Origin of the sequence: Marinobacterium litorale DSM 23545, assembly GCF_000428985.1 — a bacterium.
Classification (GTDB): Bacteria; Pseudomonadota; Gammaproteobacteria; order Pseudomonadales; family Balneatricaceae; genus Marinobacterium_D; species Marinobacterium_D litorale.
Genome location: NZ_AUAZ01000019.1, coordinates 1 through 57,671, shown reverse-complemented (window position 1 = coordinate 57,671; position 57,671 = coordinate 1). Strand labels below are relative to the sequence as shown.

Sequence of the window (57,671 nt, the reverse complement as noted above, 5' to 3'; positions counted from 1 at the left end):
GTGGTGCGCCACTTTACCGGTCCAAGGACAAGTTCCCTTCGCACTGTGGCTGGCCCAGCTTCGATGACGAAATCGAGGGGGCTATCCGACGAGAGGTAGACGCGGATGGGCGACGGACGGAGATTCTCTGCGCTAACTGCGGTGGGCATCTGGGGCATGTGTTTGAAGGTGAAATGCTTACCCCGAAAAATGTCCGCCATTGCGTTAATTCAATTTCCATGGATTTTGTCAGCGCCGAAGAGCAGGCAGCATCGAAGGGCGGAAGTGTGAAAAAGGCCTATTTTGCCGGTGGCTGTTTCTGGGGTGTCGAACACCTGCTGCAACAGCAGGAGGGTGTGGTTGAAGTGATCTCCGGTTATATGGGCGGGCATGTCGAGAACCCCACCTATGAGCAGGTGTGCAGCAAAAGTACCGGCCACCTCGAGACGGTGGAGGTGCTTTATGATCCCGCCCGGGTCAGCTTCGAAACTCTGGCCAAGCTATTCTTCGAAATCCATGATCCCACCCAGGAGAATGGTCAGGGTCCGGATATCGGGCCACAGTACGCGTCAGCTATTTTCGTCAATGATGATGAAGAGCGTGGCGTCAGTGAAAAATTGATCGCGCTGCTGGAAAATAAAGGGCTGGATGTGGCCACCCGCGTCCTGCCGATGCAGCCGTTCTGGCGTGCTGAGGAGTTCCACCAGGATTATTACGTGCGTACCGGTAAAACGCCGTACTGCCATAGCTACAAAAAGCGGTTCTGATGTTAGAAATATCCCGCAACGTTCAGATACCTGATGACGAGATTGAATTGACCGCCATCCGAGCCCAGGGCTCGGGCGGTCAAAACGTCAACAAGGTTTCCAGCGCGATTCATTTACGCTTCGATATTCACGCATCTTCTTTGCCAGACTTTTATAAGGAACGACTGCTCGCGATGTCTGATGCCCGAATCAGTCAGGATGGGGTCGTGGTTATTAAAGCCCAGCAGTTTCGGACGCAGGAGAAGAACCGGGCCGATGCTCTGGATCGTTTGCGTGAACTGATTCAAAGCGTGGCGAAAGTGCAGAAGACTCGCCGTGCGACCAGGCCGACACGCAGCTCTCATAGGAAGCGAATGGATAAAAAGACTCAGCGGGGCAAGACCAAGTCCTTGCGTGGCAAAGTTCGTAAGAATCAGATTGAGTATTTAAAATCAGAAGATCATATAGTTTCAAATCCCGCTTATAACTGGGCTCACGCTGCTTTTGCGCCATGGAAAAGGACGGTGCACGCATGGATAAGGCTTTGCTAACAACATCTGTTAACTTCGAATTTCTTCGACCAGATAATGAGCCTTTGGCGGCCTCGGGTGCGCTGGCCGAAGCGGTATTGCATATTGACCCGGGCAGCGCACTGACCAGGCTTCGCGGCTTTGCCGAGGAAGTGACCAAGGCAATATACAAGGAAGAGCTCCTGCCTCGGCTACCTCAGTCCAGCTTTTTCGAACTGCTGCAAGCGGATATCAACGATCTGCCCGATGACAGTATCGCCGTGAAGCGTGAGCTGCGTTTGGTTCATCAGCTGCGCCAGACCGATCTTTTGAAAACGTTGGATGCCAGTACCCAGCATCTGCTGATCAACACCATCTCCCCGCTGATGTCGGCACGAGTACTACGTGATAAGCACGCCTCGGCATTGGACAAACAGATGGCGATGATAGAGCGTTGCCTGGTGGACAGGGCCAGCTGCTTCGAGGATGGGCGCGATCAACTGCTTGCCGAACTGGACCGGCTGGCGGTCAATATTCAGGCGGTACGCCGTAAGGACGACATCCTCGCTGAAGTGCGCAGCGCCGACTTCTGGCAGCAGCCCGGTATCGATAAGCTCGAGAAGGCACGCAAGGAGCTGCGCGGTATCATGAAGTACCGCCAATCCGGCGGTGGCGGTGCCTATGCCATGCCATCGACCCGCACCGGGGATGGAGGGGTGAAAGAGGGCGAGCGGGAGGTCAAAATCGCCGGTGCCAACGAAGCGATGCAGTATCGACGCAGGTTAAAGGGCATTCTCGATGCCATGGTTGAAGCCAACCCCACCCTGCAGAAGATTCGTAAAGGTGAGTCGATTGCCGAACAGGAGCTCAAAACGCTGACCTCCACCATACTCACCAGCCACCCGGGGGTCAGCCTGGATACGCTCAATGAGTTTTACGGCCGCACCGCTGATCAACTGCAATTGACGGTGCGTGAGATCATCGGTCTTGATCGCCAGGCTGTAGAGACCCATTTCACACGCTTCCTGCATGCTCACCCCAATTTGACTGCCCAGCAGGTCCGCTTTATGAACCTGCTGAAGAACTACATCGCTCAATATGGCTCAATCATGGTGGAAAAACTGTACGAACCGCCCTTCGACAGCATCTCACATGAGGGGATCGATGGCGTCTTTGCGCCGGAGGATGTCGATGAACTGGTCAGTGTGTTGAAACCTTTTCTGAAAGAGGAGGCCAGCCATGGCAGATAACGCGGTCGTACCCGAGCAGCTTTATACCGACATTGCTGAAGTCATTCAGCAGGCACGACGACAGGTCAGACAGGCGGTCAACCGGCAGATGGTACAGGCCTATTGGCACATAGGCCGGCTGATCGTCGAGCAGGAGCAGCAGGGGCAGGAACGTGCAGAGTATGGAAAGCGGCAATTGGAGCAGCTTTCGCAACGCCTTGCGGACGAGTTTGGCCGGGGCTTTGATGTCACCAACCTGCGTAATATGCGCCGCTTTTACCAGCAGTATCCAAATCAAGACTCACTGCGTCTCGAATTGAGCTGGACCCACTATCGCGTATTGATGCGTGTAGAAAAGCAGGCTGCCCGTGACTGGTATGCGAAAGAAGCGCATGAGCAGGGCTGGAGCGCGCGTGCACTGGAGCGGCAGATCGGCGTTCTCTACTATGAGCGCCTGCTGGCCAGCAAGGAAAAAACGGTAGTGGAACAAGAGGCCCGGGATAACACCGCGCCGCTTACCGAATCACCCAAAGCCTATCTGAGAGACCCCTATATACTCGATTTCCTCAACCTGCAGGACAAAAGCTACCAGGAGAGCGATCTCGAGCAAGCGATTATCACCAACCTGCAGCAGTTTCTGCTCGAGTTGGGCAAGGGCTTTGCCTTTGTCGAGCGGCAGCAACGGATCCGCACCGATGACGGTGATTACTATATCGACCTGGTCTTTTACAATTACCACCTCAAATGCTTCCTGCTCATCGACCTGAAAATGCACAAACTGACCCATCAGGATGTGGGCCAGATGGATATGTACGTGCGTATGTATGAAGAGCAGAAGCGCCGCTCCGACGACAACCCGACCATCGGCCTGATCCTGTGCAGCGAACGCAATAACACCGTTGCCAAGTACTCGGTACTGAATGACAGCAAACAGCTATTTGCCTCCAAGTACATGACCGAACTGCCATCGGAAGAGGAGCTCACGCGGGAATTGGAGCGTGAGCGGGCGGAGCTGTTGCGCCTCAATCCAGCAGCGAAAGACACTTAAGCCGTAAACCAAGAGACTCATGGACGAATCCGCTCAACAACGCACTCAGAAATATGTATCCGCCCGCCAGAGGCATCCGGCCTGGGTGTTGCTGGCGTCCCGCCGTGCGCCGCTGGTGCTGGGTTGCCTGAGTGCGCTGTTTGATACAGCCGACGATGGCATCGCTGAGGAGGACGCCCTGCAGGCGCTCTCGGAGATGCTGGAGGCCTATGCGGCGCAGGATGAGTACGGTATCGAGCCGGACAACACCCGGCTGCAGGCCGGGCGGGAGTTGCGCCAGTGGATCAAACGCGGGCTGGTGATCGAGCGGGCGCAGCGGCTCTACGCTACTGATGCGTTGTCGGCGGCGATCCGCTTTATCGACTCGCTGGATAACCGCATTATGACCTCCACCGCTTCGCGCCTCTCCGTTGTGCAGCGCGAGATCGAGAATCTGGAAGTGGGGCTCAATCCCAACCCCGCCAGCCGAATCGCCTCCCTGAAAAGCCGAATCAAAGCGCTGGAGCAGGAGCTGGCGGATGCTGAAGCCGGGGATATTCCGGTGCTTTCCGATACAGAGGCGGTGGAGCGTATTCGCGAGGTCTATGGCCTGGCAACGGGGTTACGGGCCGATTTCCGGCGCGTGGAAGACTCCTGGCGGGAGGCCGACCGCCGCCTTCGGCAGTCGATCATGTCGGAGCAGCTTCACCGGGGCGATATTGTCGATCAGCTGCTGGAGGGGCAGGTCGCGCTGTTGAATACACCGGAGGGACGTGTGTTCGACAGTTTTCAGCAGCAGCTGCAGCAAAGTACCGAGCTGGAGGCGATGCGCGAGCGGCTGCGCACCATTCTCTTCCACCCATCGGCTGGCCAGGCCTTGCACCGTGCCCAGTTGAATGATCTCAAATGGCTACCGGGCCGTCTGGTGAAAGAGAGCCAGGCAGTGCTTCAGGCGCGCGCCCGCAGCGAGAAAGATGTGAAAGGCTTTCTGAAAACAGGGCTTGCGGCAGAACATCATCGAGTGGGGCAGCTGCTCACCGAGATCATGAATGTCGCGCTCAACCTGGACTGGCAACGGCAGGCTGTCAGGCGCATGCCTGCGCCGCTGCCTCCGGTGGCGGTTGCGCTGGGGAATCTCCCGGTGCCGGAGCGCCTGCGCTTCAAGTCCCTGGAGAATGACAGCCAGGATGAGCTGGATCTGACTGCGGCCGATGCGGACCTCACCGATATCGACACCGAGTTCTGGGAGGCGCTGGATGGGTTGGATCGCGAAGCAGCGATTCTGCAGACATTGCAAATTTTGGCTGAGCAGGGGCGTCCGATGACCTTGGCAGAGCTTACAGAACAGATGCCGCCTGTGGATGATCTGGAGACCTTCGCGCTTTGGCTGGGTATGGCGCGGGAAGCCGGTGTACCCATTGATGAAAATGCGTTTCAGCAGCTGGAGCTGCTGGATGACCAACAGCGCCGCTGGCTGTTTCGTGTGCCCTATCTTACCCTGAGCTCAAGTGATCTAAACGGCATCGACTGGGAGTTTTAGCCATGGACGGGATATTCGACCGTATTACCGGACGCCCCCTTAAACAGGACGGGGAGTCCACTGCTGAGGTAGTCACCGACGAGGCTCTGGTTGGCGATCACGACAGTGCTCAGACGGACATCTCCCCCGTGGATAACGTCGAACTGCATCGTACCGAACGACGGTTGCGTGAGGCTTCCCAGGAGTTGCTTCGTTTCGGCTTGCTGGAAGAAAGCCAGAAACCCAATCACTACCGAATCGCCAGCCGCGAACTGACCGCGTTGAACGCGATCCTTGAGCCGCTGGATCTGATGGCGGCGGTGGATGATGTGCGCGGACTGCTCTTTCTCAAGGTGTTGAAAACCGAAGTCGCAGAGGATGAGCCGGACGAGGAGTGGTCTCATCCGCTGGTGCGTAAGCAGCGTTTAACTCTGGAGCAGTCACTGCTGGTGGCGATTCTGCGTCAGTATTTTATTGCCCATGAACAGGAGGCCGGCACCGGAGCAGCCCAGGCCCGGGTAGCGGTGGATGAACTGATTCCGCAAATGCAGGTGTACCTCGGTGAGCAGGGCAGCGAAGCCCGGGAGCGAAAGCGGATGTTCAACCTGCTGGACCAACTGAAGGATCACGGCCTGGTGTCTGAGCCAGACAAAAACGAGCGCGTTATGATCCGGCCGATTATCGCCCATCTGGCCAACCCGGAAAATCTGCAGGTACTGCTCGACTGGCTGAGGCAACAGCCAACCGGGGAGGGGACATCCACGGACGAGGAGGGCAGGGAATGACTCAGGCTGCATTCTGGCATCAGGAGGCTACCTACCGGCTGCAGGAGTTAAAACTCTTTAACTGGGGCGGTTTCAGTGGCGCGCATCACGCGCAAATCCATCTCGATGGAACCGCCGTTATCGGCCCTACAGGAAGTGGTAAAACCACGCTGGTCGATGCGTTGATGACGCTACTGTGCGCCAACCCCAAGTACAATCTGGCCTCCACCGGCGGCCATGAGAGTGACCGGGATCTGGTCTCCTACGTGCGTGGTGTTTCCGGGCCCGGGGATGAGAGCGCGCAGCAGTCCCACATCGCCCGGCCCGGTAAAACCGTCACCGGCATCGCCGCCACATTAGATAACGGCGAGAACCTGGTGCGCCTTGGCGTACTGCTCTGGTTTGATAATACCAGCTCGGCAACCACCGATCTCAAACGCCTCTGGTTTTTTGCCACCTCGCCTGATCAAACGCTGGAGCACTGGTTGACCACGCACCACGAGGGTGGGATGCGAGCCCTGCGCCAGTTGGAAAAAAACCATACCGGTATCTGGACCTACAGTGCGAAGAAGGATTTTCTCGCCCGTGTGCGCGACTTTTTCGAAGTCCGCGAAAATGCCTTTAACCTGCTCAATCGGGCGGCGGGTTTGAAGCAGTTGAACAGCATCGACGAGATTTTCCGTGAGCTGGTGCTGGACGATACCTCGGCGTTTGATCGGGCCAGGGAGGTGGCTGACAGCTTCGATGATCTGAGCGCCATCCATGAGGAACTGGAGATCGCCCGTCGTCAGCAGCGCTCGCTGGAGCCGGTCAAGAACGGCTGGCAGAAGTACCAGTCGAACGAACAGCTGTTGTCTGAGAAGGCGCGGCTCAACCGGATCTTGCCGGTCTGGTTTGGCGAGCAGGCATACCAGCTTTGGAGTGACGAGTGTGATCGCCTGACAGAAGCCTTTGAGAGGGCTCAAGAGAACAGGGCCGATGCGGACAGGCGTTATGACGTCCAGGAGGGGGTGCGGAATGACCTCAAAGAGGCCTATCTCAACCTGGGTGGTTCCGATATCCAGACACTGGAATCGCTGATTGCGGAGAAGCGTAAGAATCTTGGAACCTGTGAAAAATATGCGGCTCAGTATCGACAGTTGGCACAGAAGCTGGCGCTGCCCGATGAGGTCGACCGCCAGGTTTTCAACGCCAATAAGGAGGCGCTGGCGGAGCGCTTCGATGAGGTGCGTAAAGAAGCCGAAGATGCAGCTGAGCTGGCGTTTGAACATGGCGTGGCTGCGAAACAGGCCAGAGACTCTCGGGATACCCTGAAAGAGGAGCTCAAAGAAGTCGAGCGGCGGCCCGGCTCCAATATCCCCGCAACCTTCCACCACTTCCGTGCGGCCCTTGCTGAGGAGCTTGGGCTGGATGAGGATCGACTACCGTTCGTGGCCGAGCTGGTACAGGTTAAAGAGGCGGAACAGGCCTGGCGTGGCGCCATCGAACGGGCCATCGGCGCCCATCGCCTGCGCATACTGGTGCCGCCAGAGTCGATCCAGGCGGCACTGCGTTGGGTGAACCAACGTCATAACAGGCTGCATGTGCGCCTGCTTGAGGTCAAAGCGCCGGGTGTCCAGCCCCGCTTTCTGGATGACGGTTTTACCCGCAAGCTGGAGTACAAAACCCACCCTTACCGAGAGTCGGTCAAGGCGATGCTGGCCGGGTATGACCGCCATTGCGTCGATTCGCCCGAGCAGTTGCGCGACACGCCCAACGCCATGACACAACAGGGCTTGATGTCCGGCAAGGCGCGCTTTTTTGATAAGCAGGATCAGCGGCGTCTGGATGAAGACTGGCAAACCGGGTTTGATAACCGGGACAGGCTGGCCGCGTTGGCCCGGAAAATCGCCGACGCGGATCGTGAATGCGAAACACTTAAAGCCCAGGTTGAAAAGTCGAAAGCGGCGGCGCAGCAACTCCAGCTTCAGCTCACGCTGTTGGATCAGCTGCAAAATCTCACTTTCGAGCAGATCGATGTTGATGAGGCCAGGCGTCAGGTAACGGAGCAGGAAGATAAGCTCAAGCGGCTAACCGCGCCGGATTCGGACGTGTCTGCCGCCAAAGAGACTTGGCAGCAAGCGGAAAAAGTACTTAAGGAGATCGCTGAAGAGCGAGAAGCACTGCATACCCGATATATTAACCTGGAGCGCGACCTGATTCAGGCCAAAGCGCATAAAAGCAAGGCGTTTCAGCGAGCGCAGGCAGGTTTGACGGTGGAGCAGCGTCAGCTGGCTGACGCTGCTTTCCCGGCAGTCAGCGCGGAGCAGCTGAAAGATATCAGCGATATTGAACGCAACGTACTGGAGCAACTGCAGAAAGAGCTGGAGTCGCTGAGAGAGCGGGTGAGCGACCTGGCGCGGGAGCTGACAAAACTCATGGCTGCCGCCAAACGGGAGGATCGCGGAGCGCTCTCTGATGTGGGGATGGAGCTGGAAGACGTGCCTCAATACCTGGAGCGGCTACAGCTGCTCACAGAGGAGGCGCTTCCGGAGAAGCAGAAACAGTTCAAAGCCTATTTGAATCGCTCCTCCGATGAGGGTGTCACCCAGCTGTTGAGCCACGTCGATAACGAGGTGGCTATGATCGAAGAGCGTCTGGAGGATGTAAACAATACGCTCCGCCGCACGGACTTTCAGTCCGGCCGCTATCTGCAGCTGGTCTCGTCCAAGGTGATCCATGAGAGCTTGCGCAGCCTGCAGCACGCCCAGCGAAAGCTGGCATCCGCGCGCTTTAACGACGATGAAGGGGAGAGCCAGTACTGGGCGCTGCAAAACATTGTCGAACAGCTGCGAGATGCCTGTGACAGACACCGCACGCTCGGCGCCAAGGCGCTGCTGGATCCTCGATTTCGGCTGGAGTTCAAGGTTTCGGTGATTGACCGTGAAAGCGGGAAAATCATAGAGACGCGGCGCGGCTCCCAGGGCGGCAGTGGCGGTGAAAAGGAAATTATCGCCTCCTACGTACTGACCGCCTCGCTGAGCTATGCGCTCTGTCCCGATGGCAGTAGCCGACCTCTGTTTGGCACTATCGTGCTGGATGAGGCGTTCTCGCGCAGCTCCCACGCCGTGGCCGGGCGAATCATTGCAGCGCTGAAAGAGTTTGGCCTCCATGCACTGTTTATCACGCCGAATAAGGAGATGCGTCTACTGCGTAACCATACCCGTTCGGCCATCGTGGTTCACCGCAGGGGGCTGGAGTCCAACCTGACCACATTGAGCTGGCAGGCACTGGATGACCTGTATCATCAGCACACGGCAGCCAGCCATGAAGTCCCCCAGTGAACTCTCCCGCCGGCTTGCCAAACAGTGGCATCGTTCTGCGCTTCGGGTAGAACGCTTGCTGTCGCCGGATAGCTGGCCGCTGACGCTATCGATCGGCAAACCCACCGGGGCCGAGTTTTCAGCCAAAACCACTGCCGTTTATGAGCATGTTAGACGGTGGCAGGCGGTTCAAGTCGGTACCGTGGAATGGCAGTCGGTGAAGTATCGGGCGGGCGCGGAGGCGATCTCCATTCCAGTCTGCTGGCATATCCATACCCCATCGGAATGGGTTTCGGTAGCGGCTGACGCTACCGTTACTGAAGAGTACGGCGTGCTGGAGTATCTGGTGACCCATGTTGAACCGATCTATCGTGAATTACTGATCCGTGATCGCTCATTATGGCGCAATAAAGAGCGGCAAGAGGTGCTGGATACGGCGCGGCTGGCGGATAGGCTCTCGCCCGGTTGTGCTCACGGGCGTCCGCTCAGACTTTTGGCCGGCTTGGGTGTTGATACCAAGTTCTTCGAGCGCAACGGAACTCTATTAACCAAACTATTAGATGAACGTTTTGAAGGAGCGGCCAGTGAACAGGGGCTGAGCAATTTTCTTGATGCCTTTGATGAAAACGAACACTGGGTATTGGTTGCGCCGCTGGATCAAGGCTTGTTGCCGTTTAAGCGACTCAGGCTGACGACATCAGAGCTGGCTGAAACGCCCCTGCCAAGTTCCCGGGTTTTGGTGGTGGAAAACGAGCGTTGTATTCATCAGTTGCCTCAACTGGCGGATACCATTGCAGTGCTCGGAGCGGGGCTGGATCTCCAGTGGCTACAGGCTGCGCATTTCGAGGGCAAACAGGTCGGATATTGGGGAGACATGGATACCTGGGGGTTGTTGATGTTGTCCCGTGCCAGGCAATATCAGCCGTCACTGTCTGCCCTGTTGATGTCGCCTGCGCTTTTTCAATTATATGAAAAGGATCGAGCCGTTCAGGAGCCTATCTGTGCTCAAGGGAATTTACCGGTCGGATTAACCGATGAAGAGGGCGCTTTCTACAAGTATCTTTTACGGCAGAATAAAGGCCGTTTAGAGCAGGAGTTTCTCCCGGTAAACGAGGTGCATCGGGAACTGCGTCGATGGGCGAATGAGGCCTGGAGGGGCAGTCCGGTTTAAGAGGTTATGCTCACTCGGTGTGCTTAAGCTCGGTTTTTTCCGCAGGCGTAGGCCGGCCGATTGCATAACCCTGAACATACTGGACGCCAAGTGCCTGCAGCTGCGTGATGGTTGCAGTATCCTCCACGAACTCCGCGATCATCGGAATATTCAAACTGTGGGCGAAACGCGTGATCGCCTCGACCAGCGCCTGTGCTTTGCGGCTGCTCTGAAGTCGGCGGATCAGGGATCCGTCGATTTTCAAATAATCGGCATCGATCTTCAAAATCTGATCGAAGTTGGAGTAACCGCTACCGAAGTCGTCGATGGCGATTCGGATCCCCTGTTGTTTACAATGCTTGAGCACTTTCAGGACTTCATCCTGGTAATCGATCGATTCAGACTCGATGACCTCGATGATTACGCGGCCCTCCATGCCGAACCGGTGCATGTTAGTTATCAGGTGCGCGATGGTGGTTTCATCCAGAAGATCGTAACGGGTCAGGTTGATGGAAACAGAGGCATCACTGTGGGCAAAGTGCTGGAAGCTCTGCTCGATCATGGCGCAGGTCAGCTGACGATACAGGTGGCTTTTGCGAATCGCCGGGAGAAAGTGGAAGGGGGTGTGTATTTCGCCCCGGGAGTCGGTGAGGCGAGCCAGGGCTTCGTAGTGGCGAATCGCGCCGGTGGCGGTCTCGCAGATGGGCTGAAACCAGGGGTTCAGGCGACCCTGACGGAATGCATCGTTGACTTCGTTCAGCCAATGCAGGTTTTCCGCGTAGCGTTTTTGCGGATGGAGCCCCTCGTGGTAGAGCATGATCTCCTGAGATTGACGGCGGGCTTCGTCCATCGCTTCGCGGGCATTCAGCAGCAGTTCTTCGGCGCCCTCAATAGCCAGCGCGACGCCGGCGCGAGCCGTGACGGTAATACGCCGCCTGTCGTCAGCCTCGATCGGCTCAAAAATGGTATCGAGCAGCGTTTGCGCCAGCCGCATCGCGCTCTGTTCGTCGGCATCGGGCAGCAGCACGAAGTACTCATCGATCAGTGAGCGATAGAGCCTGGCGCCGCTTGGCAGTTTCTTTTTGATGGCGTCGGCCACTTGGTTAAGTAACCTGTCACCGGCGTCATACCCAAACAACGTGTTGATAGCGTGAAACTCGTCCAGGTTGATCAAGATGCCGCTCAGGTGATCTTGATCAGTGCTGTGGGCTAGGTCTCGCTGCATTCCGGTGATATCCGGCAGCCCGGTGATGGCGTCGTAGTAGAGCTCCCGCTCCAGATCTTCTTCTCGCCGGCGCTGCAATCGCCGATAGGTTCTCATCAACGGGTAAAGGGGCAGCAGAGCCAGAAGTGCAATCAGAGCGGATGAGTAGATGCTGTTGGTGAGTAGGGTTGCCCGGCTGTCGATCTTGATATCGGCGGCCATGATATACAGCGTGCCGTCGGCGCGTCGGGTTGGGACGAAGGCTGATCGGAACGTTCCCCATTCGTTGTCATAGATGTCGGAGAATACCGGCTCGCCGCTGCTATAGGCCTGGAACAGGTCCTCGGGGGCGGAGTCATAGGGGTTATAAAAAACGCTGAGTGTCCCGCGGCGACGATCGAGCCCGGTTTCATTGCTGACTATGAAGTAAGCCTGCCCATCGACCATATCCATGGAGTACACGTATTCTACGTCGGGCAGATCTGCGACCAGCTCGTCCAGAGATTCAACAATTAATCGGTAGTGAACATCGCCGGGGGCCCGGTCCAGTGCGTAGATGTCATGGAAGTAACGGCCGATGATATGTCCACCCGCGCGGGCCGCCGTCAGTAACATGGATCGGGTGGATGCCAGCTGTTCTGTCTGGCTGGAGTAGAAACTGAAAACGGACAGTGCAGCGGTGGCTACCAAATAGAGCCCGAAGAGCGTGGCGATCAGTCCACGCTCACTGACAATAAACGGCTCCCTTCTTTTGAGCATCGCCATTGGACTCCACTGGCTTGTTCACTCCCTCGCTGTGTTTATAGAAACACCTGAGCAGGATACGCACAAGTTTTTTCCTGTCTTTAAACGCTCTGTGGGGCCCTTGAAAACGACTCCGTGGGTAATTCGCTTGCACCGGTGCCCGCACTTCGGTTTTTATGGGCTTTGGTTTAGCTAACAGGAGACTCTATGCGACGTTATCACAGTCAGCTGGCGGCTGGTGCCCTGATGGTTTGTTTGGTGGGCAGCGTGAACGCGGCGGCCCCAAACAGTGACGCCTTTGAGCGTTACCTGACCAGTAAAGCTTATCTGGATCGGTTGTTTGAGCTGGGGCTGTATTGGGATCGAGATATTCTGGAGCGTCAGACTCGCTGTGAGACTCAATATAAGGTCGAACCAACCCGCTTTGCCGTTCTTGATACGCCTCTGTTCGAGGATGGGCAGGTAGAGCCCGTTCGTGGGATTTGGCGACAGCGGTTTGCACTTGAGCGATGTGGTGAGCAGGCGATCTATAACGTTCTAGTGGTAGCTAAGGATGGACGGATTCAGGTTCAACCCCAGGTGCCGGGCGAGAGCCGAGTGGGTCCTTTGTTGTTGGGCGATCTGTTGAAGGAGGCTGTTGCCGTACGTTCTGCTCAGCTAACTGAAGCGCAGGGTGACTGTCGTCAGGTGGCGGTTGCCGATACCCGGGTCTCCCGGGAACCGGCTGATCGCGAGTTGGCCGGGCAGGTCGCGAAAGGTGTCTGGGAGGAGCACTGGGTCGTTAAGCGTTGCGAGCAATCGTTTACAATGGATTTCTGCTTTAAACCCAACGCTAAACAAGCCGGCGCCGTCGATTGGGTGCCGCGACATTGTGATGAGCTCTGATTGTCTTGAGCTATATCAAAGGAAAAGAATATTCATTTCACAGGGACCTGGTGAGCCCCCATTATCTATACTTCAGGAAGTAGTCGAGTGGGGGCCCTATGAAAACCGGACAGACGGACACCGCAGAGTATGCTTCGATGCGCTGGTTCTGGTTGGCAGTGACCTGGATTGCCATCGGTCTGGCGATGCTTGGCGTTCTGTTGCCGGGCCTGCCCACCACCGTGTTTGTATTGATTGCCGCCTGGAGCGCATCACGCAGCTCGCCTCGGCTGCGGCGCTGGTTGATATCCCACGCCACCTTTGGCCCGATCTTGCACAATTGGGAGCGTGGCGGTGTCATCGATCGCCGCTCCAAGGTGGTCGCATCGATCGGTATGCTCGTCGCTTTGCTGATTGTGATTTACGTGATTCGCCACCCCCTGATACTGATGCTGATTCTGTCGGCGCTGGCGGTTGGTGCGGTCGTGGTTTGGTCACGACCTGAGCAGATACCGGAGCATCACCGGGACTCAGGAATCTAATTTTCTTTCTACGGTCATAGCGCCACGTTCGCCCGGGTTCTTTTGGGCAGCCGGGGTTGTCTGTGGCATAATACCGCGCCTATCAAGCCTCACCGGCCGAGTTGTTAAAAAGGCCGATCTGTTGCTGTTTCACCCATCTCTTATTGTTCCAGGTGTATCCATTGCTGACCACTGCCAATATCACCATGCAGTTTGGCGCTAAGCCGCTGTTTGAAAACGTTTCCGTTAAATTTGGCGATGGCAACCGCTACGGCCTGATCGGCGCCAACGGTTGCGGTAAATCCACCTTCATGAAGATTCTAGGCGGTGACTTGGAGCCCAGTAGCGGCAATGTCTCCACCGATCCGAATGAGCGCCTCGGTAAACTGCGCCAGGATCAGTTTGCCTACGAAGGATACAGCGTCATCGATACTGTCATCATGGGGCACGAAGAGCTCTGGGCGGTGAAGTCCGAGCGCGATGCGATTTACGCCAAGGCGGAGATGAGCGAAGCGGATGGTATCCGCGCCGGCGAGCTGGAAGCGGAGTTTGCCGAGATGGATGGCTATACCGCCGACTCTCGTGCCGGCGAACTCCTGTTGGGTCTTGAAATCCCGGTGGAGCAGCACTATGGCCCGATGAGTGAGATTGCCCCTGGCTGGAAACTGCGAGTGCTGCTGGCGCAGGCGCTGTTCTCCGACCCCGATATTCTGCTGCTGGACGAGCCCACCAACAACCTGGATATCAATACCATCCGCTGGCTTGAAGGTGTGCTGAGTCAGCGTACCTGCACCATGGTGATCATCTCGCACGACCGTCACTTTCTGAACTCGGTCTGCACCCACATGGCCGATATCGACTACGGTGAGCTGCGCGTCTATCCGGGTAACTACGATGAGTACATGACCGCGTCGACCCAGGCACGGGAGAAAATGCTCTCCGATAACGCCAAGAAGAAGGCTCAGATTGCTGATCTTAAGCAGTTTGTCAGCCGCTTCTCCGCCAACGCCTCCAAGTCGCGTCAGGCAACTTCGCGTCTGAAGCAGATCGACAAGATCCAACTGGAAGAGGTGAAACCCTCCAGCCGCCAGAACCCGTTTATCCGTTTCGAGCAGGCGAAAAAACTGCACAGGACTGCGCTGGAAGTGGAGGAGCTGGCCAAGTCCTTTGATGAGAAGGTATTCGAGGGGCTGAACCTGCATGTGAATGTGGGTGAGCGGATCGCGATTATAGGCCCCAACGGTATCGGTAAATCCACACTGCTGAAGTGTTTGGTGGGTGATCTGGAGCCGGATGCCGGCAGCGTGAAATGGTCGGAAAATGCCGAGCTGGGTTACTATGCCCAGGATCACGCGCATGAGTTTGAAGAGGACAAAAACCTCTACGACTGGATGTCCTACTGGGGTAAAGAGGGTGATGATGAGCAGGTGATCCGCGGCACGCTGGGGCGTCTCCTGTTTTCGCAGAAAGAGATTGGTAAATCGGTGAAAGTGATCTCTGGTGGTGAACAGGGCCGTATGATCTTCGGCAAGCTGATCCTGCAGCAGCCCAATATCATGCTGCTGGATGAGCCCACCAACCACCTGGATATGGAATCGATCGAATCGCTCAACCTGGCGTTGGAAAACTACCCCGGCACATTGTTGTTTGTCAGTCATGACCGTGAGTTTGTCTCCTCGCTGGCGACGCGGATCATCGAGCTGACGCCCAATGGCGTGGTCGATTTCCACGGTGACTACGAAGAGTACCTGCGCTCTCAGGCGCAGTGAGGAGAATCCGGTGACTGCTAGCTTTGCCGACCTGCAACTCTGCCCGGAGCTCAACGCGACCCTGGAGGCGCTTGGCTACGCAGTGCCCACGCCGATACAGTCTCAGGCGATCCCTCTGGTGCTTGGCGGGCATGATGTCATTGCCGAAGCACAAACCGGTACCGGGAAAACGGCGAGCTTCGCTTTACCGATGATCGAGCGGCTGAGCAAGCAGCCGGGCTGTCATGAGTATCACGCAATCCGTGGGCTGGTTCTTGTGCCCACCCGCGAGCTGGCGATACAGGTCGGTGAGAATACGCTGGAGTATGGTCGTTTGCTCGGGATGCGTGTGATAGCCATCTATGGCGGTGTGCGCTTCGACAACCAGATCCGTAAGATGAAGCGCGGTGCCGATATTCTGGTGGCTACGCCCGGTCGTTTGCTGGATATGCTTAAGCAGAAAAAGCTGTCGTTGGATGCACTCGAGATGCTTGTGTTTGATGAAGCCGATCGGATGCTGGATCTCGGCTTTATCAATGAGATCAAGGCGCTGTTGTCATATATGCCGTCAGAAAAGCAGACGCTGCTGTTCTCGGCAACGCTGGATGACAGCATCGAAGCACTGGCCGACGCGCTTCTGGTCAACCCTAAGCGGGTCCAAGTGAGCAGACGCAACGCAACAGCGACCTCGGTAAAACAACGGGCTTACGCGGTTGATAATGCCGACAAGGCAGAGATCCTGGCGTACCTGATCAAGGAGGCCAACTGGCAGCGGACCCTGGTATTTACGCGCACCAAGCGTCGTGCCGATGAGCTCAGTGCCCGTCTTCAGCAGGAAGGGATCGAGGCGCAGGCGATTCATGGCGACAAACCACAGCGTGAGCGAATCGCGACCCTGAATCGCTTTGCTGAAGGCGGGCTACAGGTGTTGGTGGCGACTGATGTGGCGGCCCGGGGGCTGGATATCGATACGTTACCGCAGGTGGTGAACTATGATCTGCCCAATCAGCCACAGGACTATATTCACCGCATCGGCCGAACGGGACGAGCCGGCCAGAAAGGTCTGGCGGTTTCGCTGGTTGCGCCGGAGGAGCGCCGGTTTCTAACCGCAATATCCGATTTGATCGGAACCCCGTTGCAGCTTCAGCCGGTACCAAGGATCGAAAACGGTCAGTTGATTGATGGGAAGGCGCTTGCCGTTAAAACAAAACCCAGATCGGACAAGCGGCCGAAACCCAAGTCGGCTAAATCCAGTGCCTCACAGAAGTCCACGGCTTTGCGCACAGACATTGAAGCCGGTGCGCCCCCTTCGCGTTCGGCGGGCAGGCGATCCCTGTTTTCCAAGTGATCGCTGGCCGACGGATAGTGGTGGAGAGTGGAGTCCGGGAGGCCGGTGAATCGCGCTCAGTGTGTCCAGTGGATATCTTCAAGCACAAACGATGGGATTGAGCTGTTTTCCCATAACCCCTGCAGGTCCTTGTGCATCAGGTTGCGCTCCGGGCGAATAAACAGAAAGACATTGACCGCATCTTCAGCGATCTGTTTTTGGGCTTCGCCCAGCCAGTGGTTCAGCTCTTTGTCGGTGCGGGCATCCAGCACCTGTTTCCAGATCGCCTTGAAAGCGTCGTTAGCGTAATTGAAGTAGTAGTTGTCCCGGGCGTAGATATTGAGATCCATGGGTTCCACATGGATGATCAGCGTCAGGGCATAATCCTTGTCTGTAAACACCGACTGCATCCAGGTTTTCCAGTCCACCGGGTCCAGCTCGACCTTGAATCCGATCGCTTCCAGATCCTCGGCCAGCATCAGACCGCCGTAGCGGCCGTAATCAGTGGGAGGAACGGTGAGTTTGACCGGGGTTCCTTTATCGACCCCCGCTTCCCGCAGAAGCTCGCGGGCCCGCTTGGGGTCGTAGGGGTAGCGGTCGACCAGATCCACATAAGCCGGGTGGGAGGGTGGGAAATGACTGCCGATCAAGTCGGGATTGAACTGAGCGCCATACATCGTACGAAGTTCGTTTTTGTTGATGGCATGGGAGAGTGCCCGGCGAACCCGAATATCATCAAACGGGGGACGTCCATTGTTGATTGCCAGCAGCATTTTACTTTCGAGCTGGCGGTTGCTCATTTTGTAGTCAGGCCTTCCTCCAAATCGATTGGTAACCCGTGTCACACTCACCAGCCCGTCCACCATCCCTTCGGCGAGCATGTTCTCTGTGCCCGCCGTGGTTTGCATAAAATAGAACTCGGCCTGTTCCAGGTAGGGCTTTTCCCCCCAGTAATCGGCATTTCGCTTGAGCTTGAGCTTCTGGCCCGGTAGCCACTCGGCAAGACGGTACGGCCCCGTGCCGATGGGGTGCGTCGCGTTGCCAGCCACACTATCCGGGTGGACCATGACGGCAGCCGGCAGCGCCAGTGCGAACGTCAGCAGTGAGTCGGGGTGGTTCAGGTGGATCTGCAGTACATGCTCGGAGGTTGCTTCTACCGAACGGATTTTTTCAAACCACTTGCGTTGCGGGTTCTTTGAGTCGGCGCTCACAATCCGTTTGATGGAAAAGGCCGCACTGCGTGCATTAAAACGTTTACCGTCGTGAAAGCGTACGTCCTTGCGCAGGGAAAAGGTGTAGGTCAGTCCATCATCAGAAACGCTCCAGGTTTTGGCCAGACGTGGCGTTAGCTGGCCGTCACCGTCGATCACCGTCAGGCCTTCAAACAGGTTGCAGTAGGTAATTTCACCGGCGGCGGCAGCCGCGGTTTGAGTGGGGTCGAGGGTGGGCGGCTCAAGCTGCATACCCACTCGGATATCGAGGCGCGCCCAGGCCGGGAGTGCGAGCAGAAACAGGGCGATGAGCACAAACAGATGGAACGGCCTACGGCAGGCCGGTGCATTATTCCTTGGCATCATCATTCGCATTCGTCAGTCCCGTTCGGTCGTAAGAATAGGGTTCCAGCTGGTCGCAGACAACGCGGTTTCTGCCCAGATGCTTGGCGCGGTACAAGGCTTGATCGGCGGCGCCAAGCGCTTGACTGAGCAGGCCGTTTTCCGCTTCTTCTTCGCTGGTTGCCACGCTTGTATCCTCGAGGAAGGTCACTCCAAAGCTGATAGTCATGGTCAGTGTATGGCCCGGTTTCGGCTCAAACCGATAAGCGGCAACGGACTGACGGATCTGATCAAACAGGTGGAGACAGTCGTCCCGTGAGCGCATCGGCAAGATGGCAGCGAACTCTTCACCGCCGACACGGGCCAGGATATCGCTTTCTCTCAGTCCGCTTTTCAGGCGGGTGGCGGCTTCGGCCAGAACACGGTCACCGACCGCATGACCATAGCGGTCGTTGATCTCTTTGAAATGATCGATATCGCCCAGTGCGACACACAAGGGGGTCGAACTATTTCGAATCAGGCGATCGGCCGCTGCATAAAAGTGACGACGGTTGGCTAGCCCGGTGAGCGGGTCGTGTTCGGCAAGAAAGGCGAGCTCACCATTGATGCGCTGCATTTTGCTTTCCTGTTCTCGAATCCGTCGGATGTAGCCGGCCAGGGTGCGGGACAGTTGGGCGATCTCATCCTGCCCTTTTTGCTCAACCTGTTCAGGTTCGACGTTGTCTGCGTCCACCGCCGACTGAATGCGCCTGATACGTCGTACCACAGTCATTTCGAAGGTAAATCCGGTGGCCAGGGCCGTGAGCAGCAGTACTGCTGTCAGTAGAATCAGGTTACGCTGATGTTCCTCAATTTCGTCGTTGAGCTGGTTGCTGCGCTCAACCATCTGGCTGCGCATACTTGCCGAGTAGTAGCCCATCAGTACCGAGAGACGTCCGGCCAGTTCACGGTTGACGTCAGCGAGTGTGCGGATCAGGCGCATATCCTCGGGAGCGGCTTCACCGTCTATTCGCTTTCGGATCAGTCGGTTCAACAGATCGATGTTGGTCACAAGCTGAGATTGGGTGTTCTCGACCCGGCTGACGAGTACTCGGCTATCATCCTGCTTTAACAGGTTCTTGGTGAGCTTATTGATCCAGGTTGTGCGATCGGTGAGCTCAACCATGGCTGTGCGCCGCTCGGTATGGTTTTCAGCGGCAGCCAGCATCATTCCGAGACTGATCAGTGACTCGGTCTGCTGGACCAGGCGAACCGATGTCATCAGGTTTTCCATCTCGGCGCTGGCCATATCCTCCACCAACGTGTGAAGGCTGCCTACCGTTCGAGCAGTCAGCAGCGTTAGCCCAACGACGACCACAGCAATCACCGATGTGACCCCGACGGTTCTGGCGGTTAGCCCTGCACCGAAGCGACGTTGCATCTCAGGCGATCCCTGTAAATGTAGTTTTTGTTTCCATATTCAAACAATCTTATATATCAGGCTTCCTTGCAAGCATTTCCAAGGGGCTCGCACTAGACTGAGATTATCGGCCGCAATAGAGAAAACATAACCGGTTTGTGGAGTGCACGATAGTCAACTTTATTCAAGCCAACGGCCAGGCTCTCGTGTCAGGTTCAAGGAGATTCAGATGCCTAATTTAAGCACGCGGATAAACCGAGCCTGGAAAGGCGTCAGTCTTTTTTCTGTGGCGGTTGTGCTGGCTGCCTGTTCGGCGCCGAAGTACTGGTATGAACCCGTGGTCTCGGTTGGCACACTCAGCGGGGAGTGGAACGGAATGGTACGCAGTCAGGCGTTGACCCGTTATACATGGACCCGGATGGGAGGGCCTGTCTGGGTGGAGTGTAATGCCTATGCTGACCGGATTCGCTTCCAGGTACGTGATCAGGTGCTGGAGGCTGAGCTGGGCCGGGAAAAGCCGCTTCGGGTCGAAGCCGCCATTGATGGAGCGGGGCGCTTTCAGGCACAGGTTGCCTTTGAGGGGGAAACCTGGGTGTATGGTGGCGTCATGATGCTGGAAACCCAGCCACGGATGACAATCAGTGGTGTACTGCATGCGGATACCGGGCTGGGAGAAGGGGGTGTGTTTTTTGCGCCCGGAAACTCCAGGGTGGGGTGTGAGGGGCATTTTCGGGTGAGCCTGAACAGCGCGCCCGTGAGTGAAGAACACCTCGGTGAGCCGCTGGTACCCGGATACTGGATCGATGAAGCTGACATGCGGTGGGGGTCGTTGGGGTTGGTACGCCCGGTAGGGCCGGTGCCGTTTCGTCACGGCACCGGCCTGTTCTATTGAATTGTGGGGAATGCGAAGGTTGCGATGATCTCTTTTCTATCGGCACCGGTCAGGTTTTTGGCTGTATCGCTACGTAACGCTTTACGCAGATGGCTATCGAGGTTGTCCCTGAGCAGGCCCAGAAAATGAGGGGGCGCTGCCATATAGAAACCGGTTATCTCATTGGTATCGAGTGCGTGCCTGACCCGAGCAACAATATCCTTGGCGAAACGTCTATCTTCATGTTCTCTGGGGGTAACCTTTTCCGTCATGCCGTGGGCCCCTGATCCGCCGGCGTTGGTTTGCATTCCGGGTGCATCACTGGCGAGCGATTGCTCGGGCGTGCGAGCTTCGGGATGGACCAGATCCATGACCTCTTCAAGATCAGCTCGGGGTTTGTCCTGGGCGTAGATAATCGCTTTGGACGCATCGGCAACAACAATCCAGTTAGGCATATTTCACCTCTTGGTTGGTCGATCGGGGCACGGCGGACTAATGGGCCTGCCGTCTATCCAATGGGACTCCCTGTTGGTCAGGGGCCTTTTAAGCTGAAGCCGTGTGGAAGATGTACTGTGAGGCCTGCAGCTTGTTCAAGTATCGTTCATATTTCACGTCTTGCCTGCCCAGGCCGTCTCAGCCTCTGCAGCTCTTCAAAAAGGTAGGCGAAAAAACAGCTATTTCAACTGGATAGGAGAGTTACGAGAGACTGGACTGGTAAGTTTTGATCCAGTGTTCGAACTCAGTGGCAGGCATGGGGCGGGCGTGTAAATATCCCTGGGCAATATCACAGCCGTAACGGCGCAGGAGTGCGGCCTGGGCTTCGGTTTCTATACCTTCGGCAACAACCTCCAGCTTGAGCGATTGGCCCAGCGCCAGGATCGTTTTAACGATCTGGGCATCCTCTTCGTCATCAACCGCATCGAGTACAAATGAACGGTCAATTTTAAGGACATCCAGGGGCAGGCGTCTCAGATAGGCGAGGCTGGAATATCCTGTCCCGAAATCATCGACGGCCACGCGCATGCCGGCCTCCCGGCACTGTCTGAGGAAAACGGATACGGTTTCCGGATCCTCCATGATGACACTTTCGGTGAGCTCAAGCTCAATCTGTGAAATAGGTACTTCGTGCAGTTTGGTCAGGTTACGGATTCGGGTGAGGAGGTCCTGAGTTTCCAGCTGCCGGGCGGAAATGTTAATCGCGATCGGCAGGTTCAATCCCTGACGGCGCCAGCGGGCGACCTGTTGGCAGGCTTCGTTGATCACCCAGGCACCGATATCGCAGATCAGCGTGCTCTCTTCGGCTAAAGGAATAAACTCGCCCGGTGACTGCATCCCCTTCTCCGGATGGCGCCAGCGAACGAGGGCCTCGACGCCAACCACCGAACTGTCTGCAAAAGCGATTTTGGGTTGGTAGAACAGCTCCAGTTCGTTCTGGACCGTGGCCCGGCGCAGGTCCATCTCCATGTTGAGCCGATGCGATGTACGCTCGAGCATTTCATCCCGGAAAAAACGGTAGGTGTTGCCGCCAGCTGCCTTGGCGGCGTACATCGCCATATCCGCCCGTTTCATCAACTCGATCGATTCATCCCCATCTTCGGGAAAGAACCCCATCCCCATGGATGCGCTGATTTCCAGTTTATAACCCGGCAACTCGATGGGACGGGCAATGTCATCCAACAGGATTTGTGCCATGGATGCACACTGGCGTGGCGAGTTCAGGTTCTCCATCAGAACAACGAATTCGTCACCGCCGACCCGGGCTACTGTGTCGATCTTGCGTAACCGACGTTTGATGCGCTCCCCGATAATCTGCAGCAAACAGTCACCGATATCATGTCCCAGGGCATCGTTTACCCCTTTAAAGCGGTCCAGGTCGATAAACGTGACAGAGAACCGATTTTGCTTGGCGCGTGAATGCTTTACGGCCTGATGGATGCGCTCCAGCAAGAGTTCACGGTTGGGAAGGCCGGTCAGCGCATCGTGGAACGCCAGATGTTCTATATGCTCATCTTTCAGCCGCAACTCGGTGATATCGTGGAATACCGCCGCGTAACGGACCGGACGCCCATCTTCACCATCGATCCGGTTGATGGTCAACCACTCAAGAAACGCCTCTCCATCCTTGCGACGATTCCAGATTTCGCCCTGCCACTGACCCTCGCGATGTATCTGCTCCCACATCGCGGTATAGAACTCGGGCGGCTGGCGGTCGGAGCGTAGCATTCTGGGTGTATTGCCCAGCGCTTCGTCGGCACTGTAGCCGGTGATCTGAGTGAAAGCGGGGTTAACGGAGATAATTGTCCCGCGCGAGTCGGTGATCAGTACGCCCTCTGCTGAACTGCGAAAAACCGATGCAAAAAGCCGAACCTCCTCCGCGGCCACCTTCAGCTCGGTCAGGTCGTGTCCCACTGCCAGAACACTGACTGCCTGGCCGTCGGGGCCGGGTTCCGGGACCAGTTTGATATGGTGGTATCGGGATTCGCCCTCAGGGCTGTAAATCACCAGCTCGAGTTCCTGGGGCGTTCCGCTTGAAGCGACCTCGGAGACCGCTGACTCGACCTTGTGACAGTTGGCATCATGTTTGAACTCGCTGAGCCGGCGTCCGATGATACGCGCCAGGGGGAGCCCCAGGGTTCGCTCCATGGTTGGGTTGGCAAACAACACCCGCCCATCGGCGGCATAGCGCAGGATATTATCGGGAAGGTGTTCTGTCAGGGTCCGAAAGGCCAGCTCACGGTTCGCCAGCGTTTCCTGAGCACGGCGTTTCTCGGTGATGTCGTGCATGGTCAGCAGCAGATGATCCGTGCCGTCCATCTCGAACTTCGACATCTGTAACTCAGCCCAGAGCTCCCGGCCGAACGTGGAGATGAATTTTCGTTCCAGGGTTTCCGTGGTCCCGGCCTGCAGCACTCGCTCTGCGGCCTTGAGCAGGCCGGCGCGGCGCCAGGATTCGAGCTCGCGAAAGTTTTGACGCAGGAGTTCTTCGTGGGAGCCGCCGGTCAGTCGCGATGCAGCGGGGTTGGCCAGAACACATTGCCCATCCTGGCGGAACGCGATGATGGCTGAACTGGAGGCTTCCAGAATGGTTTTATTGAGCGCCAGCGCATTGGTCAGCTGGTTTTCAGCGGTTGGGCGTTGTGCTGCGGTTACAGCGGGCTGTGCGACGATCAAAACCGCACTGGAGGCGTTGTCGGTAAAACAGATCACCGTTGCTTCCACCCAGACAGAACTGCCGTCCATTCGCTGCAGATTAAGCGAGCAGTAGCATTGTGAACCGGGTTCCGGTTGGAGCAGCAGTGAGCCCAGGTTGTGGACAGGCGGCAGCAGACGGGCGGCAAAAGGCTGGCCAACCAAGTCAATTGCCTGGTTCGCGCCTACGAGGGAGCCGGCCATGTCGTTAAGGTAGTTGAGCCGTCCTTCCCGGGTCAGGAATATCGCATCCGGACTCTGGTTACTCAGCAGGTGGAACGGCTGTTCAGCAAGCGTCACCTTGCCTCCTTCCCTGTTTAGTTACCGAACAGATGGGTATTGCTGCCACCGTAAGTCCGATCCTTGTTGTTTTCGCTTAGTTTTAAATAGGAGTTTGACTAAAGTCAATGTACGCAATCTTTGTCAGGACTTTGTGCCTGTGTATCATTTTCTGATCAATCGGTCGAGCCAGGCCTATTACGCCTGTTGTCTCTCCATCCGATTGAATTTATTGTCGTAAACGTGCTTCTTATCAGTGCACAGGTTTCTCCACCCACAATAACAAGGACCTTGACATGGGTTATCTGAAACAATACCCCAACCGCGAAGGGTATTTCGGTGACTTTGGGGGCGCGTTCCTGCCACCGGAACTCGAGCCCCATTTTGCAGAGATCAACAGTGCTTATCTCGCGCTGGGGCGTTCGGCCGATTTTCTCAACGAGCTGCGTTACATCCGTAAACACTATCAGGGCCGGCCCACACCCGTTTATTACGCGCATAACCTGAGTCGGGAGGTGGGCGCACATATCTACCTTAAGCGCGAGGATTTGAACCACTCCGGCGCACACAAGCTCAATCACTGTATGGCTGAAGCGTTGCTGGCCAAGCATATGGGTAAACGTAAGCTGATTGCCGAAACCGGTGCAGGTCAGCATGGCGTCGCGCTTGCGACCGCCGCAGCTTACTTTGGCATGGAGTGCGAAATCCATATGGGCGAGATCGATATCGCCAAGGAGTCGCCCAACGTGACCCGGATGAAGTTGCTGGGGGCTGAAGTGGTGCCGGTTGGTTTTGGCGGCCGTAGTCTGAAAGAGGCGGTGGATTCAGCGTTCCAGTCATACCTGGGGCAGGCTGACACTGCACTTTTTGCCATCGGTTCTGTGGTGGGCCCGCATCCGTTTCCGATGATGGTCCGGGATTTTCAGTCTGTGATTGGGCTGGAAGCCAAAGAGCAGTTTATTGAGCTGGTGGGCGAACTGCCGGATCAGGTGGGTGCCTGTGTTGGCGGCGGTTCCAATGCATTGGGGTTGTTCAGCGCCTTCCTGGATGATGAGGGCGTCTGCCTGAACGGGGTCGAGCCACTCGGGAAAGGAACGAAGCTTGGTGAACATTCTGCGACCATGACATTCGGTAAGCCGGGCATGATTCATGGCTTTAAATGCCTGTTGTTGACCGATGAAGAGGGGAATCCGGCACCCGTGCACTCCATCGCGTCCGGGCTTGATTATCCAGGCGTGGGGCCCGAACACTCCTTCCTGAAGACAGCTGGCAAGGTGATTTACCATGCCATCAGTGATGATGAAACCCTGGATGCCTTCTACAAGCTTTCTCGCATGGAAGGAATTATCCCGGCGTTGGAGAGTGCCCATGCCGTCGCCTGGGCGATGAAGCATGGCCGAGAGAATCCGGGCGAGACGATTCTGATCAATCTGTCCGGCCGTGGCGATAAGGATATCGATTACGTCTCGGAAACCTTTGGCTTCGAAAATTAAACGAATCCCGCCGCTGATCGGCCAGGGAGGGCTGATCTTGCACCCCGCCTTAATGTTTTCTTGTTGCTGGCAACGCTTTAAACTGAAGGTAATTCGTCGAGAAACACCCGGAGGTCTGCGGTATGGGGTGGAGCCGTTCAGGCCACATAGGCCAATTCACGTTTGTTGCTGTGTTGCTGTCTATCCTGCTTGTGTGGAGCCCGCAGGCGCTTGCCGATCATCAAAATGATCAGGGGCTTATCCTAGCAACCTACCCCTTTGGTGATGCCAAGCGCATCCACTCGGCGTTTACCCCCTTGGCCATGTACCTCGAGCAACGTCTCGAAACACCGATACGTCTGGTGGTGACCCGAGACTACGGTGAGCTGGCGGATCGTCTTAATAACGGCACCATTGACCTGGCCTGGATCGGTTCGGCCAATTACGTGAATACCCTCGAGGATCCGGTGCCGCCAACGTATATCGCAACCTATCGGGAACGCTCGAAGGAGAGCGGAGAGCTTCAGGCCTTTTATCGTGCGGCGATCATTACGTTGCAAAGCGCGCCCTATCAGACGCTGGAAGCGCTTAAGGGCACGCGCTTTGGTTTCACCGATCCAGACTCCACCTCCGGACATGCCTATCCGCGAATGATGCTTGCTCAACAGCAGATTGTGCCGGAAGATTTTTTCAGTGAGACGTACTTCCTGGGGACCCATCTGGGGGTGGTTGAGGCACTCTTGGCCGGTTCTATCCATGCCGGGGCCGTTTCCGATGGGACCTACTACAACGCCGTGGCTGAGCACCCGGGGACGTTCCGGGTATTGACCTGGTCCGATCCGATCCCGCTGGACGCCTTTGTTGCCGCTCCCTCCCTGTCGGAGAAACGGGTGGAACAGGTTCGTCAGGCATTGTTGTCGATCGGTGCGGATGATCATCCGGTCAACCGGTCGATTCGTGATCATTTGAATTGGCCCGCTGCCGGATTTGAGCAACGTTCTGCGGACTTCTATCGACCGCTTTTGGAGGCCTTGGCCGGTGTTCGTTTGCGAGCGGCGCACTGATGAAGCTGGTGCGGCAGGTGATGTTAACGGCCGTTGTGCCTCTGGTCGGTGTTCTGCTGATCGGCCTTTGGTTGCTGAACGGCGCTGTTGACAGGCAGCGAGAACAGGTCCAGCACGAAGACGAGCTGCTTGAGCAGGTGGTGCAGGGACGCCTTGATACGCTGCTTCACCACATCGAGGCGGCAAGTCGAATTCTGGCACAGAGCAGCGAAGCCGCTCGTGCTGTGGAAAGTAATGATGTTCAGACCCTGTATGCGCTGGGACAGCAGTATGAGCCCCTGCAGATTGATCGCATCATCTACCTGGATTTAGAGGGGCGCGTGCTGAGTCGTTCCGATGACCGCTACCGTTTCGGTGATCAACTCGGGAGTGACGCCGTCAGGTTGTTGTTGGAGGGTGGCGTGCAGGCCGGTGAACGCGTAGCCGGCCTGTTTCGGGAAAGTGACGGACTCTACCACCAGATTGCCCGGCCTGTGCTTCTGTATCGAGAGATACCCATCGGCCTGGTAGTGACCTTTGTAAAAGTCACGCCGCAGCGGCTGCAGGAGCTTGTGTTGGGTACCGGCGCTGATCTTGAGCTCAAAGTGGACAGCGAGCGCTTTACGTCGTTGTTGGCTGAGAACGCTGATAGCCCGGGTATTCGCAGGGAAATTCCGATGACTGTTGCCGGCAGTGGTGATGGACTGCCAATCCAGGGTGCCCGGATTCTGCTGCATCAGGATCGTGGGATGCACTCCGTGGATAGCCTGGCCGGTCAGTTCCTGCTGCTGTTTGCCGGGCTGCTGGTCGTACTGCCCCTGCTGCTTATGATGATTTTGAGGCGCTATCTGCGTCCCTACACCGGGTTGGTAGATCGCTTGCAGCTGCTGAGTCTGGGTGACAGCAATTTACGTGAGCTGCGTACGACACTGCGTTCCGATTTTCAGAGGGCGCCGGAAGAGGTGCGTCGTGTGGCCGGTGCCGTTGCTGATATGACTCAGATTCTGGAGCTGCAGATGGGAGAGCTCGAGACGCTCGCGGTCACCGATCAATTGACCGGTTTGAAAAACCGCCGTTTCGCAGAAAGTGTTTTGCAGACCGAGATGGCACGGATTCAGCGCCATGGCGGCCAACTCAGCGTGCTGCTGGTGGATTTGGATGAGTTCAAATTGATTAACGACCGGCTGGGTCATGCTGAAGGGGATGCGCACCTGAGGCGCGTGGCGTCCGAGTTTGAGAAGACCTGTGGACACCGTGATGTGATTGCTCGTTGGGGCGGTGAGGAGTTCCTTGTTTTATCGACGGAGCTTGTCCTTGAGGACGCGCTGGCATTGGCTGAAAAACTGCGCAGGCTGGTGGATGAGAACAGGCAGCCTGAGCTTAAAACGATTGCTGCCGGAGGCTGTGTCGGTACCCTCAGTATTGGCGTCGCTCAGTGGTGCCCGGAGGAGTCGGTAGAGCAGTTGTTAAACCGAACCGATAGAGCCCTTTATCAAGCAAAGGCACGCGGCCGGAACCGGGTTGAGTGGAGCGAAGCGACCATACAGTCCACTGAAATTCCGTCTACCGACTAGGTCATCAGCTCGGGGTATGGGGGCCCTGTGGTGGTGCAGTAAGTGCACGCTCGTGGTTCGGCTTCTCCGGTGTTGTTTTATAAGCGATTGAAAAATAAATGTGTAATGGTGGCACACCGAGTGCATAATGCTTCCCGCAGACTAGTTCTGCGCCGGGAGCTGCGATCTACCCATCGTCTGACTCCCCATGGATAGGGTCCACAAGACCCTGTAATCAGATTTTTTCGGTTCGAACCGCCAAAAGCGGAGGGAGTCGTTTGTATGGTCACCACACACCGTTGGCTTTCCATTCTGGAAGGCTGTCTGCTCGTAGCGCTGGGCATCCATCTGCTCAACTCATCCAACCTGTTGATCAGCGGCACTGCCGGGCTCGGTTTGACGCTGCAGCACGTTACCGGTCTGACCTTTGGTCAGCTGTTCTTTATTTTGAACCTGCCGTTTTATCTGCTGGCTATCCGTTATATGGGATGGTCTTTCACACTGAGAACCTTCACCGCCGTGAGTCTGCTGGCGTTGCTCTCGGAGTTGATGCGTCGTTGGCTCGACTTTACCGTGGTCCAGCCAGCCTTGGCGGCTATCCTGGGTGGTCTCCTGGTAGGCTTCGGGCTGATTATTCTGTTCCGTCATCAGGCGTCACTGGGTGGCATCAATATTCTGGCCATGTACCTGGAGCGCCGTTTTGATATTCATGCGGGCAAGACAACTCTGGCCTGTGACATCCTGATTCTGTCTCTGGCCTGTCTGGTGTTTACGCCGGAACAGATCGCCTATGCGTTGCTGGCGTTTCTGGCGCTCAGTTCCGTGATGGGCCGCTACCACCGACCACCCGCCTGGGCTCGGGTACCTCAGGCGAGTTAAGGTTTGTTGAAGGAAGGAAAAAAACATAAAAGGCAGCCTGTGTCCTGCTTGGGCACTGACAAAATAAGATGACTTCGGGGTCTGGGTTTCGTATTCGCGTGTAGAGCTGCAATTATAGTTTACGGGGTGTGGCAAAGCGCAGAGCGTATGTTCAGGGGTTTAAGTTTGGGTCTGGCTTCTGCTCGGGCTGCTTGGGCTTGATGTCTGTATTTTCAAAAGCACTACGCTGAGGTGAAGAAAATTGAAGGCGCTTCATGGTTGTTGTGTAAGTTGTTGAAATATAACGATTTGTTTGTTTTTTTTAGTGGGGCGTGTTGAAAACATGTCAGATACGGACTGATTGAAAAACTCACCGGGTTTTTTATCTTTGGCCACGTGGTATCATTCGCAGGCTGAGCGTAGCGCTCATCTAATGAGCATGCTCTGTGGATGATTACCGCCGTCGCACTGAGTGGTCAAGTAGCGCTATCGTCACTTTAGATATTTGCTAACTCTAGAATAAACCTTTTAACAGAAATTAATTATGGAGACCCCCATGCCTAGAGACACTAAAGGCATCTTAGTAGTTTTTGATGGCATAGATGGTGCGGGGAAAACAACGCAAGTGACCTTACTGGCTGATTTGCTACGGAAGGTAGGTCTCGGGGTCACAACATCTAAAGAGCCGACGGACGGGCAATGGGGCAAGGTTATTCGAGAGTCAGCAAAAATAGAAAGAATGCCCATTGCTAAAGAGCTCCAGTACTTTATTTTGGATCGTAAAGAGCACTTGGAAGAAATTGTGACTCCGGCACTTGAGGCGGGCAATGTCGTAATCCTTGATCGCTATTACTATTCGACTATTTGCTATCAGGGCGCGCGCGGAGAGGATAAAGAAAAGCTTAGAGATACTGTAATGTCCGCAGCTCTCCTTCCGGATATTTCTTTTATTCTTGATGTTAATCCACTGATATCTCAGGATCGAATTAAGAATAGAGATGGCTTGCCAAATAAATTTGAAGACTTTAATGAGTTAGTTAAGGTAAGAGAAATTTACGAATGGTTGTGTCATGTGGATAAAACTTTATACGAAATTGATTCATCTCTTACGATAATGGATATCCACTATTCAATTGTAAATATTTTGATAGATACTGTTCTGAAAGATAAATTTTGTTTTAAGGATTATGGCTGTGATGATGTTCTCGGTTGTGGGTATAGAATGTCTGGAACGTGTGAGTGGGCTAATATAAGAGAATCTATGCTTTTGGGGCTTGAAAAACCGAAAAAATATCCAGCTCTAAAATATCACAAACCGTAAACTAATTTTTCTCTATAAATGTCAATGATTGATAAAAATGAATTTTTTGATGTGGGGACTATTTCGGATACAGAAATAAAGAGGCTCTGCAGTAGTAATCGTTTAATTGTAGAAAATTATGATGAAAGAAATATTAAGCAGTGCTGCTATGAATTGACAGCTAGTAATATATATTACGAACTTAGTGATGTGAAAAGCCCTCCTAGAAGTCTTGTTGAAAATAATGGTTATATATTAATAAAGCCAAAGCAAAATATTGTAGTTATAACCAAGGAGGTAATTAATCTTGATCGTGATATGCTGGGAAGAATACTTAGTAAGGGGAAGCTTTTTTCTATAGGCTTGTTACCCGTTAATACGTATGCAGACCCTGGGTTTCATGGGAATCTTGGTATAGTATTCTATAATTCATCGCACGACTATATCAAGATATTTCCTGGTGAACGAATAGCTAAGATTGAATTCTCGAAGTTGAAAACTCCAGTTGATAATACGTATCATGGACAGCATGGATACCAAACGGAGATTTGGCCAATTCCAACGAATATGCTACTAACTGAAGATGAAATAAGAAAAGACTCAAGAATCAGGAATAAAGCGCAAGAAATTGAAGTGAGCTATGGAAAAGATATGGCAGCTATATATCGAAAGCTATTTGTTTATTTTCGATCGACAATAGTTGCGGCCTGTCTTTTTTTTATTGCTATGATACTTCTTATTTCTAGCCTAGCGCAAGGTGATAAAGTCGACACTGGAATTACGATATTATTTGGAGTCGCAAGTAATATAATTGTTTCGCTAGCTACTTTTTTAATTACGGCGATAGGTAATAGGAAAAAATGAATATTAACGATATCGTCAACTTACAGCATGAATTCGACAAAAGCCATGGATGGAGCCTAGAAAGCTCGTCAAATATTGAGCTTGTCGACTGGGTTTCAAGGGATATTGTTGGAATTGTAGGTGAACTTGGAGAGTTCTCAAATATAATTAAAAAGGCAGCTCTTTTAAGGGACGATGAAAACGAAGTTGATGACTTTATTTTAAAAAATATGGCTCATTTACATGAAGAGATAATAGATATTTTCATATATGTTATGAGAATAGCTACACATACGGGACTAAATATAGAAGAAGAGTACTTGAAAAAATTAAGTGCCAATAAAAAACGGTTTTATAAGTTTGAAAGAAATTGATTTTTCAAAAAAAGAGTTTTTAACGAATAGTAGATTTTCACTCGCTCCAATTAATACAGGCTTCGGAAATAATGGAGCACCTACAGGACGTTTAATTAGATTTCATAGTGACCGTTCAGGAAAAAATATAGCGATTAGCTATGTTGGAAATGTGGCGATAGATAGCGCATTCTGTACAAATGAAAGTACTTTAATTTTAAGACAAAATGAGCCAGGTTGGAACGAACTAACAAGTGCTATAAGCAGTAATGGGTCCCTGCCGGGGATTCAAATTTCTTGTCGATTTTTCAATATCCCAGCTAATAGAAAGTGGCGTGACAATAATTCGGTTGGTAAGGTTCATCTTTACCGAAACTTCATTGCTTCTTTGAGTACTCATGAAATTGATTTGATATTTGAATCCTTTTTGAAAGCGGCTATTTTAGCTTCAGAGTATGGATTCGAGGTTCTTCAAATACATGCAGCTCACGGTTACTTCTTGTCTTGCTTGATGAATCCTATGTTAAATAATAGAAGTGACAAGTATAATATTGATAACATCGGTGGGGTGTGCGACTTACTTGCTAATATTAGAAAATACTGTCCTGACTCTATATTGGATATTAGAGTGTCATGTTTTGAAGGTTTGAGTAGGGACCCATTGAATGAGTGGAATATTAAAATAAAGCAGATTAAGCTACTAGAGAGCTATGGTTACGATATTGTTAGCTTGTCTGCAGGATTTTATGACTTATCAAAGAATTTAATTTATCCTGGTCGTCGGGATGGCTTGAATGTTTATCTTCAGTATTGTGAAGAGCTTGCGGGGCAGCTTAGAAAGGCTCTAGTTAGTGTTTCGGGCAATATAAGGAACTTGAAAGATCTTGAACAAAAACCTTCTAATATTGTTTTTGGTATAGGGAGGCCGCTAGTGGCAGATCCTTATTTTGTCGAGAAATCTTTGGCGCAACGCGAAAACGATATTAAACACTGTGTTTGGTCGGGGCTTTGTCATTACTATACTAGAGGCTATAAGCATATATTCTGCAAAATTAATGATGACATATAGAGTGTTTTATGTCTTATTTGCAGTCTTATGGTGGATTGGATGTTTTAAATGTCTTCTTATTAAAAATATTAATGATTTTTTAACTGTGCGTATGAGATACGATATTTAGAGGAGCCTCCTATTACGTGTTTTTCATACAGCGAGTTTATTATTCGTTAAAAAGGGGCGTTGGCCCCTTTTTAACATTAGCGCTGAACATGTCTAGGCAAGGCCGCCCCAGAGGCTGCCTTTTTTATGACTGCTTTTTTCACCGCTGTGCGACCGTTAGCTCGCCTGAGGCACCTGTGCCCAGGCGGGCGGTGGTAGCGGCCCTTCACGGAACTAGAGCGCTTCGATCTTGGCGTACTGCTCCTGCAGCTTGGCCTGTGATTCCTGCGCAGCCGCGATTTTTTCGCGCTCTTTGGTAACAACCGCTTCCGGGGCGTTGGCAACGAATTTCTCGTTGGACAGCTTGCCCTCCACGCGCTTGATCTCGCCGGTCAGGCGATCAATCTCTTTCTGCAGTCGGCTGAGTTCCGCGTCCTTATCGATCAATCCGGCCATCGGCACCAGAACTTCCATTTTGCCCACCAGCTGGGTGGCAGACATGGGTGCCTCTTCCGGGTTGTCGAGCCAGGTCAGGGAGCTGAGCTTGGCCAGTTTTTTCAGGAAGGTCGCATTGGCTTCCATGCGGCGCTTGTCGTCGGCATCGCCATGGGCGAACAGCAGATCCAGGTCCTGGGACGGTGCAATCTTCATCTCGCCGCGAATATTACGCACGCCGGTGATTACGCCTTTGAGCCATTCGATATCGGTCTCCGCCTGAGCGTCGATCTTGCTCGCTTCAGCCACCGGGAAGGAGGTGAGCATGATGGTTTCACCCTCGGTACCGGCCAGGCCTTTGATCGCCTGCCAGATCTCCTCGGTGATAAACGGCATCATCGGATGCGCCATGCGCAGAATGGCTTCCAGCACGCGAACCAGAGTGCGACGGGTGCCACGCTTGGCTTCAGCACTGGCGTTGTCATCCCACAATACTGGCTTCGAAAGCTCCAGATACCAGTCGCAGTATTGGTTCCAGACGAAGTCGTAGATCGTCTGCGCTGCCAGGTCGAAACGGTACTCGTCCATGTGTTTGGTGACGGTAGTCTCGGCGCGCTGCAATTCGCTGATAATCCAGCGATCCGCCAGCGAAAGGTCCACATCGCCACCGCTCTGGCCACAATCCTCGCCTTCGGTGTTCATCAGCACGTAGCGGGCCGCGTTCCAGAGCTTGTTACAGAAGTTGCGGTAACCTTCCAGACGCTTCATATCCCAGTTGATATCGCGACCGGTGGAGGCAAGCGCGGCCAGCGTAAAGCGCAGGGCATCGGTGCCGTGGGCCGAGATCCCCTCGGGGAACTGTTTCTCGGTGCGCTTGCCGATCTTTTCGGCCAGCTGTGGCTGCATCATGTTGCCGGTACGTTTCTCCAGCAGATCCGGCAGACTGATACCGTCGATCATATCCAGCGGGTCCAGCACGTTGCCCTTGGACTTGGACATCTTGTCGCCGTTCTCATCACGGATCAGACCGGTAACGTAAACGTTCTTGAATGGAACCTGCGGCTTGCCGTCCTCATCCTTCATGAAGTGCAGCGTGAACATGATCATGCGTGCAACCCAGAAGAAGATGATGTCGAAACCGGTCACCAGCGTATCGGACGGATGGAAGGTTTTCAGCCGCTCGGTGTCTTCCGGCCAGCCCAGGGTGCCAAATGTCCAGAGCGCGGAGCTGAACCAGGTATCCAGTACGTCATCGTCCTGGCGCAGTTCAAGCTCCAGATCCAGGCCGTATTTTTCGCGGGCAGCTTCCGCCGAGTTGGCGACGTAAACGTTGCCGTCGTTGTCGTAGAAGGCCGGTATGCGGTGACCCCACCAGAGCTGACGCGAGATGCACCAGTCCTGGATGTCGCGCATCCAGGCGAAGTACATGTTCTCGTACTGCTTGGGCACGAATTTGATGTCGCCATCCTCGACCGCCTTGATCGCCGGTTTGGCCAGGGTCTTGGCATCGCAGAACCACTGGTCGGTCAGCATTGGCTCGATGACGACACCGCCACGGTCGCCGTAGGGCACGGTCATATCGTTTTCGTCGATCTTGACCAGGAGCCCTGCATCTTCCATATCCGCGACGATCTGCTTGCGGGCAGCGAAGCGCTCCATGCCCTGGTATTTTTCAGGCAGACTCGGGTCGAGTTCGCTGTTATCGGTGCCGTCGAAATTGAACACCTGGGCTTCCTCACGGATATCGGCGTTCAGCGTCATGACGTTGATCATCGGCAGCTTCTGACGCTGGCCCACCTGATAATCGTTAAAGTCGTGGGCCGGTGTGATCTTCACACAGCCGGTACCCTTCTCCATGCTGGCGTGTTCGTCAGCAACGATAGGGATACGGCGGCCGGTCAGCGGCAGTTCGACAAATTTGCCCACCAGGTTGTCGTAGCGCTCATCGTCCGGGTTAACCGCCACGCCGGTGTCACCGAGCATGGTTTCCGGGCGGGTGGTACCGACAACGATGTAATCCAGGCCGTCTTTGGTTTTCTCGCCATCGGCCAGCGGATAGCGCAGGTACCACATCTTGCCTTTGACTTCGCGGTTTTCCACTTCCAGATCCGAGATTGCGGTATGAAGCTTCGGATCCCAGTTGACCAGGCGCTTGCCGCGGTAGATCAGACCTTCATCATAGAGACGGATAAAGACTTCCTGCACCGCGTGGTAGAAGCCGGAGTCCATGGTGAAACGCTCAGTGGGCCAGTCCACCGAGTTACCCAGGCGACGCATCTGACCGGTGATGGTGCCGCCGGACTGCTCTTTCCACTCCCAGACCTTCTCGATAAACGCATCGCGACCCAGATCGTAGCGACTCTCGCCGGTTTCCGCTGCAAGCTTGCGCTCGACGACCATTTGCGTAGCGATACCGGCGTGGTCAGTACCGACCTGCCAAAGGGTGTTGCGGCCCTGCATGCGACGGTAGCGAACCAGCGCGTCCATGATAGTGTGCTGGAAGGCGTGGCCCATATGCAGACTACCGGTGACATTGGGCGGCGGGATCATGATGCTGTAGGCATCACCTTCGCCCGAGGGAGCAAAATAGTTGCTCTCTTCCCACTTCTTGTACCAGTTCTGTTCGATCTCGTTGGGCTGGTAAGTCTTGTCCATTGCGGTCTGCTGTCTCTGGAAAAAGTCTCTGGAAATCTGGCGGTGTAAACAGGCCAGGGCCGAGCGGCTCGAAACCGGACATTATACAGGCACAGTGGAGTGGGTTACAGGCCACCGGGTCGAGAACCCCGAGCAAAGGGAGCGCTGCAACCAAGCGGGGATGGTCAGGGTTGGCTTTACCGGAGTTGTCGCTGCCAGAGTTGCTCCAGGGTGGCGGGGTGTGTGACACCGTAGCGAGCCTTGTCCGCGCCCGAGTACCAGGCCCAGAGCTGGTCGCCATAATCGTAGTGCCACCACTCCGATGGCAGGTTGGTAAAGCCCGCCGTGGTCATGGCGTGGTAAAGCACCCGTCGATGATGGCGAGCCATCAGGTCCGACATGGAGTGGTGCTCCTCCGTTTCCAGGGCGGAGGAGTAGGAGAGGGGGCTGGCCTCGTCGAACAGGGTACCCATGTCGATCAGTCGACCATCCCTGTCGGCCAGTGTCACATCAACAGCACCGCCGGTGAGGTGGGGGCTGGGGGCATTCAGATCGGTACTGGGTGGAGAGACCAAAGCCCGGGCCTTCAGAATACGGGCCTGTTCAGTCTGTCCCGGATCGGCATGTTGCATCAGGTTCAGCAGTGTATCGAAGAGATACTGCTGAACGGTAAAGGGGCGCCACCCATCCAGAATCACCAGCTGATAGGTGTCAGGGAGCGATCGCGCGGCCTGTAACAGTCGATCAAAAACACCCGGGCGCAGGTAGCACTCAGGTATTGCGCCGGAAATATGCTGGTGAAAATAAGCGGGCCAGCAACGCCATTCGTCGCATAGGCTGGCCGGTTGCAGACGCTCGCCGCATTCCTCAATCGGGACATGCTGCAGTGCCTCCCAGTCGGGCATTTCGCGTGAGGGGATCGGAGGGCGATCAGAGGTCATTGGCTAGCAGGTCCTGTTGAGCGGTGTTTGCATTACCTTAGCTGGATCCGCAGCCTCTGTGTATGGGCTGCAAAATAAAACAGGCGCCCGAGAGCGCCTGTGATGAGCTTATTCGCTCAGATGCTTGAGAATCGCATCCACACTGTCCTTGGCATCACCAAACAGCATCCGTGTGTTGTCCTTGTAGAACAGCGGGTTATCCACCCCGGCATAACCGGTGCTCATGCCGCGCTTGAGCACGATGGTGGTTTTGCCGTTCCACGGCTCCAGCACCGGCATACCGGCGATGGGGCTGTCCGGTACCTCCTGCGCCGCCGGGTTGACGATATCATTGGCACCGATCACCACCGAGACATCCACCTTCGGAAAGTCTTCGTTGATCTCGTCCATTTCGTAGACGATATCGTAGGGCACCTTGGCTTCCGCCAGCAGCACGTTCATATGCCCGGGCATACGTCCAGCCACCGGGTGGATGCCAAAACGCACGTTGACCCCTTTCTCCTTCAGTTTTTTGCTGATCTCGAATACCGTGTGCTGAGCCTGGGCCACGGCCATGCCGTAACCGGGCAGGATCATCACCTCTTTGGCATTCGCCATCAGATCCGCCGCTTCCTCTGCCTGAATCGGCTTGATGTCGTCCTCGCTACCGGCGGGGCCTGCACTGCCCGCACCGCCTGAGCTCTTGTTACCAAAGCCCCCCAGGATGACGTTGAGGAACTTGCGGTTCATCGCCTTGCACATGATGTAGCTGAGGATCGCGCCGCTGGAACCCACCAGTGCACCGACCACGATCAGCAGGTCGTTGCCGAGCATGAAGCCCATGGCCGCGGCCGCCCAGCCGGAGTAGCTGTTGAGCATGGATACCACCACCGGCATATCGGCACCGCCGATGGCGACCACCATGTGGACACCGAACACCAGGGCGATCAGGGTCATCAGTACCAGCCAGCCGATACCGCCGTCGGGGACCGCGGCTACATATTCAACGCCGAACCAGATCGCCAGCAGGCCCAGGCCTGCATTGAACAGGTGACGTCCCGGCAGTTGCAGCGGCTTACCGCTGATCTTGGCCGCCAGTTTCAGGTAGGCGCAGATGGAGCCGGAGAAAGTCAGCGCCCCGATCAGGATACCGATATAGGTTTCCGCTGCATGGATCGTCTGCTCCACCGATGTTTGCGCGGCGCTACTGTGGTCCAGGGCGTTGGCCCAGCCCACGAAGACCGCTGCCAGGCCCACCAGACTGTGCAGGACCGCCACCAGTTCCGGCATCTGGGTCATCTCGACCTTTTTCGCCAGGTACCAGCCGATGGCACCGCCGGCGACGATGCCGACGATCAGCAGAAAATGGTTCTGTGACACCAGACCGACGATGGTAACCAGCAGGGCCAGGCCCATGCCGAGCATGCCGTAGAGGTTACCGCGACGGGCACTCTCCTGATGCTTGAGCCCACCCAGGGCCATGATAAACAGCGCACTGGCGCCGATATAGGATGCTGTGATTATGCCTGTACTCATCGATTCGGCTCCTTACTTCCTGAACATCCGCAGCATGCGCTGGGTGACGGCGAAGCCGCCGACGATATTGATGCTGGTGATAAACACGGCCAGCGTAGCCAGGGTGACTACCAGCGCACTGTCACTGGAGATCTGAATCAGGGCCCCGATGACAATGATGCTACTGATCGCGTTGGTCACACTCATCAAAGGCGTGTGCAGGGAGTGGGAGACGCCCCAGATCACCATGTAACCGACAAAACAGGACAGCACGAACACGGTCAGGTGACCGATAAACTCTGGAGGCGCCACCGAGCCCAGCCCGAACAGGGCGAGGCCCGCCAGGGCCAGCGGAGCCAGAAACGCCAGCGGATGCGCCGGTTTGGGCTCCGGCTTTTCCAGTTCTTTCTTGGCTTTAAGGCCCACATCGTCCTTCGGTGCCAGGGAGATACGAGGCGCGGGCGGTGGCCAGGTGACCTCTCCCTCCTTGACCACGGTGGCACCACGAATCACCTCGTCCTCCATGTTGACGACGATCTCGCCGTTCTTCTCCGGGCAGAGGTCGGTCAGCAGGTGACGCAGGTTGGTGGCATAAAGCTGGCTCGACTGAGCGGCCAGACGGCTGGGCAGGTTGGTGTAGCCGATCAGCGTAACACCGTGCTTGACCACCACCTTGTTGGCTTCGGTCAGCTTGCAGTTACCGCCCGCTTCAGCGGCCAGATCCACGATGACGCTACCCGGTTTCATGTTGGCGACCATGCGCTCGGTGATCAGCTCGGGGGCGGGCTTGCCGGGGATCAGGGCGGTGGTGATGATGATATCCACTTCCGCCGCCTGGGCGGCAAACAGGTCCATCTCCGCCTTGATAAACTCGGGGCTCATGGTCTTGGCGTAACCGCCCTGGCCGGAACCGCCGTCCTCATCCTTGAAATCGAGCATCAGAAACTCGGCGTCCATGCTTTCCACCTGCTCCTTCACCTCGGGGCGGGTGTCGAAGGCACGCACGATGGCGCCCATGCTCTTGGCCGCACCAATAGCAGCCAGGCCTGCAACGCCAGCACCGATCACCAGCACCTTGGCCGGGGGGATCTTACCGGCGGCGGTGATCTGGCCGGTGAAGAAACGGCCGAAATGCTGCGCCGCTTCCACCACCGCCCGGTAACCGGCGATGTTGGCCATGGAGCTCAGGGCATCCATCTTCTGGGCGCGGGAGATACGGGGCACCGAGTCCATGGCCAATGCGGTGACACCGTGCTCGGACAGGGCGTTGAGTGTTTCCGGGTTCATGGCCGGGTAGAGGAAACTGATCAGGGTCTGGCCCGGTTTCATCAGCTCGACACCATAGAAACCCAGCTCCGGGTGCTCCTTGGGCGGGCGCACCTTCATGATGATGTCGGACTCCTGCCACACGGCCCGGGGATCTTCGATAACTTCAACACCGACCTTGCGGTACTGCTCGTCATCAAAGCTGGCTTCCAAGCCGGCACCGGACTCTATCGCCAGCGTAAAGCCAAGTTTCTGCAGCTGGTGAGCCACATCGGGAGTGAGCGCTACGCGCTTTTCTCCCTCTTCGATCTCTTTAGGGACACCTATTCGCATCTGGTTATTCTCTTTTTAAGCCAAACTGAATTCCGGGTGTACACACCGAGGGGCGTGTCGCACATGATCTATCTATTCTGTTGTCGAGCAGTGCGGTGTTCTACGGCCTGAAAGTTGGATTCGGGCGCTACCAAAGTTTCTACCACTCGTATTAACAGACGTTATGTCCGGGCGATTCTAGGCACAGTCGGAGTCGAATGAAGTTTCTAAAACGGCCTGCACCCTACAGCGACCGACATCGGTCTGTGATATTCGACTTTAGTCGATATTTTTGTCTTTTGTGTCGTGTGGATATGGCTGAGTGTAGGCGGAGGGGGTACGAAAAAGAGGATGGGCGTTATTCGCTTTGTAAAGCGGTAACCGGGTTGAGTTTGGCGGCCTGACGGGCAGGCACGATGCCCGCGATCACACCGACGCCAATCGAGAGCAGCAGGGCCAGCAGCAGAAAAAGTGGGCTGACCTGGATCGGCAGCGCCGGAATGCTGAACCAGAGCAGGCCAAGCATCAGCGCGGATAGCAGCAGCCCAACCAGGCCCCCGGCCAGCGCCAGGAGTATCGACTCATATAGAAACAGCAGCAGTATCTGGCGGGCGGTGGCACCCATGGCGCGTAAGAGGCCGATCTCATTGCGTCGCTCGCGCACTGTGGTCACCATGATAGTCAGTATGCCGATCGCCCCAACCAGCAGGGAGATACCCCCGAGACCGCCGATAGCCAGGGTCAGAATGCCGAGGATGCGGTCCAGACTGGCCAGCATCTCGTCCTGGGTCAGCAGGGAAAAATCTTCGCCGCCGTGTCTGGCGATAAGCCGGTTTCGGATGCGTTCAGCCATCGCTTCTGCGCTGGTTCCGGCCCGGTAAGTGACATCGATCTCCATCAGGCCCGTGCGGTTGAACAGGGTCAGCGCCCGATCGATGGGGATATAGACGATGTCATCCAGATCGAAACCGAGCATCTGCCCCTTGGCTTCCATGACACCGACAACGCGGTAGCGCTCGCCACCTACGCGGATAAACTGCCCCAGTGGATTGGTCGGGCCAAACAGCTCGTTGCGCACCTTATGTCCGAGCACGGCGAAAGGCTGAGAGTAGCCCCCATGTTCGGGCAAAAAACGACCCAGTGCGATATCGAACAGCCAGGCCCGAGCCGCTCCCGGTCCGACGCCGAGAATATCGGTGTGACGCACGCGAACGCCATATTCGATGGCTCCCGCGCCCTGCACCAGGGGAACCACTTCGATGGCGTAGGGCAGGCTGGTGAGGCTTTGGGCGTCGGCCAGGGTCAACGGATGGGTGTTGGAAAGCAGGCCGCCCATGCCGCCGGTCTGGGCCTTGCCCGGTGTGACCGCGATGATGCGGCTGCCGAACTGGGAGAAGTTTTCCAATACGTAGAACCGCAGGCCCTGCCCCAGAGTCGTCAGCAGCACCACTGCGGCGATACCGATGGCGATACCGATAATGGTCAGCGCGGCGCGCATTCGGCTGGTGGTTAACGTTTTCAGCGTCAGGGTCAGGTAGTCGCGGCTAAGCATGGCCCGCTCCTCCATGCAGCGCCTCTACCGGAGCCATCCGTGCGGCCCGACCGGCCGGGAGCCAGGCAAAAAGCGTGGCGACGGACAGCGCCAGTATCAGGCTGCCGGCCAACGCCCACAGTGGGACGGTGACCGGGAACTGCGGCCAGAGCGTATGTCCGGTCCAGAGCAGGGCGTAGCCCACCAGCACACCCATGAGCGCGCCCATCAGGGAAAGCATCAGCGCTTCGCTTAGAAACAGCGTGCGTATCTCCCCGGCACTGGCGCCCAGTGCCTTGAGCAGGCCGATCTCGGCGGTACGCTGGCTGACGCTGATCAGGGTGATATTCATGATCAAGATGCCGGCGACCACCAGGCTGATAGCGGCGATAGCGCCGACCGCCAGGGTCAGCAATTGCAGGATATCGTCGAAGGCTCCCAACAGGGCGTCCTGAGTCACCAGCGTCACATCACGCTCGCCGCCGTGACGCTCCTGCATCAGGTCGATAATCCGGGACTCCGCCCGGGTTTGGGTATGGCCTGGCGTAACAGTGAGGAATACCCGGAACATCCCCTGCACATTAAAGACCTGCTGAGCTGATGCAACTGGGATGATCACCTGATCACTGATATCCATGCCCAGTGACTGCCCTCGATCCTCCAATATGCCGATGACGCGAAAGCGGCGGTCGCCGATCCGAATCCAGGCACCGAGCGCCTTTTTACCACCGAACAGCGCCTGTTTGATAACAGGGCCCAGCAGGCAGACAGCGGCGGGGACCTGCAGTGGTATGAGCGGTAAAAGCTGTCCCTGTTGAACCGACAGCTCACGCATTTCGAAGAACTGGTGGCTGGTTCCCAGTATCACTGCTTCTCGGTTGCGAACATCAAACTGGACCTGAGCGTTGCCCACAATCAGCGGCGCGACCAGATCCACAGAGTTCAATCGGGACAGCGCCTGCACGTCTTCCAACGTAATATCGCGGGTGCCTTCACCGGTCAGCGGTGGCAGGCCGCCGGTGGTTTCCTTGCGACCGGGAAGCATGATCAATGTGTCCTGACCCAGCAGTGAAAACTCCTCCAGAACGAAGCGCCGGGCGCCCTCCCCCAGGCCTGTCAGCAAGAGTACCGCTGCGACACCGACTGCCGTGGCCAGCAGTATCATCAGGGTCCGGAACCACTGACGAACCAGCAAACGGGCGTTAAAACGAATCAGGTCAGCGCTGCGCATTGTCACTGCCCCGACGTTCCTGCCGCAGACATCCGTCCTGCATCCACAGGCGTCGCCCGGCGCGCTCGCCCATGTTTGGATCATGGGTCACCAGAACCAGAGTGATACCTTCGCCGTTGAGCTCTTCCAGCAGCTCGATTACATCGGCACCTGAGTGGCTATCCAGGTTGCCGGTGGGTTCATCCGCCAGCAGCAGAGCCGGGCGTCGGATCACGGCGCGGGCGATCGCCACCCGTTGTCGCTGGCCGCCGGAAAGCTGGTGAGGGCGGTGATCGGCATGGTGGGACAAACCAAGGCGGTCGATCAATTGCTCGACCTGGGGCCGGCGCTCATGGGGCGGTGTGCTGTTCAGGATCAAAGGAAGCTCTATATTCTCGCGTGCGGTCAGGCGATCGATCAGATGATAGGCCTGAAACACGAAACCGATGCGCTCATTGCGAACCCGGGCACGTTGTTCCTCATCCAGTTCGCTGACCAACTCAGACTCGAGCCAATACTGCCCTGAATCCGGCGTATCGAGCAGGCCCAGCATATTCAGCAGGGTGGATTTGCCCGACCCGGAGGGGCCCATAACCGATAGGTAATCTCCTGACTCTATAGTGAGATCAAAGCGATCCAGTGCGTGAACTGTCTCATTCCCGAGATGGTAACTTTTACACAGCTGTTCCAGGCGAATCATTGCGGTTCAACCCGGGCGCCATCCACCGCCCCTTCGGTATCGAGCCGTGTCAGGATCCTGTCACCGGCAGTGAGACCGTCAGTGATCGCGGTCCAGGTCCAGTTGGCGGCACCGGTTTGTACCGCTACTTTTTCAAGGGTGGAGCTTTCCGGGTTATAACGCAGTACATAACGGCCCTCGAGCAGGGCTTCGGTGGGCACGCGCAGCTGATTTTCGTGTTGTTCGACAACCACTTCCACATCGGCGCTGTAGCCCACCAGGAGGCGGATCTGGTCCGGCACCGGTGTGAAATAGATGTCCACATCCACGGTTCGAGCCTGTTTCTCCAGCTCGGAGACAAAAGGCTCGATGCGTTTGAGCGTGCCCGGGAATACCTGGCCACGAAAGGCATCCAGGATGATGCGGGCGTTCAGTCCCGGGGCCAGTCGCGCCGCTTCGACTTCGTCGATGGGAGCACGCACATAGAGGCAGCTGTCATCAATCAAATCAACGGCCGGTGGAGTTGCGACGCCGGGCGGCGAGGGGGTGGAATACTCCCCGGGCTCGCCGTTGATCTCGGCCACGATACCGCCAAAGGGGGCGCGCAGGTGCATCTTCTCCAGGCGAGCTGACTGCAGGGCCTGCTGAGCCTGAGCCTGCTCGATAGCGACTTCGGCGACCCGGCAGGTCGTTAACGCTGTAGTGGCCTCGGTTTTCAGCCGGTCCAACTGCTCGCTGGAGACTAGCTCACGTTCGGCCAGCGTCAACGAGCGGCGCCATTCGCGTTGACTGAAACTGGCTAGCTCACAGCTTCTTTCTTTGTCCAGGCGGGCGGCCTTCAGGTCGGCCTCAGCGGCCATCAGTAAAGCGGTCTGTTCGTCGTCATGCAGGGTTAACAGCAATTCGCCTGCTTTGACCTGATCGCCTTCACTGACCAGCAACTGATCGACGCGTCCGCCGACAGGCACAGCGAGACGGGATCGGCGACAGGCACGGATGCTACCGGCGCGGCTATTGGCTGCTAACTGTTCAACAGGTCCTGCGGAGATCGTAGCTACAGTAACTGGGATAGGCTGGGGGCGAGAGAAATACCAGAGTGCGGCTGCACCTGGCAGAACAAGGGCGAGCAGTATCAAGGCGCGCTTCATGCGATCCTCCCCGGGCGGGCGCGGGGCCCGCCATCAACGCAGGTCGGTGCGGTGCAGCTCTATGCCACGCTCCCGACAGCGCTGGTAGTTTTGTCGGGTGGCAGCCAGTATCTCTGCCTCCTGCACAACGATTTCCACGATTCGCTCGAACTCGAACGCATCCTCTGGAAGGTCCAGCGCCATATTGACGAACAACTCGCGATGTCCGGGGCGCTGCTCGCCAAAACCGATCTCAACCGGAGCTTCCGGTGTCTTTCCCAGTATAACGTGCGGCACGAAGGCATCCGCTCTGAATGACCAAAGCCGGGCGTCCAGCCGTTCCAAAGCGCTGTCATCCGGCAGATGGATATAGACCCGGTGGTTGTGGGCCAGAGCTTTCTCGCAGATCCGGCCCAGAAAGCGCTCGCGGCTATCCGGGTCGGAATCGGGGAGAATGTAGTAATCGGCGCGGGTCATCGATTACTCCGCGTCATCACCGCCCTCTTTCTGTTCAGCCAGGTCGAGCAGGTACTGAGCCAGAAGCGGGACGCAGCGACCGGTCGCCCCTTTCTGTTTACCGCTTTTCCAGGCAACACCGGCGATATCCAGGTGTGCCCAGCGGTACTGCTCGGTGAAGCGGGAGAGGAAACAGGCTGCTGTGATCGTACCGCCTGGACGTCCACCGATATTTGCCATATCGGCGAAGTTAGAATCCAGCTGCTCCTGGAACTCATCCCACAGAGGCAGCTGCCAGGCACGGTCTGCCGCATATTCGCCGGCGTCGAGCAGAGAATCCGCCAGCGCCTGATCATTGCTGAGCAGGCCGGTGGCCTGATGGCCCAGAGCTATAATGCAGGCTCCGGTGAGCGTCGCAATATCGATCACGCTCTGTGGGTTGTAACGCTCGGCGTAGCTCAGGGCGTCGCAGAGTACCAGGCGGCCTTCCGCGTCGGTATTGAGAATTTCCACCGTTTTGCCGGACAGGGTCGTGACAATATCACCCGGTTTTACGGCGTTGCCGGCCGGCATGTTCTCAGCGGCGGCGATAATACCCACCACGTTCAATGGCAGGTGCATTTCGGCCAGAGTTTCCATGGTGCCCAGAACGCTGGCCGCACCGCCCATGTCGAATTTCATCTCATCCATGTCGGCGCCGGGCTTGAGGCTGATGCCACCGGTATCGAAGGTGATACCCTTGCCGACCAGAGCATGGGGCTGCTCCTCCTTGTCGGCTCCGGTGTAACGCATCACGATCAGCCGAGACGGCTGGCTGCTGCCGCGACCAACCGCGAGCAGGGCACCCATGCCCAGCTCCTCCATCTGCGCTTCATCGAGAATCTCAACTTTGATAGTTTCATAATTCTCAGCCAGCGCGATGGCGCGTTCGGCCAGGTAGCTTGGCGTGCAGATATTACCCGGCAGATTGGCGACATCGCGTGCGGCGCTGACGCCGTTGGCGATCGCAACACCATCCAGCAGAGCGCCTTCACCGAGCTCGGTATCGTCTTCCGACAGCAGAAGCGCAACTTTCTCCAGCTTAATGGGATCCGCTTTCTTGCTCTTGGTCGCGTCGTATTGATAGAGCTCGGCGGAGCACCATTCGACGAACTGACGGGTCTGACGGTAGGTGTCATCCTGGTCGCTGGCCAAGCCATCCAGAGCGATAACCGCGCTGGCAATACCGGACCGCTTCAAGGTGCCGGTAATGGCGGTAACGAGCTTGCGGTAGTGGCGGTCTTTACGCTCCTCCGCTTTGCCCAGGCCAATGACCAGAACGCGGCGTGCGTTTAATCCGGGTACCTTGAACAACATCTGTTGTTCGCCAGCTTTGCCGGTGAGGTCGCCGCTGGTGGTCAGTTCGTTCAGGTAGCCCCCGGCCGCTTTGTCGATCTCGGCCGCAGTCGGGCTGAGCTTACCTTCGGCCTCGATGCCGATGACGATACAATCGGTTTCCAGTTCAGTAACCGGGCCATTGACGATCTCGAAATCCATGACGACTCCATACAAGACATTGCAGACTGATTGCGGGATAATGCGATTCGCTGAGTGCGAAATCATCCACGCGATTAAACGCACTATACAGCGGTTCCGGGAATCAGTGCCAGACTCGCTTTAGCGGGGTGGTTGTCCCGGCAGCGGACATATTGCACTTCGCGTGTTCACACCGTTTACGATCTTCACGTGCGCGACAGGGATTGAGCTTTGATCATCTTCCGTTATCTCTCCCGCGAGGTATTGCTTTCCACCACCGCTGTTACTGCGGTTCTATTGCTGATTATCACCAGTGCTCGCTTGATCAAGTATCTGACCGAAGCGGCGACCGGTAAGCTGGATGCCGATTTCGTGCTGCTGGTGCTGGCGTACCGCATTCCCGGTTTTCTGGAGCTGTTGCTACCCCTCGGGCTGTTCCTGGGGATTCTGCTCGGCTTCGGGCGGCTCTATCTGGAAAGCGAAATGGTGGTGCTGCGGGCCTGTGGGGTGAGTCAGCGTCGCTTGGTGGTGTATGCCATGGGGCCGGCGCTGTTGATCTCCGTCTTGGTCGGACTTATCGCGTTATGGATAGCGCCCTGGGGAGTGGGGGAGGCCAAGCAGATCTTTGCCCAGCAGGACTCACGCAGTGAACTGGAACTGCTGACGCCCGGTCGTTTCCAGTCCCAGAGTAATGGCCGTCAGGTGACCTATGCCAAAGAGCTGAATGCGCAAACCGGTGCCCTGGAAGACGTGTTTATTGTCCAGCGTGATAACCGGGGACGGCCTCTGCTGCTGTATGCCGAGCGAGCGGCCCAGCGTAACCTGGAAGGCCAGGGGCGTTTTCTGGTTCTGGAAGAGGGGTACCGTTTTGAAGGTGCACCCGGCGAGGCGAACTATATTGCCACTGAGTACGGACAGTACGGTGTACGTTTACCCGATGCGGGCAGTGCCGCGCAGATCAATGAGATTGAAGCGCAGCCGACGCTGGCACTGCTGCGCAGTGAGGGTTCACGGGAGCAGGCACAGTTGCACTGGCGGCTTTCACTGCCGGTACTGGCGTTTATCGTGACGTTGATTGCCGTGCCGCTGGCCAAGACCAACCCGCGACAGGGGCGCTACGCCAAGCTGATACCGGCCATTATTATCTACCTCCTCTACGTGACGCTGTTAACGGCCACTCGCTCCGCGATTGAGGAGGGCAGTATCGAGCCGGTGATCCTCTGGTTGGTCCATGGGCTGTTCCTGTTCCTGGCCGGCAACCTGATTTTTGCCGAGCGGTTCTGGGAGGCTGTCTTTAATCGGATCCCGTCGTTGCCCAGCTGGAAAGGTTCCCAGAAAGTGAATGGGGAGTCCGGCTCATGATCGCCAATCGTCTGGATCGTTATATTGCCCGTCATGTGCTTTCGGCCATCGCTGTGGTTCTGTTGATTGTGGTGGGGTTGGACCTGCTGTCGACACTGATTGATGAACTGGACCGCCTCAGCGAGCGCTACGGGTTTGGTCAGCTGATGCAGTATCTGGCGCTCACCACCCCGCGGCGTATTTACGAGATGCTTCCCCTCAGTGCGCTGGTCGGCTGTCTGGTGGGGTTGGGTACGCTGGCCAGTCAGTCTGAACTGACGGTTATGCGGGCTGCGGGATTTTCGACGGCACGCATTGTACTGGCGGTGTTCAAACCGGTCTTTCTACTGATGGTTCTGGAGTTGGTACTGGGCCAGTTTATAGCGCCGGTTACCGAGCAGATGGCTGACAGTGGGCGTGGCATCGCCATGGCCCGGGATGGCGTGCTGCACACCGATGAGGGGGCCTGGCACCGGGATGGCAATGAGTTTATTCATATCGCGGCGGTGGAGCCGGGCGGCGTTATCCATGGTGTGACCCGCTATGAGTTTGATGAGCAACGCCGGCTGGTGCGCTCGAGCTATGCCCAGATTGGTGAAGCGGTAGAGGACGGCTGGGCCTTGCAGGATGTGCGCGAAACCCGCTTTGCGGATGGGGAAACGCAACCGGCCACCCAGTCACAAGAGCTTTGGCAGACCGCGCTGACCCCGGAGTTGCTTTCGGTGATCATCGTCGAGCCCGCGGATCTTTCGATCACCGGGCTGTCTCGTTATGCCGCTTACCTGGAGGCTCAGGGGGTCAACTCCGATACCTATCGGCTCGCGTTCTGGGGCAAGCTATTCCAGCCCCTGTCTATCGCTGCGCTGGTGTTGATAGGTGTGTCCTTTATCTTTGGTCCGCTGCGTAACGTGACTGCGGGACAGCGCATGGTGGCCGGGGTGATTGGGGGTGTAGGTTTTAAGTTTGCGCAGGATCTGCTGGGACCGGCCAGCAGCGTATTCGGATTTCCGCCATTGCTGGCGATTCTGGTTCCCATTCTGATCTGCTTTCTGGTCGGTGCCTGGTTGCTGAGACGAGCCGGTTGAGCTGCGTTTGTCAGGCGTTTGTCAGTCGTTCCTGTAACTGACGAGCGGTGTCCAGCGCGGTTTCGAAGTCAAACGCATCGGTCTGCGCAACCAGCTCCTGTGCCAGCTCCTGTATATCTTCATCATGGATAACTTCCAGCAACGCCTGCGCGGTGCCGAGCGACTCGAAGTCACCCTCTTCCAGTAGCGGAATCAGTGCCTTCAGTAACGTCCTGGCACGCTCTGCTGCTTCGCCGTTGTTTACATGCTCTCCGGTAGCAGCTGGGCTGTTGGTGGGGCCAGGGTTTTGGACCGGCGTCGTCGGCAGCGATGAGGATGCCAACGCAGTCAGGGCGCTGTTTAACGCAAGTTCAATCAAAACGCTCAGAGCGCGGGCCGCTTGATGGTCGCCTGTCTGCAGGGCGGATTCGCAGGCACGGCTGGCGGTCGCCAACTCCTCAAGGCCAAGCGTTTGTGCGATACCCTTTAAGGTATGACTCAGGCGCAGGGCGTCTGCATAGCCTCCCTGCTCAATGCTCTGCTGAATGAGCCGGCTATCGTGCTCATGCCCTTGTGCGAATCTATGCGCGAGACGGTCGAGCAGTTCGGTATCGCCGTTAAGGTGGCGCAGGGCTTGCTCACGGTTGAAAACACTCAGCGTTGAGGGTGGGTGGGGTACTGGTGGCTCCGGTGCTGAGGCAGGGCGGGTATGGGGGATGTCTGACCAGCGGGTGATGCAGTTGTGCAGGCGTTCGGGATCGATCGGTTTGGTCAGGTAGTCATTCATACCCGATTTCAGTGCTCGATCACGATCACTGGCCATGGCGTGGGCGGTAAGCGCGATAATGGGGACGCTCGCGAACAACGGTTGAGCACGCAGCTTTTCAGTGGTTTCGTAACCATCCAGCCCGGGCATCTGGATATCCATCAGCACCAGGTCAAAACGGGTCCCGGGCGGGAGAGACAGCGCCTGCTCACCGGATGCGGCGTGTGTGACTCTAAACCCCTCCGCCTCAAGCATCCGGGTGGCCACCTCGGTATTGATCTCATTGTCTTCCACCAGCAGGACATTGCCGCGCTGAAGGGGTAAGGGCGTCCGCTCCTTCAGCAGTGGTGTTTCTTTACTGAGCGCGGCCGTCAGTGCTCTCAGGGTGAAGAGATGGCAGTACTCGACTTCATGTTCAGGAAGCTTACGACTCAGCTTTTCCGAGAGGCGCGTGGAGCAGAAAAAAATTAACGGTGTTCCGATTTGGGAAACCACCTGTGCCCATTCGGATACTGAAAGGTGTGTCACTGCGAAGAGATCGATCAGTACGGGATCAGAGCCTTCCAGTTCGCTCAGTGACTGTAGCGTGTCAACCTCGAGGCGCTGGCAATCGGTGTTGAACGAATGGCATAACCGGGTCAGACGATGCTGCGGGTCGATGACCCGTACAGCGGGCAGTTCATAAACGGCCGGAGTGGACTCCGATCGCGGCAACGGAACCTTGAAACTGAAGCAGCTTCCCTGGCCGGGCACGCTTTCCACGGACAGCGTCCCGCCCATCATTTGGGCTATCTGGAAACAGATCGAGAGGCCCAGACCGGTTCCCCCGAAACGTCGGGTGGTTGAGCTGTCCGCCTGGGAAAAGGGGATGCCGAGCAGCCCTATTTTATCCGGTGCTATCCCGATTCCCGTGTCTCTAACATCGATCCGCAGGTCAACCCGCTCGTGATCGACAAGTGCGGTTGAGACCTGAATCGTCACCGACCCTGAGGCGGTAAATTTGATTGCATTGCTGGTCAGGTTAACCAGTACCTGGCGGATTCTCAGCGGGTCTCCGATCAGGCTCCTGCTGAGCAACGCAGTGTTCTCGACAACAAAACTGAGTTTCTTCTCATCCGCTTTCACCTGATTGACGTTGTAAACATCTTCCAGGATCTCATCCAGATCGAACGGGACCGCTTCCAGGTGGAGGTTGCCGGAGTCGATCTTGGAGAAGTCCAGAATATCGTTGATGATGCCCAGCAGGTTGCGGGCAGAGCGCTGAATTTTGGATGTGTAGTCGCGTTGACGAGGATCCAGTTCGGTTTGCATCAACAGGTGACTCAAGCCGACCACTGCGTTCATGGGGGTGCGGATTTCATGGCTCATGTTGGCCAGGAAATTAGACTTGGCCATGGCGCTCTGCTGGGCCTGGCGTACGGCCTGTGCCCGGGCTTCCTCCAGTTGACGGCTGGCTGTTATGTCGCGGAACACGCAGACCGCGCTGCTGTATTCCCCTTCAATGGTCAGTGAGCGTGCTCTGATGTTGACTGGAAACGAGGAACCGTCCGGCCGCTGAAACTCAAACTGATCGGTTTCAACCCGCTCATCAAGCATGACAGCCATCAGAATAGGATCATCAAACTGCTGGTCGAACTCTTTCATTACCGCGCCGTGGAAATCGGTGCCCAACAGCGTCTCGCGTTCGCGTCCGAGTAGCTGTGCGGCGGACTGGTTGACGAACAGGCACTGGCCCACGGCGTTGATGACATAGACCCCCTCGTCCATGCTGTCGGTCAGGCTGTTGAGAAAGTTCTTTTCGTGCTCGAACTCCTGCTCGAGAGCCTTCTGCGCGGTCAGGTCGGTCTGTATGGAGATGAATTCCACCGGACGGTCGTTTTCATCCAGAATCGGAACGATCGTCGCGGCGACCCAGAACGTGCTGCCATCCTTCGCCCGCGAGTGTATCTCCCCGCTCCAGACACGTCCGGCCCGGGTGAGTGCCTCCATCCCCTCAAAATAAGCCGCTGGATGGTAGTCGGACCGGATCAGTTCATAGGTTTTACCGATGATCTCATCCTTGTCGTACCCTGAAATCGAGCAAAAACGCGGGTTAACATAGGTGATTCGGCCGCTAAGATCGCTGATGCTGACGATGGCGTGCTGGTCCAACGCGAACTTTTGCCGCTCCAGCAGGCGTTGAGTCCGGGCGTTGTCGTTGATTAATCCGGCGAGGAGGTCGGGGAGTTCAGCGGTGCTGACTTCAGTTTTGGGAAGCGGGGTATCGGCCTCTTGAAGTAGCTGGTTAATGGTGCGTTCGACCTTGCCAATCAGGGTTTTAAGCTGGTGTTGTTCACGCTCCAGTTGTTGGTTAGCGCGAAACAGCTCCGAGGCTTTGGCCTCCAGCAGCTCCTCAGCCGCCTTGCGAGCGGCACGCTCACGCTCCAACCGGCGTTGCCAGCGCGCCTCGTCCGTCATGAAGTGGTCCGAATATGAAAACTTGCTTTGTTCAGCTCGCCCTCGGTGGAGCGCTCCACGTCAATCTCATAGGGCTGTTTGTAGTACGCAGAGCAACCCTGGATCAGTCCCAGTGCCAGATTAACGAAAGGTCGCCGTGAAGCGTAATGCATGGTCAGGCTGTTCGGGTCATGTCTGACGGTATCAAACTGCGGCAACTCGGCGTTGGGATAGAGCTTGCGGACCTGCGTATGTACGCTGGTCTCAATAACTTCAAGAAAGTCGAGAAAGCCTGTGCGTGCTTCCAGTACAGCGGGATAACGTTCAGCCAGCTGGTGAAACAGGTATTCGCCGAACGCCTGCACCAGGTCATCCACCGGGATACCGGTCAATTCGCTCAGGTGCACCACCATACGAATCATATCGTTGTGATCATAGGACCCAACCGCGGTATAAACGCCGTCATATTTGAGCGCTGGGTTATCGAGTAAATCGTCGGCGGTATCCGGGGAAAACTGCTGCTCCACCATCTCGATGAAGCTGGTATAGACGACACCTAACATGGCTGCCTCCGGTTGTGCTGTTTATTGGGCGGTTTCGCTATCGGAATAACGCGCGGCGATCTCGACGAAGGTTGTCTCGATGGCCAGAAACGCATCAACCACAGCCGGGTCAAAATGCTGTGCCCGTCCTTTGATAAGCAACTCTTTAGCCTGCTCGTGGCTAAACGGGGCTTTGTAAACACGCTTTGAAATCAATGCGTCGTACACATCGGCCAGAGCCATCAGGCGCCCGGCCAACGGGATCGCCTCACCGGCGAGCCCCTGTGGGTAGCCGGAGCCGTCCCATTTCTCGTGATGGCAGTGCGCAATCTGGCGCGCGTAACGCAGGAATGAGGTTTCGCTGTCACCCAGTGCCTTTTCCGCCTCCTCGATGGCGGCACCTCCCAGCTCGGCGTGGGTTTTCATAATCTCGAACTCCTGTTCATCGAGCTTGCCGGGCTTGAGAAGTATGCTGTCCGGAATGCCGACCTTGCCAATGTCGTGCAGGGGGGCAGAGCGGTAGAGTAGTTCGATATTGTCGTCGGTGAGCTCGGGGTATTCGCCCTGTCGGCGCAGTTGTTCTGCCAGCGCCTTGACATAGAACTGGGTGCGACGAATATGGTTACCGGTTTCGTTGTCCCGTGTTTCGGCCAGTGTGGCCATGGCGAGGATGGTGACCTGCTGGGTGTTGGCAACCTCGGCCGTACGCTCTCTGACGAGGCGGTCCAGGGTCTGGTTCTGTTCTGCCAGTTGTTTGCGGTGCCACTGGAGCTCCAGTTGCGCCTTGACCCGGGCCAAGACAATAGCAGGGCGAACCGGCTTGGTGACATAGTCGACAGCGCCTGCGGCAAAACCGGCGGATTCATCCACATCCTGGCTCATGGCAGTGACGAAAATGACCGGGATATCGGCCGTGGCGGGGTTGGACTTGAGCTGCCGGCAGACTTCCAGGCCGTCCATGTCCGGCATCATGATATCGAGCAGGACCAGATCAGGTATTACGTTTCCACCTGCCCGGGCAAGCGCCTGCGCACCATCGCGAGCAACCAGGATTCGGTACTGATGTTTAAGGATATCTGAAAGTACGGCGATGTTGATCGGTTCATCATCGACAATCAGCAAAGTAGCGCGGTTATCGTGTGAGGACATGGCGGTCAGGCAAACTGGCTTTTGGGTCAACATTAGCCGAGACTGAGCGCGCAGGTAAACTCCGTCACCTATTTTTTTACGCCCTTTTTTCGCGGCTGCTTCGGCATACTGACGATCAGTGTCTCTGACCAGCGGTCATGCCAGGTCAGGCGTTCATCGCCAAAGAGCATCCAGATATAGCCGAGGCCTGCTGGGATCCATGACACAATGGCACCGAGAAAACGGATCAGTGCCTGGGTCCAGCTCATGCGTTGGCCATCAAAGGTCTGGGCCCGCAGGCGCCAGGCCTGCATGCCCAGAGTTTGACCATTGCGGGTCCAGAAGTAACCGAAGAACAGAAAGCTGAAACAGAACTGGGCGGATTGCATGGCAGCCCGGCCCATCGGCGAGGTGACGCCGCCCTGATTAATCGCCGTTGATATAATGGCCACGCCAATCCAGATAGATACCAGGATCAGCCCGTCGTAGACCATAGCCAGCAGGCGCTTGCCCAGGGTGGCAGGTTTGAGGTCAGGGGGCGTATCGCGAAAAGGGCGTTGCATGCCTTGGGTAGCCTGTAGGCAGTGAGGCCGGGGCGGTGCCCCGGTACTCGGGTTTTAGTTAAACGGTGTGACGTACTCGGCCTTGTATTCTTCAGCCAGGTTCTGCGCCTCGGTCAGTTGCGCGTCGGTCAGCTTCATTTTCAGGCGCGACTCGATAGCGCGAGCGGTGGAATCGCCCTGTTGAGCCACGTTGCTGAGCCAGGCATAGGCAATAACGTCAGAATCGTGGCTGGAGTCTGCGCCATGATCAGTGGCATAGAGTGTGCCCAGAAAGAACATCGCTTGCTGGTGTCCCTGCATCGCTGCTTTCCGGTACCACTCTTCGGCCTTGTCGTAGTCCTGGGCCACACCATTACCGAAGTTGTAGCTGCGTCCCAGGTTATGCCATGCAGTTACATTGCCCTGCTCGGCGGCTTTTTGATACCAGTCGAACGCCATGTCGGTATCACGATCGACCCCTTGACCGAATTCGTACATCTCACCGACGCGGTTTTGTGCGCTGGCATTACCCGCCTGGGCGTCCGGCAGAATCTGGTCGAATTCCGCCTTGTAGGCCTTGTTCTTCAGGCTGCGCAGGTTATTGACGCTCTCCAGATTACCCTGGCGCGCGCCCTGCTCGTAATAGCGCTGTGCCTGCTGGGGATCAGCCTCGACGCCCCAGCCGTTTTCATAAAGCTTGCCAAGCATATTGAGTGCGGTGGGATCACCCTCTTTGGCCAGCGGCGTCAGCTCGTTCAGAGCTTCGGCGTAGTCCTTGGCGTCCATCGCACGTTGCGCTGCGCTGATTGAAGCGGCGGAGGCGATTTCGACCTGAAAGCTCAACAGCAACCCGGCTGTGGTTAAAAGTGCTAGTTTTTTCATCAAACAGGTGCCTTGCGTAATGACTGACTGTCAGGATCCGGTGCTGGATCCTCCGGTAGAGTTTCGGCTACACACGGGCTGCCGCACGACACACGCCGAGACGTGGATTATCGGACGGCAGAAGTTCAGGTTTTTCTAATATTGGCGGTGAATTGTACCGGAAAAACTGCTGTCGCGCAGCCCGCTTTACGCGCCCGCAGTAACGGTGTGCCGCCATCAGTCCTTACGTGACGGGCTCAGCAGCTCGATCATGTAGCCGTCGGGATCTTTTACAAACGCCAGAATGCTGCTGCCATGTTTCATCGGGCCCGCTTCGCGGACGACTTCGCCGCCCTTGGCCTTTATTGCATCACAGGCGGCATAGACATCCTCCACCTCAATGGCCACATGACCGTAGCCGTCACCGAGGTCGTAGCTGTCGGTGTCCCAGTTGTGGGTCAGTTCCAGCACCGCCTGCTCGGATTCTTCGCCAAACCCGACGAAAGCGAGGGTGAATTTTCCCTCTGGGTAGTCCTTGCGGCGCAGAAGCTTCATCCCCAGTACATCGGTATAAAAAGAGAGGGATTTTTGCAGATCAGAAACGCGGATCATGGTATGGAGAATACGCATAGTGAATGGCCTCAAAAATACAAATAGTGCTAAGTGTTGATCTCGCTCTTGCCCGGACAAGTCTACAATGGTTAATTCCAGATCGTGAAGTCCAATCAAGAAACACTGAATCCCTTCTAGCACATTTAAATCTTTAGCATCAAAGACTTACCTAAACTTGATCGTTTCATGATGTGTCACCGAATACAATGCACTACAATGCCGACTGTGGGCCATAGGCGGGAAACCTGTGGGCCACATGTGGGGCAGCCCACACAGGCACTCGGAGACTTACATGAAGCACAGATTTACCAAGGGATGGCTGGACGATCTGTCGACGGAATCCCGCATACGTTACACCGATACCAGCACTCCATCGCTGACCGTTCGAGTCATGCCGAGCGGGAGCAAGACATTCTATTATCGAGCCAGACATAAAGCATTCGGCCTGATTGAACGAAAGATCGGGCGCTTCCCGAATTGGACTATAGATCAAGCCAGAAAGAAAGCGACTGAGCTGGCCGCTTCGTTCAATGCCGGTGTTGACCCTGAGCAGGCAGAGCGCGAGAAGCAGCACCAGAACGCCAAGGTTGGCGAAATCGGCGCTCAGTGGATGAATCACATCGAGCACCTGGTGAGTATTGATGAGCTTGGTGGTAGGACGTATGAGTGTTACGAGGGCATTTGGCGGATCCATGTAAGTCCGGCATTTGGCAAGAAAAAACTCGATGCCCTGTCAGCTGACGACATTACAAAGCACCTACGCGAATCAAATTACGGTGCCGTGACTCATAATCAGTTTATAACCGTCGTTTCTCAGATTTATAAATTCGCAAGGGATGAATTAAAACTGCCTGTCGACATACCAACAGTGGGTGTTAAGCGGAGAAAGCCGAAGAGTCGAGAACGCTATTTACGCCCGGATGAAGTAACAGCGCTCTTTGAATCCCTTATGCTGGAGAAACAGTTATATCAAGATGCAGCACTGGTGCTTTTATTTACCGGGCAGCGCAAGGCGAATGTGTATGCAATGGAATGGAGTGAACTGGAGCTGGATAGAGGGATCTGGACGATCCCAGCCAAGAAAATGAAGGGAAAACGGCAGCATGTTGTGCCACTGGCAGAGGATACGCTTGCGATATTAAGACGCAGACGTGAGGAAGTGGAGGGTAAATTTGTCTTTCCGGCCGTCCGCAAAGCGAACAGCCCAATACCATCAAACAAGTATGATTTTTGGATGCGTGTAACTGAGCGGGCAGGCTTGAGGCCCGAGGAAAAGGAGGAGCGTCTGACTATCCACGACCTACGCAGAACGCTCGGTAGTTGGCAGGCTAACGAGGGGGTTGGACTTCAGCAGATATCCAGGGCGCTCGGGCACCAAAATATACAGGTGACCGCCAAAACCTATGCGCATCTCGACACATCATCCACCCTTGCCGGTATCGAAACAGCAATAGCTGCCATTAACCGAGCGGCCGGCAAGGCTACGGGGAAAGAGTCTGATGATAAGATTGGAGCCCTTTTGGAGGCGATGAGCGAAGAGGAAAGGGTGGCGCTACTAGCAAGACTACAAGGAGGGTAGGCGCGGTCACGTATGGGACCGCTGCGCCTTATCAAGAAACGCCTGCAGTACGGATTTGCGATACCGAACATTTCGACCGATCTTGAGGTAGGTCAGATCATCACCATGTCGTCCAGTTCTGCGCCACTCATTTAACGTGCGCGGCGTACAGTCAAGCATGGCGGCTGCTTCTTTGGTATCCAGCAGCGGATCATCTGCCAGCTTCCCGCTTTTGTTTAGTACAGTCATCTCTATCTCCTCATCTTCACTTACCGCCCGGTAAATACCCAGGCAATTCATCGATACGCGCTGCGACAAACCGGTCGCGCTCCGGGTTATAAACCACGAAACCGCCCCATGATTTTGCTCGATCAATAAACTGCTCAGGCGTTACATCAGCCAATCCGCCCATGCAGCTACAGGTGCCGCCGTCTACAGGAGCCAGGTGCGGCGAACCGCAGTTTTTACATGTTGTTGGTCGTAATTCAGTCATGCCGTTTCTCCCGTAAGTGCTGCATTTTTCGCATCGGCCAGTTTACCGTGAGAGCTATAGTCTCCACCCTCTCGCGGTTCGCCAGGTGCGTACAGCAGGTATTCAATTACCCCTTGTGCCATTCTGTATTTAATGACGGTATGGCCATGATCAGACCGCCATACGGTATTTCGGATACGTTCCCATTTCATTGTGCGGCCTCTATCTGGTGCCCCTTAATTGGGGT

General features: G+C 56.0%; 46 protein-coding genes and 1 pseudogene (1 of these 47 running past the window's edge). 24 read left to right on the top strand and 23 right to left on the bottom strand.

Going from position 1 to position 57,671, the window contains the following annotated elements:
- From G403_RS0114215 to G403_RS0114180, 8 genes and pseudogenes are all read left to right on the top strand, one after another.
- Window positions 1-746: the 3' portion of a bifunctional methionine sulfoxide reductase B/A protein gene (locus G403_RS0114215; protein WP_027854571.1), read on the top strand. It extends 121 nt beyond the left edge of the window; 746 of the gene's 867 nt are visible here — the last part of the coding sequence; the start codon falls outside the window, past its left edge; its stop codon occupies window positions 744-746.
- Window positions 746-1,150, top strand: a pseudogene (gene arfB, locus G403_RS23440) (alternative ribosome rescue aminoacyl-tRNA hydrolase ArfB); the annotation flags it as partial. The gene G403_RS0114215 and the pseudogene arfB, both read left to right, overlap by 1 nt.
- A 107-nt stretch (window positions 1,151-1,257) precedes the next feature.
- A complete protein-coding gene (locus tag G403_RS0114205; RefSeq protein ID WP_027854570.1) occupies window positions 1,258-2,484 on the top strand; it encodes a type I restriction endonuclease subunit R in 1,227 nt (408 codons plus the stop codon).
- Window positions 2,474-3,511 (top strand): PDDEXK nuclease domain-containing protein, encoded by a 1,038-nt coding sequence (locus tag G403_RS0114200; RefSeq protein ID WP_027854569.1) that lies wholly within the window; start codon window positions 2,474-2,476, stop codon window positions 3,509-3,511. The genes G403_RS0114205 and G403_RS0114200 overlap by 11 nt, the downstream gene beginning before the upstream one ends.
- A 19-nt stretch (window positions 3,512-3,530) precedes the next feature.
- Window positions 3,531-5,030: a DUF3375 domain-containing protein gene (locus tag G403_RS0114195; protein ID WP_084404047.1), complete on the top strand. Its 1,500-nt coding sequence runs from the start codon at window positions 3,531-3,533 to the stop codon at window positions 5,028-5,030.
- Window positions 5,031-5,032: 2 nt separating this feature from the next.
- A complete protein-coding gene (locus G403_RS0114190) occupies window positions 5,033-5,794 on the top strand; it encodes a DUF4194 domain-containing protein (RefSeq protein WP_084404046.1) in 762 nt (253 codons plus the stop codon).
- Window positions 5,791-9,096 (top strand): ATP-binding protein, encoded by a 3,306-nt coding sequence (locus G403_RS0114185; RefSeq protein WP_027854566.1) that lies wholly within the window; start codon window positions 5,791-5,793, stop codon window positions 9,094-9,096. The genes G403_RS0114190 and G403_RS0114185 overlap by 4 nt, the downstream gene beginning before the upstream one ends.
- Window positions 9,080-10,246: a Wadjet anti-phage system protein JetD domain-containing protein gene (locus G403_RS0114180; RefSeq protein WP_027854565.1), complete on the top strand. Its 1,167-nt coding sequence runs from the start codon at window positions 9,080-9,082 to the stop codon at window positions 10,244-10,246. The genes G403_RS0114185 and G403_RS0114180 overlap by 17 nt, the downstream gene beginning before the upstream one ends.
- Window positions 10,247-10,256: 10 nt before the next feature.
- Here G403_RS0114180 and G403_RS0114175 read toward each other — a convergent pair whose 3' ends face one another.
- Complete coding sequence (locus G403_RS0114175; RefSeq protein WP_027854564.1) at window positions 10,257-12,194, bottom strand: bifunctional diguanylate cyclase/phosphodiesterase; 1,938 nt, start codon at window positions 12,192-12,194, stop codon at window positions 10,257-10,259.
- A gap of 186 nt (window positions 12,195-12,380) precedes the next feature.
- Here G403_RS0114175 and G403_RS0114170 point away from each other — a divergent pair, with 186 nt between their 5' ends.
- The 4 genes from G403_RS0114170 (at window position 12,381) to G403_RS0114155 (ending at window position 16,654) form a co-directional block, all read left to right on the top strand.
- A complete protein-coding gene (locus G403_RS0114170) occupies window positions 12,381-13,058 on the top strand; it encodes a hypothetical protein (RefSeq protein ID WP_027854563.1) in 678 nt (225 codons plus the stop codon).
- Between the two features lie 98 nt (window positions 13,059-13,156).
- A complete protein-coding gene (locus tag G403_RS0114165; protein WP_036233910.1) occupies window positions 13,157-13,579 on the top strand; it encodes a YbaN family protein in 423 nt (140 codons plus the stop codon).
- Window positions 13,580-13,740: 161 nt separating this feature from the next.
- Window positions 13,741-15,327: an ABC-F family ATPase gene (locus G403_RS0114160; protein WP_027854561.1), complete on the top strand. Its 1,587-nt coding sequence runs from the start codon at window positions 13,741-13,743 to the stop codon at window positions 15,325-15,327.
- A gap of 10 nt (window positions 15,328-15,337) precedes the next feature.
- Window positions 15,338-16,654, top strand: coding sequence for a DEAD/DEAH box helicase (locus G403_RS0114155; protein ID WP_051299058.1), 1,317 nt, complete (start codon window positions 15,338-15,340; stop codon window positions 16,652-16,654).
- A gap of 56 nt (window positions 16,655-16,710) precedes the next feature.
- Here the strand turns inward: G403_RS0114155 and G403_RS0114150 are convergent, their stop codons facing one another.
- A complete protein-coding gene (locus tag G403_RS0114150) occupies window positions 16,711-18,219 on the bottom strand; it encodes an ABC transporter substrate-binding protein (protein ID WP_051299057.1) in 1,509 nt (502 codons plus the stop codon).
- Complete coding sequence (locus tag G403_RS24585; RefSeq protein WP_051299056.1) at window positions 18,194-19,606, bottom strand: GGDEF domain-containing protein; 1,413 nt, start codon at window positions 19,604-19,606, stop codon at window positions 18,194-18,196. The genes G403_RS0114150 and G403_RS24585 overlap by 26 nt, the downstream gene beginning before the upstream one ends.
- A gap of 208 nt (window positions 19,607-19,814) precedes the next feature.
- Here G403_RS24585 and G403_RS0114140 point away from each other — a divergent pair, with 208 nt between their 5' ends.
- Entirely contained in the window at window positions 19,815-20,477 is a 663-nt protein-coding gene (locus G403_RS0114140) for a hypothetical protein (RefSeq protein ID WP_027854558.1), read from the top strand.
- Here the strand turns inward: G403_RS0114140 and G403_RS0114135 are convergent.
- Together G403_RS0114135 and G403_RS23430 are read right to left on the bottom strand one after the other, a co-directional pair.
- Window positions 20,471-20,911, bottom strand: a complete 441-nt coding sequence (locus tag G403_RS0114135) for a host attachment protein (RefSeq protein WP_027854557.1) — start codon at window positions 20,909-20,911, stop codon at window positions 20,471-20,473. The genes G403_RS0114140 and G403_RS0114135 overlap by 7 nt on opposite strands.
- Window positions 20,912-21,152: 241 nt before the next feature.
- Entirely contained in the window at window positions 21,153-23,945 is a 2,793-nt protein-coding gene (locus G403_RS23430) for a bifunctional diguanylate cyclase/phosphodiesterase (protein ID WP_051299053.1), read from the bottom strand.
- A gap of 275 nt (window positions 23,946-24,220) precedes the next feature.
- Here G403_RS23430 and trpB point away from each other — a divergent pair, with 275 nt between their 5' ends.
- The 8 genes from trpB to G403_RS24995 all read left to right on the top strand — a co-directional run bounded on the left by trpB (window position 24,221) and on the right by G403_RS24995 (window position 32,415).
- Window positions 24,221-25,417 carry a tryptophan synthase subunit beta gene (trpB, locus tag G403_RS0114125; RefSeq protein WP_027854556.1) on the top strand — a complete coding sequence of 399 codons (1,197 nt, stop codon included), beginning with the start codon at window positions 24,221-24,223 and terminating at the stop codon, window positions 25,415-25,417.
- A 122-nt stretch (window positions 25,418-25,539) separates the two neighbouring features.
- Window positions 25,540-26,460, top strand: coding sequence for a phosphate/phosphite/phosphonate ABC transporter substrate-binding protein (locus G403_RS0114120; RefSeq protein WP_027854555.1), 921 nt, complete (start codon window positions 25,540-25,542; stop codon window positions 26,458-26,460).
- Complete coding sequence (locus tag G403_RS24580) at window positions 26,460-28,013, top strand: GGDEF domain-containing protein (RefSeq protein ID WP_051299052.1); 1,554 nt, start codon at window positions 26,460-26,462, stop codon at window positions 28,011-28,013. The genes G403_RS0114120 and G403_RS24580 overlap by 1 nt, the downstream gene beginning before the upstream one ends.
- 261 nt (window positions 28,014-28,274) lie before the next feature.
- Window positions 28,275-28,871: a YitT family protein gene (locus tag G403_RS0114110; protein WP_027854554.1), complete on the top strand. Its 597-nt coding sequence runs from the start codon at window positions 28,275-28,277 to the stop codon at window positions 28,869-28,871.
- A gap of 535 nt (window positions 28,872-29,406) precedes the next feature.
- On the top strand, window positions 29,407-30,171 hold the full coding sequence (gene tmk / locus G403_RS23420) for a dTMP kinase (protein WP_051299050.1): 765 nt from the start codon (window positions 29,407-29,409) through the stop codon (window positions 30,169-30,171).
- Between the two features lie 24 nt (window positions 30,172-30,195).
- Window positions 30,196-31,014: a dCTP deaminase gene (locus G403_RS0114100; protein WP_169719910.1), complete on the top strand. Its 819-nt coding sequence runs from the start codon at window positions 30,196-30,198 to the stop codon at window positions 31,012-31,014.
- Window positions 31,011-31,367 (top strand): hypothetical protein, encoded by a 357-nt coding sequence (locus G403_RS23415; RefSeq protein WP_051299048.1) that lies wholly within the window; start codon window positions 31,011-31,013, stop codon window positions 31,365-31,367. The genes G403_RS0114100 and G403_RS23415 overlap by 4 nt, the downstream gene beginning before the upstream one ends.
- Window positions 31,354-32,415 (top strand): oxidoreductase, encoded by a 1,062-nt coding sequence (locus G403_RS24995; protein ID WP_169719909.1) that lies wholly within the window; start codon window positions 31,354-31,356, stop codon window positions 32,413-32,415. Before G403_RS23415 ends, G403_RS24995 begins: the two co-directional genes overlap by 14 nt.
- 321 nt (window positions 32,416-32,736) lie before the next feature.
- Here the strand turns inward: G403_RS24995 and G403_RS0114085 are convergent, their stop codons facing one another.
- The 10 genes from G403_RS0114085 to G403_RS0114040 form a co-directional block, all read right to left on the bottom strand.
- On the bottom strand, window positions 32,737-35,592 hold the full coding sequence (locus tag G403_RS0114085) for a valine--tRNA ligase (protein ID WP_027854551.1): 2,856 nt from the start codon (window positions 35,590-35,592) through the stop codon (window positions 32,737-32,739).
- 176 nt (window positions 35,593-35,768) lie between these two features.
- Window positions 35,769-36,512: a M15 family metallopeptidase gene (locus G403_RS0114080; RefSeq protein ID WP_027854550.1), complete on the bottom strand. Its 744-nt coding sequence runs from the start codon at window positions 36,510-36,512 to the stop codon at window positions 35,769-35,771.
- Between the two features lie 108 nt (window positions 36,513-36,620).
- Window positions 36,621-38,027, bottom strand: a complete 1,407-nt coding sequence (locus tag G403_RS0114075; RefSeq protein ID WP_027854549.1) for an NAD(P)(+) transhydrogenase (Re/Si-specific) subunit beta — start codon at window positions 38,025-38,027, stop codon at window positions 36,621-36,623.
- Window positions 38,028-38,039: 12 nt separating this feature from the next.
- Entirely contained in the window at window positions 38,040-39,605 is a 1,566-nt protein-coding gene (locus tag G403_RS0114070) for a Re/Si-specific NAD(P)(+) transhydrogenase subunit alpha (RefSeq protein ID WP_027854548.1), read from the bottom strand.
- 337 nt (window positions 39,606-39,942) lie between these two features.
- Window positions 39,943-41,136, bottom strand: a complete 1,194-nt coding sequence (locus G403_RS0114065; protein ID WP_027854547.1) for an ABC transporter permease — start codon at window positions 41,134-41,136, stop codon at window positions 39,943-39,945.
- Window positions 41,129-42,346, bottom strand: coding sequence for an ABC transporter permease (locus tag G403_RS0114060; protein WP_027854546.1), 1,218 nt, complete (start codon window positions 42,344-42,346; stop codon window positions 41,129-41,131). Before G403_RS0114060 ends, G403_RS0114065 begins: the two co-directional genes overlap by 8 nt.
- A complete protein-coding gene (locus tag G403_RS0114055; RefSeq protein WP_027854545.1) occupies window positions 42,333-43,025 on the bottom strand; it encodes an ABC transporter ATP-binding protein in 693 nt (230 codons plus the stop codon). Before G403_RS0114055 ends, G403_RS0114060 begins: the two co-directional genes overlap by 14 nt.
- A complete protein-coding gene (locus G403_RS0114050) occupies window positions 43,022-44,152 on the bottom strand; it encodes an efflux RND transporter periplasmic adaptor subunit (RefSeq protein WP_027854544.1) in 1,131 nt (376 codons plus the stop codon). Before G403_RS0114050 ends, G403_RS0114055 begins: the two co-directional genes overlap by 4 nt.
- Before the next feature lie 33 nt (window positions 44,153-44,185).
- Window positions 44,186-44,608, bottom strand: a complete 423-nt coding sequence (locus tag G403_RS0114045) for a DNA polymerase III subunit chi (RefSeq protein ID WP_027854543.1) — start codon at window positions 44,606-44,608, stop codon at window positions 44,186-44,188.
- 3 nt (window positions 44,609-44,611) lie between these two features.
- The gene (locus tag G403_RS0114040; protein WP_027854542.1) at window positions 44,612-46,123 is read right to left on the bottom strand and encodes a leucyl aminopeptidase; all 1,512 of its coding nucleotides are present in this window, start codon (window positions 46,121-46,123) and stop codon (window positions 44,612-44,614) included.
- A 210-nt stretch (window positions 46,124-46,333) separates the two neighbouring features.
- Here G403_RS0114040 and lptF point away from each other — a divergent pair, with 210 nt between their 5' ends.
- On the top strand, window positions 46,334-47,464 hold the full coding sequence (gene lptF, locus G403_RS23410; RefSeq protein WP_051299046.1) for an LPS export ABC transporter permease LptF: 1,131 nt from the start codon (window positions 46,334-46,336) through the stop codon (window positions 47,462-47,464).
- On the top strand, window positions 47,461-48,528 hold the full coding sequence (lptG, locus tag G403_RS0114030; RefSeq protein ID WP_027854541.1) for an LPS export ABC transporter permease LptG: 1,068 nt from the start codon (window positions 47,461-47,463) through the stop codon (window positions 48,526-48,528). Before lptF ends, lptG begins: the two co-directional genes overlap by 4 nt.
- A gap of 10 nt (window positions 48,529-48,538) precedes the next feature.
- Here the strand turns inward: lptG and G403_RS0114025 are convergent, their stop codons facing one another.
- The 6 genes from G403_RS0114025 to gloA form a co-directional block, all read right to left on the bottom strand.
- Complete coding sequence (locus G403_RS0114025) at window positions 48,539-51,730, bottom strand: hybrid sensor histidine kinase/response regulator (RefSeq protein WP_027854540.1); 3,192 nt, start codon at window positions 51,728-51,730, stop codon at window positions 48,539-48,541.
- Window positions 51,727-52,272, bottom strand: coding sequence for a heme NO-binding domain-containing protein (locus tag G403_RS0114020; RefSeq protein WP_027854539.1), 546 nt, complete (start codon window positions 52,270-52,272; stop codon window positions 51,727-51,729). The genes G403_RS0114025 and G403_RS0114020 overlap by 4 nt, the downstream gene beginning before the upstream one ends.
- A gap of 21 nt (window positions 52,273-52,293) precedes the next feature.
- Window positions 52,294-53,400 (bottom strand): response regulator, encoded by a 1,107-nt coding sequence (locus G403_RS23405; RefSeq protein ID WP_036233919.1) that lies wholly within the window; start codon window positions 53,398-53,400, stop codon window positions 52,294-52,296.
- Between the two features lie 68 nt (window positions 53,401-53,468).
- Entirely contained in the window at window positions 53,469-53,942 is a 474-nt protein-coding gene (locus G403_RS0114010; RefSeq protein WP_027854538.1) for an RDD family protein, read from the bottom strand.
- A gap of 54 nt (window positions 53,943-53,996) precedes the next feature.
- Window positions 53,997-54,803 (bottom strand): tetratricopeptide repeat protein, encoded by an 807-nt coding sequence (locus G403_RS0114005; RefSeq protein WP_027854537.1) that lies wholly within the window; start codon window positions 54,801-54,803, stop codon window positions 53,997-53,999.
- 216 nt (window positions 54,804-55,019) lie between these two features.
- Window positions 55,020-55,412 carry a lactoylglutathione lyase gene (gene gloA, locus G403_RS0114000; RefSeq protein WP_027854536.1) on the bottom strand — a complete coding sequence of 131 codons (393 nt, stop codon included), beginning with the start codon at window positions 55,410-55,412 and terminating at the stop codon, window positions 55,020-55,022.
- A gap of 274 nt (window positions 55,413-55,686) precedes the next feature.
- Here gloA and G403_RS0113995 point away from each other — a divergent pair, with 274 nt between their 5' ends.
- On the top strand, window positions 55,687-56,973 hold the full coding sequence (locus G403_RS0113995; protein ID WP_027854535.1) for a tyrosine-type recombinase/integrase: 1,287 nt from the start codon (window positions 55,687-55,689) through the stop codon (window positions 56,971-56,973).
- Window positions 56,974-56,979: 6 nt separating this feature from the next.
- On the opposite strand, the gene G403_RS0113990 is transcribed toward G403_RS0113995, so the two are convergent.
- Together G403_RS0113990 and G403_RS25325 are read right to left on the bottom strand one after the other, a co-directional pair.
- Window positions 56,980-57,201 (bottom strand): helix-turn-helix domain-containing protein, encoded by a 222-nt coding sequence (locus G403_RS0113990; RefSeq protein WP_051299075.1) that lies wholly within the window; start codon window positions 57,199-57,201, stop codon window positions 56,980-56,982.
- A gap of 16 nt (window positions 57,202-57,217) precedes the next feature.
- On the bottom strand, window positions 57,218-57,445 hold the full coding sequence (locus G403_RS25325; RefSeq protein ID WP_156899708.1) for a hypothetical protein: 228 nt from the start codon (window positions 57,443-57,445) through the stop codon (window positions 57,218-57,220).
- Window positions 57,446-57,671 lie beyond the last annotated feature (226 nt).

Bases quoted from the DNA above. Each gene is read 5' to 3' on its own strand.
- G403_RS0114205 (WP_027854570.1), top strand. From the start codon at position 1,258: ATGGATAAGGCTTTGCTAACAACATCTGTTAACTTCGAATTTCTTCGA.
- G403_RS0114200 (WP_027854569.1), top strand. From the start codon at position 2,474: ATGGCAGATAACGCGGTCGTACCCGAGCAGCTTTATACCGACATTGCT.
- G403_RS0114195 (WP_084404047.1), top strand. From the start codon at position 3,531: ATGGACGAATCCGCTCAACAACGCACTCAGAAATATGTATCCGCCCGC.
- G403_RS0114190 (WP_084404046.1), top strand. From the start codon at position 5,033: ATGGACGGGATATTCGACCGTATTACCGGACGCCCCCTTAAACAGGAC.
- G403_RS0114185 (WP_027854566.1), top strand. From the start codon at position 5,791: ATGACTCAGGCTGCATTCTGGCATCAGGAGGCTACCTACCGGCTGCAG.
- G403_RS0114180 (WP_027854565.1), top strand. From the start codon at position 9,080: ATGAAGTCCCCCAGTGAACTCTCCCGCCGGCTTGCCAAACAGTGGCAT.
- G403_RS0114175 (WP_027854564.1), bottom strand. From the start codon at position 12,194: ATGGCGATGCTCAAAAGAAGGGAGCCGTTTATTGTCAGTGAGCGTGGA.
- G403_RS0114170 (WP_027854563.1), top strand. From the start codon at position 12,381: ATGCGACGTTATCACAGTCAGCTGGCGGCTGGTGCCCTGATGGTTTGT.
- G403_RS0114165 (WP_036233910.1), top strand. From the start codon at position 13,157: ATGAAAACCGGACAGACGGACACCGCAGAGTATGCTTCGATGCGCTGG.
- G403_RS0114150 (WP_051299057.1), bottom strand. From the start codon at position 18,219: ATGCGAATGATGATGCCAAGGAATAATGCACCGGCCTGCCGTAGGCCG.
- G403_RS24585 (WP_051299056.1), bottom strand. From the start codon at position 19,606: ATGCAACGTCGCTTCGGTGCAGGGCTAACCGCCAGAACCGTCGGGGTC.
- G403_RS0114140 (WP_027854558.1), top strand. From the start codon at position 19,815: ATGCCTAATTTAAGCACGCGGATAAACCGAGCCTGGAAAGGCGTCAGT.
- G403_RS0114135 (WP_027854557.1), bottom strand. From the start codon at position 20,911: ATGCCTAACTGGATTGTTGTTGCCGATGCGTCCAAAGCGATTATCTAC.
- trpB (WP_027854556.1), top strand. From the start codon at position 24,221: ATGGGTTATCTGAAACAATACCCCAACCGCGAAGGGTATTTCGGTGAC.
- G403_RS0114120 (WP_027854555.1), top strand. From the start codon at position 25,540: ATGGGGTGGAGCCGTTCAGGCCACATAGGCCAATTCACGTTTGTTGCT.
- G403_RS24580 (WP_051299052.1), top strand. From the start codon at position 26,460: ATGAAGCTGGTGCGGCAGGTGATGTTAACGGCCGTTGTGCCTCTGGTC.
- G403_RS0114110 (WP_027854554.1), top strand. From the start codon at position 28,275: ATGGTCACCACACACCGTTGGCTTTCCATTCTGGAAGGCTGTCTGCTC.
- tmk (WP_051299050.1), top strand. From the start codon at position 29,407: ATGCCTAGAGACACTAAAGGCATCTTAGTAGTTTTTGATGGCATAGAT.
- G403_RS0114100 (WP_169719910.1), top strand. From the start codon at position 30,196: ATGATTGATAAAAATGAATTTTTTGATGTGGGGACTATTTCGGATACA.
- G403_RS23415 (WP_051299048.1), top strand. From the start codon at position 31,011: ATGAATATTAACGATATCGTCAACTTACAGCATGAATTCGACAAAAGC.
- G403_RS0114085 (WP_027854551.1), bottom strand. From the start codon at position 35,592: ATGGACAAGACTTACCAGCCCAACGAGATCGAACAGAACTGGTACAAG.
- G403_RS0114080 (WP_027854550.1), bottom strand. From the start codon at position 36,512: ATGACCTCTGATCGCCCTCCGATCCCCTCACGCGAAATGCCCGACTGG.
- G403_RS0114075 (WP_027854549.1), bottom strand. From the start codon at position 38,027: ATGAGTACAGGCATAATCACAGCATCCTATATCGGCGCCAGTGCGCTG.
- G403_RS0114070 (WP_027854548.1), bottom strand. From the start codon at position 39,605: ATGCGAATAGGTGTCCCTAAAGAGATCGAAGAGGGAGAAAAGCGCGTA.
- G403_RS0114065 (WP_027854547.1), bottom strand. From the start codon at position 41,136: ATGCTTAGCCGCGACTACCTGACCCTGACGCTGAAAACGTTAACCACC.
- G403_RS0114060 (WP_027854546.1), bottom strand. From the start codon at position 42,346: ATGCGCAGCGCTGACCTGATTCGTTTTAACGCCCGTTTGCTGGTTCGT.
- G403_RS0114055 (WP_027854545.1), bottom strand. From the start codon at position 43,025: ATGATTCGCCTGGAACAGCTGTGTAAAAGTTACCATCTCGGGAATGAG.
- G403_RS0114050 (WP_027854544.1), bottom strand. From the start codon at position 44,152: ATGAAGCGCGCCTTGATACTGCTCGCCCTTGTTCTGCCAGGTGCAGCC.
- G403_RS0114045 (WP_027854543.1), bottom strand. From the start codon at position 44,608: ATGACCCGCGCCGATTACTACATTCTCCCCGATTCCGACCCGGATAGC.
- G403_RS0114040 (WP_027854542.1), bottom strand. From the start codon at position 46,123: ATGGATTTCGAGATCGTCAATGGCCCGGTTACTGAACTGGAAACCGAT.
- lptG (WP_027854541.1), top strand. From the start codon at position 47,461: ATGATCGCCAATCGTCTGGATCGTTATATTGCCCGTCATGTGCTTTCG.
- G403_RS0114025 (WP_027854540.1), bottom strand. From the start codon at position 51,730: ATGACGGACGAGGCGCGCTGGCAACGCCGGTTGGAGCGTGAGCGTGCC.
- G403_RS0114020 (WP_027854539.1), bottom strand. From the start codon at position 52,272: ATGTTAGGTGTCGTCTATACCAGCTTCATCGAGATGGTGGAGCAGCAG.
- G403_RS23405 (WP_036233919.1), bottom strand. From the start codon at position 53,400: ATGTCCTCACACGATAACCGCGCTACTTTGCTGATTGTCGATGATGAA.
- G403_RS0114010 (WP_027854538.1), bottom strand. From the start codon at position 53,942: ATGCAACGCCCTTTTCGCGATACGCCCCCTGACCTCAAACCTGCCACC.
- G403_RS0114005 (WP_027854537.1), bottom strand. From the start codon at position 54,803: ATGAAAAAACTAGCACTTTTAACCACAGCCGGGTTGCTGTTGAGCTTT.
- gloA (WP_027854536.1), bottom strand. From the start codon at position 55,412: ATGCGTATTCTCCATACCATGATCCGCGTTTCTGATCTGCAAAAATCC.
- G403_RS0113995 (WP_027854535.1), top strand. From the start codon at position 55,687: ATGAAGCACAGATTTACCAAGGGATGGCTGGACGATCTGTCGACGGAA.
- G403_RS0113990 (WP_051299075.1), bottom strand. From the start codon at position 57,201: ATGACTGTACTAAACAAAAGCGGGAAGCTGGCAGATGATCCGCTGCTG.
- G403_RS25325 (WP_156899708.1), bottom strand. From the start codon at position 57,445: ATGACTGAATTACGACCAACAACATGTAAAAACTGCGGTTCGCCGCAC.